Raw genomic sequence first — 56,183 nt, forward strand, 5'->3', positions numbered from 1 at the left:
TGGAACAGCAAGTCTGCTTCGCGACGGCGTTGAGCCAGTAACTCATCCGGGGTATCCGCCAGCCAACGGGCGAATTCCCGGTAATGCGGACGGCATTCGCCGTTCGCCAGGTACATCTCGTCATAAAAGGTGCGGGTCATGCCGTACTCCTTGTCACCCGGACGTGCATAGCCATTGCAAAGCCCGAGCCATCCGTCTTATTCGTTATAATTCAGTAACTTGCAAATAAGACCCAAGCCCTACGCACCAATATCGCGCATTCTCTTGGCCGCTGTACGCGGCTACGCCCTGTTGCGCGGCAACTGCTGGCCTGGCCTCAAGCGAAACGCTGAGGCAGCCTGTTTCCCTATGACCAGCATAGTCAGGGTTGATTTCAACAAAATGCTTGTGCGGCGGATAATTGCGCCCATCACGCTTACCAGGCGCCGATGTACTCCTTTTTCTTGGCCGACTCCCCTTACGGCCATCCGCTCCCGACCGCTCACGAGGCGGTCGTTTTTTTATGTGCGCCGGTCCACTCTCTCGTTCGCTGCCGCCGTCATCCCAGCGAAGGCTGGGACCCAGACTCTTGTGACGAACATCGTCAGCTGGCCAATTCTGGGTCCCAGCCTGCGCTGGGACGACAGTGCTTTCATTAGAGAGCCGCGAGTTGCAACCACCGCCGATAAAACCCCTCCGCCACCTGATTCAACGCCGCAACCTTGGTTGGCAAATCCTCCAGCATCTTGCTCATCGACTGCTGGCTCGACTGGGTTTCATCAAGCAAATGCGCCCAATCGGTGAGCCACAGCCGTACCAACTCCTCCGTCATTTCCGGGTGGCCTTGCAAGCCGAGCACTTTGTCGCCCCAGGCAAACGCCTGGTTCGGGCACCAGGGCTGGACATCAATCGCTGCGCGCCCGGTGGAATATCGAAGGTATCGCCATGCCACTGGTAAATCGGGAACTCATCCGGCAAATGCTCCAGCCACGGGCTGCCCTCGGCCAGGCTGGACTGCCACAGCGGCTGCCAGCCAATTTCCCGGTACGGCATCTTGTGCACCGCCGCGCCCAAGGCTTTGGCCAAAAGCTGGCCGCCCAGGCAGTGGCCGAGCAAGGGAATATCGCGCGCAATAAAATGCTGCAGCGCAGCAATTTCGGTTTCGAGCCAAGGCAATGGGTCGTTGACGCTCATGGGCCCGCCCATGATGGCCACAGCCTTGGGGGAATCGAGGTCGTAACCGTCGAGCTCGCCCAGATCCACCCGCAATACGGTGAAATCCAGCTGTCGCTCATCCAGCACCCGCGCCAAGTGGCCGGCCGGACAGTAATCAACATGGGTGAGTATCAGAATTTCGCTCATCACTGAACCGCCTCTTATTTTCCACCTCATGAGGCAAACGCCGTGCCGAGGTCGAGTCAGTTCTGTGGAAAAAGGCTACAGAGCACCGGCCAGCCTGAGGGCCAGCCGGTACGTCCTGGGTTTGGCGCCAGATAGTTAACGGGTTAAACGCGCAACCCTTTGAGTTCCTGCGTAACACCCCAGCCGTCCAGAACGCCACCCAACGGGGCGACCATGGACTCCAGGTCATGTTCAAACGCACCAATACCGTCGTAGGTGGCGTACATCACCTTGCTGATCAACACATGCCAGGCACCGTCATCGCGCACGCTTACCTGGGCATTGAGTACTTCGCTGCGGAAGTTTTTCGCCACCATGCGGGCCCGCTCCTCGTCGGGGAATATGGCGTAGAACTCGATTGGGTGAATGCGGGCGAAATCGAAGCCGCCCTCTTTCATACGGCGCAGAACATTACTGCTGATGTCGTTTGTGCTTGCTGTGCCCATGATGCGACCCCCTCACATGCGATGGATGGTTTGACCGCTTTCCCATTGCTGCTGCCAGCTGACTGCGCTGACGTCGCGATGGTCCCGAAGGGCCATCACCTGAGGCTTGCTGCATTTGCTTGCTGCGACATAGAGCGTTTGCGAACGGTGCCTGGAACCGACACCTTGTTTGAGCGTAGTGCCATTACGGGGATTGTGCAGGTTTGGTTACAAGGCTTTTTGACCGGAGGACGTTCACACCAGCAGACGCGAGGTTTTTAATCTGCTTGTGATCTGCTTGTGATCTGCTTGTGATCTGCTTGTGATCTGCTTGTGATCTGCTTGTGATCTGCTTGTGATCTTGATCTGGCTCGTGATCTACCCGCCCCTTGAGCGCCAGGCCGAGCGGAGTCGTTGCGTAAGGGGTCGTAGCGGCCGGGAGCCGCGGAGAGGGATGGGGCCATGGATGGCCCTCAGCCCGGCCCCTGGAGCGGCGACGCAGCGAGGGGACCCGAAGCGCAGCGTAGGGCCCAGGTGGGGGCTAGACCTTTTGGTTTCTTTTGGGGCAATGCCAAAAGAAACTCGCGCGTAAGGCGCGAAATAAAACGCCTAGCACACGCGACAAAGACGACCACTATAAAGCTCAAAGCCAACACAGCGCTTTCGCCGTTAACGTTTTGTTTTTCTACGTTACCGCGTGCGCTGAGCGTTTTTGTTTCGCGCCTTACGCGCGAGGCACTTTTGGCATTGCCCCAAAAGTACCCAAAAGGTCTAGCCGGTACGACTCACCCACATAGGTAACAAATCAGTTCAACCACATGGGTAACAGTTTTTAACCTAGTGGGGTCTCCTCAGGAGGGTGCCCCATGCCGTGGCGAGAACTGAAACCTATGGACGAGAAAGTGTTGTTTATTGCTGACTACCTCAGGCAGGTCAGCAGCTTCACTGCGTTGTGCGAGCACTTCGGCATCAGTCGAAAGACCGGCTACAAGTGGGTGGAACGCTACAACCTAGCCGGTATGGAGGGGTTGGCTGAGCAAAGTCGCCGCCGCCGCGAACAGGTGTGCACCCCCTTTGTTATTCGTGAATACATCCTCGATCTGAGGCGCCGATCTGCCGTTGAGCTGGGACCGAAGAAGATCCAGGCACTGGTGGAGCAGCGATACCCTGGGCAGAGTCCTTCCCGGACCACGATCTACACCATCCTTAAGCAGGCGGGGTTGGTCACGCCCCGCCGGCTTCGTAAGCGGGTGCCCAGCTATCCAAAGCCGCTTAAATCCACCAACGAACCTAATGAACTCTGGAGCGCCGACTACAAAGGCCAATTCCTGACTCAGGACGGGAAGTGGTGTTATCCGTTGACGGTGATGGATCACGCCAGCCGCTTTCTGCTGGCTTGCGAAGGCATGTCTGGCACGCGATTGAAGGAAACCCAGTCGGCTTTTGAACACCTGTTTCGCTGCTACGGATTACCTTCGCGCCTGAGAACAGACAACGGAACCCCTTTCGCCAGCGCTGGCAAAACCGGCCTAAGCCAATTGTCCATTTGGTGGTTACGGCTGGGCATCATTCCTGAGCGAATAGCACCTGGTCGCCCCGAACAGAATGGGCGCCACGAACGCATGCATCGCACGTTGAAACGCGCCGTCACTCACCCCTGTTCTGCGCATATGGCAGAGCAGCAAAAGCAGTTCGACCTGTTTCGTCACAACTACAATGAGCAGCGGCCGCACGAAGCGCTAAACCAGAGCACGCCCAAATCGCACTACCAGAGTTCGCCACGCCCATACCCTGAACGGTTGCCGGAGCCGGCCTATCCTGGCTATGTCGAACCACACCGTGCCGACTGCAGCGGAATCATCAATCGGCACGGCATGCGCATCTATGTGGGGCACCTGTTGAAGCACGAGCTAGTTGGGCTGGAGCAAATTGGCGATGATCTTTGGGCCATACATTTCGGCCCGGTAGTGATCGGTAGGCTGGACGAAAGGGAGCAGAAGGATGGATATCTATCCTTGAAAGTGTCACCCATGTGACTGAACACTTTTGTTACCCATGTGGTTGTCTCGTACAAGCCCCCACCTTGGGTTTTCACTGCGTGAAAACTACCCTCGCTCCGTCGCCGCTCCAGGGGCCGGCGAGAAGGGCCATCCATGGCCCTCACGCCTCTCGCGGCTCCCGGCCGCTCGACCCCTTACGCGTCGACTCCACTCGGCCAGCGCTCAAGGGGCGGACAGATCAAGATCAAGAGCGGGAGATCAAAAGCCGATCAAAAGCTTCGGGCTCACGGTCGGCTAATAACCCCCATCATCCACCGCGTCATAAACGCCGGCGACACCTGCCCCAACCAATACAGCAACTTGAACTGAAAACTGATCGGCCGATGCACCGCCGCGCCATGGGCCTGCTGCCAACACGCCTCAGCCACATCCTCCGCCGCCAGATTCACCCCCAACCGCCTTAACGCCGGCGGCTCGAACTGCTGGCTGGAAACCATCGGCGTGCGCACAAACGGCGGCATCAAATCCCCCACCCGAATGCCATGGGCACGCCATTCCAAGTCCAACGCCTCGGTCAAACCACGCACGGCCAGTTTCGACGCCGAATAGCTGGCCATATGCGGCGTGCCATACAAGCCCGACGCCGAGCTCATATTGATCACCTGCGCACTGGGCGTGGCCTTCAGATACGGGAACGCCGCATGGGTCATATTCAGCAAGCCCAGCACATTGATATTCAAAATGGCCGCATGCTCGGCCTGGCTGATTTGCTCGAACAAACCAAAACGCAAAATGCCCGCGCAGTTGAACAACAGCCGCAGCTGCCCGTTATGCCGTGCGCAGAACTCGCCGATTACTCGCTGCACCTCGGCGCTGTCGGTGACATCCAGCCGCGTATGCCACACACCGCCCAGCTCGGCCGCCAGTTCCGCCAGCGCCGGCTCGTTGATATCCACCAACCCCACCTGCCAACCCTTCGCGTGAAACAGCCGAGCCGTGGCAGCGCCGATTCCGGAAGCGGCACCGGTAATCAGGATGTTGTCCATCTCAGCGCTCCGCCTGGTGAGCGAATTGCTCCTGAATAAAACTGGCCACCCGGCCCAGCGCCAGGTCGGCCACATCCAGCAAACCGGCATGGGCCTGAAACACATGCCAGCAACCGGCATAGCGCTGCAACTGCACCGCCACACCGGCCGCCGTGGCACGCTCGGCAAGGCGCAGGCTGTCGTTCAGCAGCACCTCGTCCTCGCCCACCTGAATCAGCAGCGGCGGCAAGCCGCTCAAGTCGGCATACACGGGAGATAGAAAAGGGTCACGGCGATCTACATGCGCTGGGCAGAACAACGAGCCGGCCTGCTCAATCCACTTCACATTCAACAGCGGGTCACCAGCGGGCGGCTTGTGCAGCTGAGTCAGGCTGGCATCGGTCAGTGGCGAAAAACACACCAACGATGCCGGCAGCGGCAGGTTCAAGGACTTCAATTTCAGCACCAAGCCCAACGCGAGATTGCCGCCGGCCGAGTCACCGCCGAGCACAATCTGGTCGCTGCGATAGCCCTGCTCCAGCAGCGCCTGATATGCCGCCAAGCCATCGTCCAGCGCCGCCGGAAACGGATGCTCTGGCGCTAGCCGATAATCCAGCACACACACCGCCAGCTTGCCGCGTTTGGCCAGGTGACTGGCGATGCCCCGGTGCGTGGATGGCGCGCCGATCAGGTAGGCGCCGCCGTGGAGCCACAGCAACACCTGCTCGGTATCGAGCGCCGGACGGTGCCATTCGCAGCGCAGGCCGGCCAACGTACTGTCTACACGGCGCACTCCGCGTGGGATAACCGCCGAGGTCGTCAGGGCGCGCAAAATCGCGCGCTGCCCGGCAATGGGCATCGGCGGGCGAATCAAGCCGCGGAATAGCAGAATCAGGCTAGTGCGCAGCACGCGGGCCAGAATGCGCTGGCTCATGCGTGGCGGTTCAACGAATGCAGTCATAGTTCGCGAGCTCCGGGCGGCGGGTGTAGTGGCGGTAGGTGAACGTAAAACCCGGCCAGTTCACGGTGTTCTTGCCGCTGGCGGTCTTGTACCAACTGTCGCAACCCTGCTGCCAAATCGAATGGTCGACGGCTTTTTGCAGCGTGTGATTGAACGCGGCCTGCACCGTCGGCTTGAGGTCCATGTACCGTAGCTGATGCTGCTGCAACTGCTGAATGCAGCCGAGCACATAGGCGAACTGGCTCTCCAGCATATAAAGAATGGAGTTGTGGCCCAGGTTCGTATTGGGGCCATAGAGGATAAACAGGTTGGGAAACCCGCTGACGCTGATGCCCAGATACGCCTCGGCGCCCTCCTTCCATGCCTCGTTCAGATCGCGGCCGTTAAGCCCGTTGATCTGCATCGGCGCGAGGAAATCCGTCGCCGCAAAACCGGTGCCGTAAATGATCGCGTCCACCGGCCGCTCCTGCCCGTCTGCCGTGCGCACGCCGGTTTCGGTCACCGCCGTTATTTCGGTATCCACCACCTCCACATTGGCGCGCGCCAAGGCCGGGAAGTAGTCATTGGAAATCAGGATGCGCTTGCAGCCCATCGGGTAATCCGGCACCAGACGTTTTCTGAATGCCGGGTCGGCAATGCTTCGATGCAGGTGCCAACGGAAGGTCAGCTGCATGATCTTCATGACTTGCGGCACCACGGTAAACGCCAAAACCCGCGCCTCGTGCTGCACGTATTTGAGACCACGGTCGATCTTCTGCAACCACGGCAAACGGCGCATTACTGCGATTTCCCAGGGCCGATAAGCGCGGTCTGGTTTGCTGATCACGTAGGCCGCCGAGCGCTGGAAGACATGCAGCTTCGCGACGTGCGGGGCAATCTCTGGAATAAATTGAATCGCACTGGCGCCGGTGCCAATCACCGCGACGCGCTTGCCGCTCAAGTCGTACTCGGCATTCCAGCGCGCCGAATGGAAGGCTTCGCCATTGAAGGTTTCCAGCCCGGCAATACGCGGCAGCAACGGCCGGTTGAGTTGGCCGCAGGCCGTCACCAAGGCCTGGGCGCTGAGCACCGTGCCGTCGGCACAAGTCACCTGCCACAAGCCGGCCTCAGCATCGAACACCGCATTGCTCACTTCGGTATTAAAACGAATGCGTGGACGCAGGTTGTAGGTGTCGGCCAGTTGCTGCTGATAGGCAAAATCTCCGCCTGGGGCGCGAACTTACGGCTCCAGTCGGTTTTGGGGGCAAAGGAAAAGGAATACAGGTGCGACGGCACATCGCAGGCCGCGCCCGGGTAGCGGTTGTCGCGCCAGGTGCCGCCCAGGTCGCCGGCTTTTTCCAGTAGCAGCACATCGTGGATGCCGGCGCGCTGCAGCTGGATAGCCAGGCCCATACCGGCAAAGCCGGCGCCAATAATCAGCACGCGCACGGGCGCTGCTGACGGGGATGTCTTATTCATTGTTGTTATCCCTGATGGTCAAGTGGCTGTAGCCACGGCGCTAAGACTAGAACGCCAAACGCCCGGAGGTTATGGCATAGTCGGCCACCAACTTGTGAGTTTCGGACAAAATATGGCCCCCAGCTGGCCCACCCGCCGCAGCGCCATCAGCGCGCAATTGCTCACCCAATTCGGGCTCGACCAAGGCCTGGCGCTGGCCACCTGCCTGCAAGGCACCAGGCTGGACCTGGCGCAACTGGCCGACCCCGGCGCCGAAATCGACGCCACGCAAGAGCTTCAACTGATCGGCAATCTGGTCGCTGCCCTTGGCCATATTCCTGGCATCGGCCTTAAAGCCGGCCTTCGCTACCAGCTCAACACCTATGGCATCTGGGGCTTTGCCATGCTCAGCAGCGCCACCTTTCGCGCCGCTGCGCAGCTGGGGTTGCGCTACCTCGACCTCACCTACGCCTTCAGCGGCATGACCCTGGAAGAACACGGCGATGAAGCGCACTTTATTTTCGACTCTCAGCACGTACCGGGGGCCTATGCGCGCTTTATTCTGGAGCGCGACCTGGCGGGGTTACTGAGCATTCAGCGCGGGCTGACGTCGGAATTTGTGCCGCTCAAACGGCTGACGTTTACCGCGGCCCAGCCGGCAGATGCCAGCCTGTATCGCGAGCTGCTGGGCGTGGTCCCGGCGTTCGATGCCGCCGATAACCGCCTGGTTTACGACCGCGCCCTGCTCGACCGCCCGCTACCCGGCGCCAACCCGCAGGTGATGCAGAGTTGCGAACAGCAATGTCAGGCGCTGTTGGATAAGCGGCGGGTGCGGTCGGGGTTGAGTGGGCGTATTCGCGATCGGCTGCTGGCCTATCCGGGGCGGTTGCCGGATATGGAGCAGTTGGCGGGTGAGTTGCATATGACCAGCCGTACGTTGCGTCGGCGACTGCTGGCGGAGAACAGCAGTTATCGGCAGTTGCTGGAGGAGGTGCGGCAGGCGTTGGCTGAGGAGTTGTTGGGCACAGGTGGGTTGACGTTGGAGGAGATTGCGCAGCGGTTGGGGTACGGGGAGATGTCGAATTTTATGCATGCGTTTAAGCGGTGGAAAGGGGTTACGCCGGGGCAGTATCGGCGGGGAGGGTTCTAGGGTGCGCTTCGCGCACCTTTGCGATTCTTTGGTGGTCGGTTTTCTTCTTCGTTACCGCGTGTGCTGGGCGTTTTGGTTTCGCGCCTTACGCGCGAGTCACTTTTCTCAATCGCCAGAAAAGTAACCAAAAGCGCTTGCCCCTACCTGGGGTTTTCACTGAGTGAAAACTTCCCTCGATACGTCGTTGCTCCAGGGGCCGGGCTGAGGGCCATCCTTGGCCCCATCCCTCTTCGCGGCTCCCGGCCGCTACGACCCCTTGCGCAACGACTACGCTCGGCCTGGCGCTAAAGGGGCGGGTGAGTCAAAAGCAGGATCACACGCCAGAGCAGAAGCCAGAGCAAAATCCAGAGCAAAAGATCAAGGCTGGTTCTTTGGGTTTTCAGTCCTTCGCTACTCCCGGCTCCAGCATCCACTCTGCGCTGTCGTTCCATACGTCCATCCGGGTGATCTTGCCGTCGCGTACTTCAAAGCGGTCGAGGTAGCGGTTGCCGGAAAAGGTGCGGCCGTCGGGCCATTCGCCGTACAGGGTGCCGTTGGAATACACCACGGTGTGGTCGCCGCGGTCCATCCAGTCGAAGTTGCCGAGGGCTTTTTTTACCCAGGTGTAACGTGCGCCGTTGAAGGCGGTGATGGCTTGCGGGTTGGGCATGGCGCGGCCGCCGGTGAAGGTGATTTTTACGTCGTCGCTCATAAAGGTGGCTGCACGAACTGGGTCCGGCGCCATCGAGGCTTCGAGAAAATTGCTAACAATCTGTACCGCAGCGTTGGTGTCCGACATGGGTAATAACTCCTGACTTCGAGAGAGCAGGCGCGCCTTCGCATGGTGCAGGCCGCCTCACTTTTGCGCAAAAGCGCCATGTGTATGCAGTAGAGGCCGCGAATTTCACGGCCTTCGTGACTGGCATCCTACTTGCTAGCAATAAATATGCAAATGCTAGCAATCAGGAGAATAACGATGGCCGTTCGATTTCCCACGCTGCAACGCCTGCTGCTTCCCATGGCGGCGGCGGTCTCTTTTAGCCTTACCGCCCACGCCGCCGAGCCACCGATCAAGGTCGGTCTGGTGGCCGCGCTTTCCGGTCAGTCAGCCAAATCAGGCGAAGCCCTGACCCGTGGCCTGACCATGGCCATCAACGAGGTCAACGCCAACGGCGGCGTTCTCGGCCGTCAGCTGGAACTGGTGCGCCGCGACGATGAAAGCAACCCGTCCAAAGGCATGCTCGCCGCTCGCGAGTTGGTGCAGCGCGAGAAGGTCACCGTGCTGTTTGGTGGGCTGGATACCCCGGTGTCGCTGGCCATCGTGCCGCTGGCTAACCAGATGAAAGTCCCGTTTATGGGCATCTGGGCGGCGGGCACCAAAATCACTGAGAACGGCGCGGCGGATAACTATGTGTTCCGTGTGTCGGCCGTTGACGAATTGGTCGACGAAGCACTAGTGAAGTACGGCGTCGAAAACGGCATGAAAAAGCCGGGGATGATTCTGATCAACAACCCGTGGGGCGAATCCAACGAGGCCGGCTTCAAGCGCGCGCTGGAAAAACGCGGCCTGGAAAACGCCGGTGTCGAGCGCATTCAAGACAGCGACCTGGACGTGGTGCCGCAACTCACCCGCCTGAAAAACGCCGGCGCCGACACCCTGCTGATGGTCGGCAACGTCGGCCCCTCGGCACAGGTGGTGAAGTCGCTGGATCGTATGGGCTGGGATGTCCCGGTGGTGTCGCACTGGGGTCCGGCCGGCGGGCGTTTCGGTGAACTGGCCGGGCCGAATGCCTCGCGCGTGCACTTTATTCAGACCTACGTGTTCACCGACCACAACAGCGCCAAGGGCGATGCCCTGCTGGCTGCGCTGAAAGCCGCTTACCCACAAATCAAAACCCTGGCAGACGTCACGCCCGCCGTCGGCATCGCCAACGCGTACGACGCCCTGCACCTCGCCGCGCTGGCTATCGAAAAAGCCGGGAGTACCGACGGCAAGGCGGTACGCGACGGTTTCTACGCCATTGGCGACTACGACGGCCTGATCAAGCATTACCAGCAGCCGTTCACCGCCGCCAAGCATGACGCGCTCGGCCCAGAGGATTATCTGTTCACGCACTTTGTAAACGACCAGATCGTTCCGCTGAAGGCCAAGGAGTAAGCCATGTTTACCGCCGCCATTATTTCCGGCCTTGGCCTGGGCAGCATGTACGCGTTGCTGGCGTTGGGGTTTCACCTCACCTACGTCGTTTCGCGCACCGTCAACTTTGCCCAAGGCAGCGCAATGATGGTCGGCGCGGTGCTGGGTTACACCTTTTGCGTCACCTGGAACTGGCCGCTGTGGTTGGCGTTGCCGGCCACATTGTGCTTGTGCGCGTTTTACGGGCTAGTGATCGAACGCTGCCTGGTGCGGCCGTTTCATAGTCGCGGCTCGCAGGCTTGGCTGATGGCGACCGTGGCGGCCGGCATTCTGGTGGACAACCTCGCGCTATTTACCTTCGGCAAAGAACCCCGGCAGTTCGACAGCAGCCTGGTGCACGTCAACATCGAGTTGTTCGGCAGCAATGTCGGCGCCCAGCAGTTGTTGATTCCGCTGGCCGGTGCGGCGATTGCCCTGGTGTTGTTTCTGGTCCGCCGTTTCACGCGCCTGGGCAAAGTGTTGGAAGCCTGTGTGCAGAACCCCAAGGCGGCAATGCTGATGGGCATCAACGTGAACCGGGTGGTGGCGATTGCCTTTGCGGTGTCGACGGTGTTTGCCGCCATCGCCGGACTGCTGATTGCGCCGCTGTTCAGCGTTAGCGCCGAGATGGGCATGTTGTTTGGGTTGAAAGCGTTTGCCGTGGCCATTCTCGGCGGCATTACCAGCGCTGGCGGGGTGTTTGCTGCCGGGCTTTTGTTCGGCCTGGCGGAAGCCTTGATCACCCTATATTTCGGCTCGGCGTTTACCCAGATCGTGACCTTTGCGTTGGTGATTCTGGCACTGGCCACGCGCCCTAACGGGCTGTTCGGCAGCCAGGCATTGGTGAAAGTATGAGTTCGTTCAAAGCCCTAGCGGCACCCGCTTTTATCGCCCTGCTCACAGCTGTTTGCGTGGCCCTGGCATTTACCCTCGACAGTTACTCTCTGCTGGTTTTCACCCTCTGCGCCCTGGCCGCAGTAGTCGGTGTTGGCCTGAATATTCTGATTGGCTTGAGTGGGCAGATTTCTTTCGGCCATATCGCGTTCTATGCCATTGGCGCCTATGTGTCGGCGCTGCTCACCTTGGCCGGTTGGCCGCTGTGGTTGGCCTTGCCCATCGCAGGTTTTGCTGCCGGTTTGATCGGCGCATTGCTGGCGATTCCGGCACTGCGGGTCAGCGGCCCGTATCTGGCGATGATCACCATCGCGTTTGCCTTTGTGGTGCACCACAGCCTGATCGAATGGCGCGACATCACTGGTGGCTCCAACGGTTTGATGGGCATTCCAATGCCCGAATTTGCCGGCCTCGATCCGTCGATTCTCCTGGCCCTGCTGGCCGGCGCGCTGATGATCGGCGCCCTGCTCTTCTACCAGCGCCTCAGCCGCAGCAGCTGGGGCATGGCGATGCGTGCGGTAAAGGCTTCGGAAATTGCCGCGCGCTCGCTGGGTTTTAATCCCGTGATCAGCAAAACCCTGGCCTTTGCCTTGTCGGCTGGTTTCACCGGTTTGGCCGGCGGCCTGCTCGCGCCGCTGCTGATGTTTATCAACCCCGAGTCGTTCCCGTTTTCCCAGTCGATTCTGTTTGTGCTGGCGGTGATCGTCGGCGGCAGCGGCATGCTGTTCGGGCCGCTGATTGGTGCGCTTCTGATTGTGCTGGTGCCCGAATTGCTGTCGAACTTTGCCGAATACCGTCTGCTGATTTTCTCGGCACTTCTGTTGCTGGTGTTGTGGATCGCGCCCAACGGGCTGCTCGGTGCGTTGGCTAAACGGCTGCTGAAACCCACCCGTTTGCTACCCCCAACGCAGATCAATCACGAACGCATCGCCGCGCATCTGCGCAGCCGTGGGCCGGCAACCGGCTTGAAGGTGACCGGTATCGGCATTCGCTTCGGCGGCGTGCAGGCGGCGCAAAATGTGGACCTGCAAGCCTCTGCCGGCAGCATCACCAGCATCATTGGCCCCAACGGCGCGGGCAAAACTACCGTGTTGAATATGATCAGCGGCTTCTACGCGCCGGACGGCGGCCAGATCGAATTGCAACAACCGCTGGCTGGTCTGCCAGCGTGGAAAAGCGCCCGCGCCGGTATCGCGCGTACCTACCAGACCACGCTGTTGTTCGGCGAAATGTCGGTGCTCGATAACCTGCTGGTGGCCATGCAGAAAGGCCGGCTCGGCTTGCCGTTCAGCCTCTCCAGTACCGAGCAGCGCAGCCTGGCGCTGGACCTGCTGGCGCTGGTCGGCTACCGCGGCGAAGTGAATATCGCCGCCGATGACCTGCCCCACGTTGACCGCCGCCTGGTGGAAATCGCCCGCGCCCTGGCCACCGCGCCACTGGTGTTGCTGCTGGACGAACCGGCCGCCGGCCTTAGCCGTCAGGACACCGACACGCTCGCCGTGCTGCTGCGCAAGCTGGCGGACTTTGGCCTGACGGTGATTCTGGTCGAGCACGATATGGCGCTGGTCATGTCCGTTTCCGAACACCTGCTGGTACTCGACGCCGGCAAACCCATCGCCTCTGGCCCGCCGGCTGAAATCCGTCAGAACCCGCAAGTGATCGCCGCGTACCTGGGCGGCACCGAGTACCAGGCCACCCCGCGCGAACAACAGTGGGACGGCAGCCGCGACGCGCGTTTGTATGTAAAAGATCTGGTGATCGACTACGGCGCCTCGCCGGTGGTGAACAAGGTCAATCTGATGGTCAATCCGGGCGAGCTGGTGGCCATTCTCGGCGCCAATGGCGCGGGCAAATCCAGCATTCTGCAATGCCTGGCCGGCCTGCATCGCGCCAGCGGCGGCAGCATTCTGCTGGACGATGAAAATATCGAGCTGGCCAACGCCAGCAGTATCGCAGGCAAAGGCTTGGCGCTGGTACCGGAAGGCCGTCAGGTGTTCCCGTATTTGAGCGTGCGCGACAACCTGCTGCTCGGCGCTTATTCGCGCCGCGACAGCGTCGACACCGAGGCAGAAATCGAGGCCATCCTGGCGCGTTTCCCGCGCCTGCGGGACCGCATCGACAACCCCGCCGGCCTGCTATCGGGCGGCGAACAGCAGATGGTCGCAGTCGGCCGTGGGCTGATGGCCAAACCGAAAATCCTGTTGCTGGATGAACCTTCGCTGGGCCTGTCGCCGGCCATGATCGGCGAGCTATACGACGCCCTCGCCGCCCTGCGCGATGAAGGGGTGACCATTCTTCTAGTCGACCAAATGGCCAACCTGGCGCTGCAAGTGGCTGACCGCGCTTATGTGCTGGAAACCGGCAGCATCGTCAAAGCCGCCAGCGCCGCCGAACTGCGCGATGACAAAGAACTGGCAGCGGCGTACCTCGGCGAAGCGGCCAGCGCATGAGTGCTTTGAAGATCATCAATGCGAGGCTGGGCGACGACGGCGGCATCATCGAGCTGTACGTCGAAAACGGTTTTTTTGTAGCCGCCTTCAGCCCGGCCACCCGCGACTGGGAAACCCTCGATATGCAAGGCCGCCTGCTCCTGCCCGGCCTGATCGAAACCCATATCCACCTCGACAAGGCCTGCATCATGCAGCGCTGCCAGCTGCAAGAAGGCACGCTGAGTGAAGCTATCGCGCAAACCCGCGCCGCGAAGGCCGGCTTTACCGAAGATGACGTGTACCAGCGCGGCGCCCAGGTGCTGGAAAAAGCCATTCTGCAGGGCACCACGCATATGCGTACCCATGTGGAACTGGACCCGCAAATCGGCCTGATCGGCTTCCATGCCATCCGCCGTTTGCAGGCCGATTACGCCTGGGCGATCACCCTGGAAATCTGCGTATTTCCCCAGGAAGGCCTGCTGGATAACCCGGGCACGGAAGAATTGCTCTGCTTCGCCCTGGAGAACGGCGCCACGGTGCTCGGCGGCTGCCCGTATATGGACCGCGACCCCCATGGCCACATCCAGCGCCTGTTCGAACTGGCCGTGCGCTACAACTGCGACCTGGACCTGCACCTGGATTTCGACCTCAACCCCGAAGGCATGACAGTGCATGAAGTGGCGCGCTGCACCCAGCTGCATGGCTGGGGCGGCCGCGTGACTATCGGCCATGTCACCAAGCTGTCGACGTTGCCCAAAGCCGCATTGATCGAACTCGGTCTGCACCTCGCCGAAGTGGGTGTGCAAGTCACCTGCCTGCCCAGCACCGATCTGTTTCTCTCCGCCCGCGACACCTTCCACAACAAGCCTCGTGGCCTGGCGCCGTTGGCTCCGCTGCACGCGTGCGGGGTGACCTGCTCGCTGTCCACCAACAATATCGGCAACCCGTTTACGCCCTATGGCGATGCGTCGCTGATTCGCCAGGCCAACCTGTACGCCAACGTGAGCCAGCTCGGCACGGGGGTGGAACTGGCGCAATGCTTGGCCTGGGTATCCAGCGAATCGGCACGTCTGCTGCGCTTGCAAGACTACGGCCTGAAACCTGGCTGCCGCGCCGACTTTATTGTGTTCGACGCGCACTCGCCGGCAGCGGTGATCGCTGAAATCAGCGCACCGCTTATGGGTTTCAAGGGGGCAAACAGACGTTCAGCCGACCGGCCGGCCAGCTGCTGCAACCGACGGCGTCAGTCGCTTAACGCCTGCTTGAGATTGAACTCCTCGGACGCGCCCTGCTCCAGGGCCAACTGATCTTCCAGTTCATCGAGGTGTTCGAGCATTACGGTCACGGCCTGCTCGTTATCGCCGTTTTCCAGCGCGGTGATGATCTGCTGATGCTCGTCGGAGGCGCACGACGGCACGTCATTGCGCTGATACAGCGCCACAATCAACGAACTGCGCACCATCAGGTTGGCGAGAATATCGCTGAGCACGGTGTTGCCGCTGATTTCACCGAGCAGCAGGTGAAACTCGCTGAGTTCGCGGACGATGGCGCGGCGATCGGTGTCGTTGGTGGCTTTGCGCTCGCTGTTCATATGGGCAGCGACGCGCTGGCGGTGCTTGCGCATGATGGCCGGGGTGATCGCCTCGACAATCGCCCGTTCCACGGCGCGCCGTGCGCTGAAAATATCCCGCGCTTCCTTGGCCGTCGGCTGCGCGACCATGGCGCCGCGGTTGGCCTCGATGGTCACCACTTTCTGCATGGCCAGGCGCTGCAACGCCACCTGCACATGGTTGCGGTTGGCCTGCAGGGTTTCGACGATTTGCGCTTCGATCAAGCGGGTGCCGGGCGGCAAGCGATGCTGGGCAATCGCTTTGAACAGCTTGTCGACGATGCGCTCCACCTCAAGCTGTTTGGCGGTGACAGTGCTCAACCCTATCCTTCCTTCTGCTGTGCTGAACGCCTCATGCCAACGCACAAGGCTGCGGCTGGCGGGCAAGCGGCGGCATTATCCGCCAGCAGCCCGAAGCCGGTAAACATTCATGGCGAGGATCATTGCAAAGATCAATCCAGCTGACCAAGACCGTTACCCTCGCCGCGCGGATCGTGCATAGCGCTGCGCCGCCCACTCGCGTCGATGGCGATCACTCCGGCATGGCCGGTCATCGGGCTGCGCGCGGGGATGCTTTCCACTTCGTGGCCCAGCGCGGCCAGGCCGGCGACCGCCTCCAACGGCATATCGCCTTCGAGCTTGAGATTGTCAGTGCTGTCGAAAAAGCTGCGGCCCAGCAGAAAGCGCGGGGTTTCCAGCGCCTTGTCGATGGGCTGTTCGAAGTCGATCAGCTGGGTGGCCAACACCATTTGTGTCTGCGGCTGACCATCGCCACCCTGGGTGCCGAAAAACCAGCGGCGACCATCATCGGCCAGGTAGCACGACGGGTTGAGCGTATGCGCCGGTCGCTTGCCCGGCGCCCAGCCATTGGCGTGCTGCGCATCGGCGTTAAAACCGGCGGCGCGGTTCTGCCACAGCACACCGGTATCGCCCAGCACGCAGCCCGAGCCGAAATCGTGGAAGAGGCTCTGGATCAGACAGGCCGTGCGCCCCTCGGCATCGGTGGCGGCCATCCACACTGTGTCGGCCGGCTTCCCTGGCTCGTTCCAGGGCGCGGCACGCTGGTCGTCAATGGCTTCGGCGTACGCCCGCACCTGCGCATTCTCGAGGCTCGCGGCAAAATCCCACGGCTGGCTCGCCGGGTCGCACAGCTGCGCATTGCGCCGCAGCAGGCCCTGCTTTATCGCCTCAACCAAGTAGTGGTAGTACAACGCGCTGCCATTGCCGGCGGCGGCCAGCGGCTTGTGCTGCAACGCCGCCATCGCCTGCAACGTGTACAGCCCCTGACTCGGCGGCGCGACGTTATACAGACGGCCCTGGCGATAGCGCACCGAAATCGGCGCCACTTCCAGCGCGCGGGTGGCGGCCAGGTCGGCCGTCGTCAGGCCGCAACCCAGTTGGTCAAACGCCCCGCCAAACGCCTGCGCCAGTTCGCCGTGATAGAAGTCTTCCACACCATGTTTGGCCAGGTGCCGCAACGTGTTGGCCAACTGCGGCTGGCGCAGGGTGTCTCCCTCACGCAGCCATCGGCCCTCAGTCGTGCTCAGGCGATGCAGATCCGGCAAGCGGGCAATCAGCGGCAGCCGTAGCGTTTGCCAGAACAGCTGGGACTGCGAGACCGGCGTGCCGGCATCGGCCACAAACGCGGCGTCCGCCAACAGATCCGCCCAGCCCAATCGCGAGCCCCATTCCTCCCGGCTGATAGTCGCCGCCACTTGCCAACTCTTCAGCGCACCGGCCGTACTGGCGACCGAACCTGGCCCACGCAACGTGATCGCCCCGCCCTCTGGCAAGCGCTGCCCGGCCTGCCCGATACCCACGATGGTGCGCACCTGGCTGTCATGGATCATCCATAGGGCATCACCGCCCAGGCCGGTCATATGGGGGAAAACGGCAGCGAGCATCGCACTAGCCGCGAGCATGGCATCAATAGCCGTACCGCCAGCGTCGAGAACCCGCATGCCCGCGGCGCTGGCTTCGGAATGAGGCGTGCAGATGACCGCACGGGTGGAGGTGGCGAACATTGAATGGGGCTCTCTTTCTGCTAGCGATAAATTTACCTATTGCTAGCAAAGCAAGATACATGCCTTCCGCGCAGCCGGATTAGCCTATCAGCTACAGCCTAGGAGGACGCACCATCGCCCGCTGGCTGAAAAGGCGCAGCGAAGCAGGGAAGCGACCAATAGTGGCCGACACAGCCGTGAGTAAGCTCAAGCGTCCTCCGTCTATCGGCAGACCAACGCATGTCCCACGACAATGACAAATGCATATTACATATGCATACTAGCTTCAAGATTCAGTTCGACCCTATGAAGGCACGCGTCAACTTCGTAAAACACGGCGTCCGCCTGACTGATGGCGAATCGGTTCTTAGCGATCCCAACGCGCTCACCATTGAAGATTACGATCACTACGAACGGCGTTGGGTAACCATCGGCGACGATGGCAGCGGCAAAATTCTGGTGGTGGTTTACACGTACCGAACGCCCAATTACGTGCGGTTGATTTCGGTACGCAAAGCCCTTCCCCAGGAAGCTACGCACTACAACCGGAGGTGACATATGAAAGAAAGCTACGACTTCAGCGATGGCACGCGTGGCCCGGTAATTCCGAGCAAAGGCAAAACCCGCATCACCATCATGCTCGACGATGCCGTTATCCAGGCCGCCCGCGAGCGTGCCGACCTGCAAGGTGTGGGCTACCAGACGTTGATCAACAGCGTGCTCAAAGACGTGCTGTGCACCGCCGACACCGCGCGCTCCGACTCCCAAATTGACGCGCTCGTGCAGGCGGTTGACGCGCTCACCCAACAGCAGCAAGCACTGATGCAGAAAATTGATCGCATGGGCACCTTTGTCGCGGAAACCCAGCCCGCATACGGCGCGCCGGGGCCCGACAAATCCTGAGCGCGACGGCACGCGTAGCCCAGGGACACGTCACTGAAAACGCCGCACAAAAAAAGCCCGCCATTCTCGGGCGGGCTCTTCAGTTCCTATACCACCTAGCCTTCCCACTTACCGCCTTCGACGATGACCGACTTCGGATCGGTGCCGTCCGCCAGTTGGGCGCGCACGTACTGGTCATAGAGTTTGAGCAGGAACTGTTCTTCACCGAGCTTGCTCAGCTCCACGTTCACCCAGTCACGCAGCTCGATATTGCCCTTCTTCACTGCCGGGGCAATCGGCGCTTCGCTGCCCAGTTTGTCGGTCAGCACCCGGTAGCCGGGGTTCTGTTTGGCCCAGCTGAACAGCACCAGGTTGTCCTGGGCGTACGCGTCGCCACGGCCATTGGCCAGGGCTTGCAGCGACTCGGAGTTTTTCTCGAATTTCAGCAGTTTCCAGTCCGGGTGATTCTTGGTCAGCCAGATATCCGCCGTGGTGCCGGTGGTGACGATGGTTGTCTTGTCTGCCAAATCGTCGAGCTTCTGCACCTTGCTGGCATCCGGCACGATGGCTTGCACCGCGACACGCAGGTTCGGGTTGGTGAACTCGACCGCTTCGGCGCGCTCGGGGGTGACGGTCATGTTGGCGAGAATGAGGTCGACCTTGTCGCTCTGCAGGAAGGGAATACGGCTGGCCGGTTCCACCACCACGAACTCGACCTTGCTTTCATCGCCGAGCAAATCCTTGGCCAGGCGCTTGGCGATATCGGTGTCAAAACCTACGTAGGTGCCGTGTTCGTCCACAAAACCGAATGGCGGCTTGTCGCTGAATACGCCCACCACCAGTTTGTCGCGGGCCTTGATCTTGTCCAGGTAACCGGCGCTTGGAGCGGCTTCCTTGGCCGCTTCAGGCGTGGCGTCCTTGCTGGCTTGTTTGGGTGCTTCGGGGTTGCCGCAACCGAGCAGAACAGCGGCCGCGAGCACGGGGAACAACAGGGCAGTTGAACGTTTCATCATGCTTTCCTTTTAGACATGTTTTCCAGGTAGGAGAACTTCTGCAGAAACTGCTGCGCGCGTGCGGTTTGCGGGTTGCTGAAAAAGCTTTCAGGGTCGTTCTGTTCGGCAATCACGCCGCCGTCCATGAACAAAATACGGTCGGCCACCGCGCGGGCGAAGGCCATTTCGTGGGTCACGATCAACATGGTCATGCCGCCCTCGGCGAGGTTCAGAATGACTTCAAGCACTTCCTTGACCATCTCCGGGTCCAGGGCGGCGGTCACCTCGTCAAACAGCATCACCTCGGGGTTCATGCACAGCGCTCGCACAATGGCGATGCGCTGCTGCTGGCCGCCCGAAAGTTCGCGTGGGTAGGCATTGCGTTTTTCCAGCAAACCGATGCGCGCCAACAGCGTTTCTGCCTGGCCGAGGGCTTCGCCAAAGGCGCGTTTTTGCACCTGGAGGGGCCCGAGCAAAATGTTCTCCAGCACGGTCTTGTGCGGGAACAGGTGGTAGCTCTGAAACACCATACCGATGCGCTGTCGCACCGCGCGCCAATCAGTGGCGGCATCGAGCACCTGGCCGGCAAAACGCAGCTGCCCGGCATGGCCTTCTTCCAGGCCGTTCAGGCAGCGCAACAAGGTGCTTTTGCCGCAGCCGCTGGGCCGAGAATGACCACCACTTCGCCGCGTTGCACCTGCAGGTCGATACCGCGCAGCACCTCGGTGGCACCAAAGCGTTTACTGAATTGAGCGAGTTCCAACAAAGCAGTCATGCATGACTCCAACGACGTTCGAGCACGCGTGACACGGCCGACAACGGAAAGCACAGAAGAAAGAAAAAGGCGAAAAGAAAGCCGTAGATCAGCACCGACTCATAGGTACGCTCGATGATTTGCTGGCCCACTTTGATCACGTCCACCACCCCGATCAGCACGGCCAGCGAGCTGGTTTTGATGATGCGGGTGTACACGTTGATGGTCGGCGGCGTAATGCGCTTGAGTACCTGCGGCAGCAGAATTTCCCCGTACAGGCGCGGCTTGCCCAGCCCAATGGCCAGCCCCGCTTCGCGCTGCCCGCGTGGCAACGAATGCAGGCCGCCACGCACCACCTCGCCCACTTCGCTGGCGCCCCACAACGACAACACCAGCACGGCGCAACTGAAGCTCGACAGACTGGCGCCGAGAAAGATCGGCAAGCCAAAAAACAGCAGGTACAACCAGACCAGCACCGGTATCGCCCGGAACAGTTCCAGGTAGATGCGCAGCGGCAATTCCAGCCAGCTGTTGTGCAGGTCGCGCAGTACGCCGTACAGAAAACCGCCGAGGGTGCTGAAGACAATCGACGCGGCGGAAATGGTGAGCGTCTGCCAGGCGCCCTTGGCCAGTTGCGGCGCGGACACCAGCAGCAGATCAAGACCCGAACTGGGCATGCTGCAACCTCCTTTCCACTCGCACCAACAACAACGACAGCGGCAGGAACAACAGCACACAGATCGCCGTCATCACCGCGAGCATTTCGTAGGTTTTGTAATACAGGGCGATATAGCTTTTGGTGGTGTAGAGAATTTCCGGCACCGCGACCGCCGAGACGATGGTGGTTTCCTTCAGCAGAAACACGAAGTTGGCGAACAGCGCAGGCAGGCTGAGAATGCCGGCCTGCGGCAGCACCACGTGGCGCAGCAATTGCCAACGCGACAGGCCAATCGACAGCCCCGATTCGATCTGCGCTCTGGGCACCGCTTCCACTCCGGCACGCAGTACCTCAGTCAGGTAGGCGCCGCCCAGAAAAGTCATGGCAATAATGGCCGCGCTAAAGCCGGACAAACGAATGCCCACCGTGGGCAAAGCGAAATAGATAAAGAACAGCTGCAGCAGCAACGGCGTATTGCGCGCCACCTCGACATAACCCTTTACCAGCGTGCTCAGCCCCCGGATTCGCAACACCAGAATCGTCGTATTGAGCAGCGCCACCAGCAGCCCGGTGGCGATGGCAATGGCGCCCACTTGCAGCGTCACGGCCACGGCCTTGGCAAAGGCCGGCAGTGTCGACAGCACAAACCCCCAATCAAAGCTCATCGCGGCAGCTGCTCCCCTGGCTGCAGCAGCGGCACGTCCACCTGCTGCGTATCGGGATACTTGATGCCGCTGCCGGTGTTCAACACCACCACACGCTCGCCCGCACGAATCCAGCCGGCATCGCGCAGCTTGCGTGCGGCGGCATACAACGCCGCCCCTTCCGGGCACACAAACGCCCCTTCCAGTTGCGCCACCTTGCGCTGTTCGGCGAGCAGCTCGGCATCGTCGACGGCGATGGCATAACCCTCGCTTTCGTACAGCGCACGCAACACCAGGAAATCGCCCAGCGCCTTCGGCACGTTGATGCCAAAGGCCACGGTGCGCGAGTCCGGCCAGAACTCGGATGCCTCGGCACGCGCCTCCCAGGCTTTGACAATCGGCGCACAACCGCTGGCCTGCACAGCTACCAGGCGCGGCAGCGGTTGGTCGGCGGCGAGCCAGCCCAGCGCGCGCAATTCCGCAAACGCCTTGTGAATGCCGATCAGCCCCACTCCGCCGCCGGTGGGATAGAGAATGACGTCGGGCAGCCGCCAGCCGAACTGCTCGGCAATCTCAAACCCCATGGTCTTCTTGCCTTCGATACGATACGGCTCTTTCAGCGTCGAGGCGTCGTATAAACCGCCTGCCGCGACCGCTTCTGCCACCTGCTTGCCCGCGTCGGAAATAAGGCCGTTGACCAGGTAGAGATGGGCGCCGGAAATCGCCGTTTCCAGCCGGGTAATGGCCGGGGCGTCTTGCGGCATTACCACCGTTGCCTCAATACCCGCCCGCGCTGCGTACAGCGACCACGCCGCGCCCGCGTTGCCATTGGTGGGCATGGCCAGGGCGCGCACGCCCAACTCCTTGGCTTTGGAAATTCCCACCGCAGCGCCGCGCGCCTTGAACGAGCCGGTGGGAATGATGCCCTCGTCCTTCAACCACAAATCATCGATGCCAAGGTCGTGGCCGATGCGCGGGGTTTTGAACAGCGGCGTAAATCCCTCTCCCAGGCTGACCACGTTGGCCGGGTCCAGCACCGGCAGCAACTCGTGGTAGCGCCACAAGCTGGCTTCGCGGCCGAGCAGGTCGACGGGCTTCCAGTCCTCGCGCAGCGCCTCCAGGTCGTAAGCGACCAACAGCGGCGCGCCCACCGAGCTCAATTGCTGAGGTTGGCTGGCGTCGTAACGCACGCCGCTTTTGGGGCAATGCAGGTGGGACAGATAGCTATAGGGCATGGCAGGCGCCTGCGCGTTCGTCGCGCGCGTTGATCTAGAACGGCGGGGATCCGCAAACGTTCATGGAGCGGCGCACCGATTGGTCGGCAGGTACGCGTGAGGCCGGAACTCTATCGCTATAAAAATATTAATTTAAATATCTTTTATGCATAAACATATGGCGCCACCGGGAGGGCAAAGCGCCAGTACGTGACGGCTCTGAAGTGCATTATTTGGCTTCAGGGAAAAACCGATTCTCTGGTCTCGGTAACCCCAAATTTTCCCTCAGCGTGGTGCCCTCGTACTCGCGGCGAAAAATGCCCCGGCGTTGCAACTCGGGCACTACTTTTTCCACAAAGTCATCCAGGCCACCCGGCAGCCACGGGAACATCACGTTGAAGCCATCGCTGCCGCCGCTTTCCAGCCATTCCTGCATTTCATCGGCAATGCTTTGCGCGGTTCCGACAAAGGCCAGCCCGGCATAACCACCCAGGCGTTGGGCCAGTTGCCGCACGTTGAGGTGCTCGCGTTCGGCCAACTGCTGCACGCGCTGCAAGCTAGTGTGGCTGGCGTTGCTTTGCGTTATGGGCGGCAACGGTGCTTCGGGGTCGAACGCCGCGGCGTTCTGGCCGACGGCGATGGAGAGCGAGGCAATGGCGCTCTCGTAATGCACCAGGCTGTCCAGGTGCGCGCGAATGGCTTGCGCTTCTGCCACGGTGTTGCCAACCACCACCAAGACGCCGGGCAGAATTTTCAGGTGCTCACGCGGGCGGCCAAGGGCAGCCATACGCCGGCTGATATCGGCATTGAAGGCCTGACCGTCAGCCAGGTTGCCATGGGCGGCGAACACCACTTCGGCGGTTTCGGCGGCCAGCTGCCGGCCCGCTTCGGAAGCGCCCGCCTGCACAATCACCGGCCAGCCTTGCGGCGGCCGAGCGATATGCAGCGGCCCGCGCACGTTGAAAAACTCGCCCTGATGGTCGAGTCGGTGCAGGCGTTCTGGGTCGAAATACACGCCGCTGTCGGCATCGCGCACAAAGGCATCGTCGGCCCAGCTGTCCCACAGACCGGTGACTACGTCGTAGAACTCGCGGGCACGGGTGTAGCGGCGGTCGTGCTCGATATGTTCCTCAAGGCCAAAGTTGAGCGCCGCTTCGGGGTTGGACGTGGTGACGATGTTCCAGCCGGCGCGACCATTGCTCAGGTGATCCAACGAAGCAAAGCGTCGGGCGATATGGAACGGTTCTTCAAAACTGGTCGAGGCCGTCGCCACCAGGCCGATGTGGTCCGTGGCCTGGCTCAAGGCCGAGAGCAAGGTAAACGGCTCGAACGAGGTGGCGGTGTGGCTGCGCTTGAGCGCCTCCAACGGCATATTCAGCAGGGCCAGGTGGTCGGCCATAAAAAACGCATCGAAGCGACCGCGCTCCAGGGTCTGGGCAAACCGCTTGAGGTGCTGGAAATTGAAGTTGGCATCACGAAAGGCGCCCGGGTAGCGCCAGGCACCGGTGTGAATACTCACGGGGCGCATAAACGCGCCGAGTTTGAGCTGACGTGACGGCATGTTGAACTCCCTTGGCAGTGGGCCACTGGTGCTCAGTCTTGCAAGCCGTCTCGCGCTTTAAAAGAAATCAAAACGTCTCGAGTGCTGCCGAAAAAGCATAAAGAATTGCAGGTCTTTCTCGCGGAACTGCCTACGACACCAGAATCTATTGAATGGCCGTCGCAATGATTCTGACCAACTCCTCATGCTCCGCGGCCACCAGGACGGGCACGCAACCACGCGCCTGCGCAGCCATTTCCACCCTGAGTCGAGAGGCTGCGCGGACTTTTTAATTTTGCGGTTGCACAGACGTGCTCCCTCTTACGGCTTGGGCGCGTACTGCATTTCCCCATTGCCGAACGACCAGTCTTCGCGCTGCACATCGATCAGGCTGATCCACACATCCTCTTTGCGAATGCCGGCTCGGGTGTGCAGACCTTCGGCGACGGCCTGGTAGAACGCCTTCTTCACATCGACACTGCGCCCCGCATTCCAGGTGATCTGGATAAACACGATCTTCTGGTGTAGCTCACACCCAGGTAGCCCGCTTCGGGATACACCAGTTCGTCTTTGACATGGCGGCTGATGATTTGAAAGCGGTCGTTGGCCGGCACATTGGCGGTGGTGGGTCATGGCGTCGTACACGACTTCACCAATGATTTTTACTGTGTCCGTCGAGTAGTCAGCGGCGACATCGATTCTGGCGAGGGGCATCGTGGTTCCTTTTTTCGGCTCAATAGCGCACCGAAAACCATAGCAGCTCGTTGCCCTGAGCCCGTCGACCTATTCTCTACGCCGGCTCAACGTAATGCCGTGCTCCGCTAAATAGTCCGCCAACACCTGCGCCGAACCCTGAGGATCGGCTAACGCCACATACGTATCAGGCCGCAACAAATACGCCGCACCTACCGCCAACCCGGCCCGCTCGTATTCCGGCTGCCAGGCAAACACCTGCAACGGAAGGTGCTGTGCAGCGCAGAAGGTTTCTAGCTCGATGCTGGCCTGACCATACACATGCACCTGCCAGCCGATGGTGACCAACGACGCATAGTTATCGGCACCCGGCAGCGCCACCCAGGGCAACCGGTCACCGCCGTGCACGCGCCCCGCCTGGCCAACACTCAACGGACTGCCGGCATAGTTCAGGGTGGTTTGCGACACCAGGCGAAACACGTAATCGCGCACATGCTCGCTGTGGTACGCCACGCTGGCCACCAGCGGCGCGATACGGGTGCGCACGAAGTCGGCCACATTTCCTTCGGCAGTGGCGAAGGTAAACACCCGGTCGGTGGTTGCCACCAGCTTGCGGGCAAAGCCCTGGCGCTCGATTTCGTAGCTGTCGAGCAAGCCGTCGGGGGCTTGTTGCTTAAGCACCGCCGCCAGTTTCCAGGCCAGGTTGATGGCATCCAAAATGCCGGTGTTCATGCCCTGGCCGCCGGCCGGGCTGTGCACATGGGCGGCATCGCCGAGCAGAAATGCGCGGCCACGGCGGAAGTGATCGGTCACCCGATGGTGAACGCGGTAGGTAGAAACCAGTTCACCTGGCTGACCTGAATGTTCAGCGCATTGATGGCCTTCTGGCTGACGTCCGCGAACGTCAGCGTGTCCACCGCATCCGCACGCTCATCGCGCACGTGCCGATCAACCGGTAGCGGTTGGCCTGCCCATAGGCCAACACCAGCACGAACTCGGCTTTGTCGAAGGCAATATGCCCCTCGCCCGTCGGCTCCACGCCAGTGGCCTCGACGTCGGCGACATAAAAGAGCTGCTTGTAGGTGCCGCCGGCAAAGTCACTGCCGATTTGATGGCGCACGGTTGAACTGGCGCCGTCGCAGCCGGCCAGGTACGTCGCCTCGCAGATTTCCTGCTGCCCGTCCGGCCCCACAAGAACGGCGCGAACCTGACTGGTCAGGTCGTCGAAGGTGTCCAGCCGAGTTTCCCGCTCCACCGTCACGCCGAGGCTTTCCAATTTCGCCTGGAGAAACTGCTCGTGGCGGTCTTGCGGGTACACCAATACGAAGGGATACGGCGACACGTCGGCCCCGGCATCGGTCAACTGAATGTGCGCCTTGCGTTTGCCCAGCGCCCACATGTTCATGGCCGGGTTTTATAGCCGGCCGCGACCACCGCCTCAGCCATGTCCAGTTGCCGATAACACTCCAACGTGCGCGCCTGCACCACCATGGCACGCGAGGTCTCGCCCGGGCCGCCGCTCTTCTCGATGATGCGCACCTTCACACCCTGCGCGGTCAGCCACAGGGCCAACACCAAGCCAGTGGGGCCGGCGCCGACGATAAGTACATCCACCTGTGACATGCCTGTCTCCTGCTACGCGATAGGGTCTGTAGAGGATAGAACCCGCCGGGGGATAGCGGTTCGTTTGAGTGAGCCGGCAAAATGACTTGGCATGCCTGAGCCAATCTAGATTTAATGGCGCGTGCCGTTCACCCGGACGTCACGCCTGCCGCAACTTCCACATTCAACAGGAATGGTCATGAGCAACTTCCCAATCATTGCGACGGTACTTTCAATGATATTGGGCTTGTCGGTAACGCGCCTGTTGCTGGGTTCGCTGACCGTGTTCCGTATTCGCCGCGACGCGAAAGCGGACTGGATTCCGTTAGTGTGGGCCGCCATTCTGTTCACCATGCAGCTCGATTTCTGGTGGGCGGTAAACTCGCTGCCCTCCATCAAAACCACCTTCACGTTTCCCGAATTTCTATTGCTGGTGCTGCTGGCATTGTCCCTTTTCCTCTCCTCTGCGCTGCTGCTGCCCAGCCGCAGCGAGGATGAAAAGGATGGACTGCGGATTTATTTCGAGCAGGACGGCCGCTTTGCTCTGTTATCCATATCAGTCTTTTTAACTTTCGGTTTTATCGTCAACGTGGTGCTCTTCGAAGCGTCACCGTGGGCGCCCTGGGGCGTGCTGGATTTGGTCATGATGCTGCGCCGTTGATTGCCTTCAGCTGCAACTCACGCCGCGTTTACAGCGTAATCACCTTGGTGTACGCACCACTTAGCATCCTCGACATCACCATAACGCTGAGTAATTAGCAGCCCCGCACCAACGCTCTGCGAAAAACCGGTTAAGCGCCGAGCAGTCAACCTCCCCTCGTTCCTTGGCCGAGAAGGCTTCATTGGGCGTGGCATCAATGGCATTATTCGCCCCTTTGCGCGCCGCCGTGCGCCACGTCTTATTCGGAGAACCGCTGTTATGGGCGCGCCGCACACCGCTACCGTCGTTCCACCTGGCTTTGCCTTGCAGGGCAAAGTGTCGCCGCCGGGCTCCAAATCCATCACCAACCGTGCGCTGCTGCTGGCCGCGCTGGCCAAAGGCACCAGCCGCCTGACCGGCGCGCTGAAAAGCGACGACACCCGCCATATGTCCAACGCCCTTCGGCAGATGGGCGTGACCGTGGACGAGCCGGACAGCACCACCTTCGTGGTCACCAGCGCCGGCTACTTGCAGGCGCCCACCGCGCCGCTGTTTCTCGGCAACGCCGGCACCGCCATGCGTTTTCTCACCGCTGCCGTGGCCACCGTAAACGGCGACGTCACGCTGGACGGCGACGCCTACATGCAAAAACGCCCGATCGGCCCGCTGCTCGACGCTATGCGCGCCGGCGGCATTGAGGTCTCCAGCGCCACCGGCTGCCCGCCGGTGCTGGTGCAGGGCCAAGGCAGCCTGACCGCCAAAACCTTCGAAATTGACGGCGGCCTGTCCAGCCAATACGTGTCTGCCCTGCTGATGCTCGCCGCCTGCGGCACCGCCCCCATCGACGTGAAACTGACCGGCAAAGACATCGGCGCGCGCGGCTACGTCGACCTGACGCTGGCCTGCATGCAAGCCTTCGGCGCCAAGGTGGAAGTGGTCGACGACGTCACCTGGCGCATCGCCGCTACCGGCTACCACGCCTGCGACTACGTGATCGAACCCGACGCCTCGGCCGCCACTTACCTGTGGGCAGCTCAGGCGTTCACCGGCGGCAATATCGACCTGGGCGTCGCCGACGACTGCTTCACCCAGCCCGACGCCCACGCACAAACTTTTATCGCCGCGTACCCAGATATGCCAGCGGTCATTAACGGCTCGCAGATGCAAGACGCCGTGCCGACCCTGGCCGTGCTCGCCGCCTTCAACAACACGCCCGTGCGCTTCACCGAGCTGGCCAATTTGCGGGTAAAAGAATGCGACCGCGTACAGGCGCTGCTCGACGGCCTCAACGCGATTCGCCCAGGGCTTGCGACTGTGGAAGGTGACGACCTGCTGGTGGCGGCAGACCCGGCCTTGGCCGGCACCAGTTGCGACGCGCTGGTGGATACCCATAGCGATCACCGCATTGCCATGTGTTTTGCGCTGGCTGGTTTGAAGGTCAGCGGCATTCGGCTGCTGGACCCGGAGTGTGTGGGCAAGACGTATCCAGGGTACTGGGATGCGCTGCGGTCGTTGGGGGTGACGGTGGATATGGCTGAGAGCGCAGACTGAGCGCCCTTCTCCGTGGTCATCGTGAGAGCGCAGGCCTAGTCGCCCGCACCATTCTGGATTCCTGCCTTCGCAGGAATGACGGGATTTTCGTCATAACCTACGTCATCCCCGCGTAGGCGGGGATCCAGGATCGCTCGCTAAACGCGAGTGCCCGTGCATCCTCGCGGCCGTGCCTCTGCAAAGAAGAGCGGCGCGCTACCTCATTAGAGAACGGTCTGTTCGCTTTTCGCGGCGGCCTAAAGAAAAATTGGACACTCAACGTAACGCTTGATGAGACTGCCGCACTCACAGGGTTTGGGCCTGGAAGGGATGCCATGTTTAATTCGCGTCGATTGTTTTATGTGCTGATGGCAATAACGCTAGCTGGCTGTGCAAGCGCCCCAACAGAAAACCTGAAACCGGCGAGCAGGACGATTTTCTCGGTAGCGGTTGGACCTGCTATCTCGCAACGTATGAGGCTCTAGGGAATCAGTACTACACCTGCCTGAAGGGCGAAAAGGCGCTGACTTTTGCGTATTTTCCAAATCGGGGAAATACGCCCACCAGCTGCGCGGCAGCGGGAAAGATGCGTGGCAGGGCATCAATAGCGTTTTTGCTGGAGCTATCGCGAGGGGGTTGTGAGAACGGGCGACTTTTTGGTGAAGCCAATTATCGCTGCGAAGTGAGCGCCTCGGACAAACTGCAGTGTGATGATCCGAGTGGGTATGTCATTCATTACGCAGCAGCTCCACGACCGGATTGGGCGGCCCGCTATCTGAAAATAATTATGCAGAACGTAGAGCAGAAGAAAAGGAACGTGTTTTAGCGCAACCGAACACCAAGCACGACATTTTGATGGGCGCTGTTGGGCCAGATTTGTTTTTCTACCCTAACCGGAAAAGTGGACAGGCTTACTTTCTCTCCCTCAGACCTCAGCAGCCAACCGCCCCTCTCAGTCTGCACCTCAGCCTCTCCTACTGTCTGTCGGCGGCGCAGACGTTCGCAGCGCCCTCTCCTACTTGCCACCCCGCAAATACTGCTCCGTCAACTCGCGCATTTTGCTGCGGCCAAAGCTTGGGTCGTGGCCGGCGTGCACGACCTGCACGGGCAACTCCTGCAGGCGTTGCATGGTGCGCCGGTAGTCCGTCAGGTTCGCGCCGCCGATCTTGTCGAGCAACGGGCCGTCGTAGATGGCATCACCTGAAAACAGCGTGCCGGTGCGGTTTTCCCACAGGCCGATGCTGCCGGGAGAATGGCCGGGTAAATGCAGCACTTCGAAGGCGGTGTCGCCCAGGTCGATGACATCGCCTTCATCAATCAGTCGGGTGGCTTCGGCGCCTTGGGTACGGAATGCCAGCGGATCAAACCCCTCGTAGGGGTAAGCATCTACAAGCACATCCGGCACTTCGTAGCCCTGCGCTTCGATATCGGCGCGCATGGTGCCGGGCCAATGGCAGCTGCACAGTACGGGGTAGTCGTCGGGGTGAGCCAGCTGGTGTGCTTCAAGTGGGTGCGCCAGGCGCTGATCGAATTCGTACAAGCTGCCGACATGGTCCATATGGCTATGGGTGGCCACGGCAATCAGCGGCTTGTTCAGCAACTCGGCCATGGCGGTTTTCAGGCTGCTGATGCCCATGCCGGCGTCGACCAACAGGTCCGCATCGCGGCCGCGCACATGCCATATATTGCACTGCTCAACGCGCGCCACGTGGGGCTCCCAGAGCAAGGTAATGCGGTCATCAATACGCTTTGTGGCAAACCAACGATCAGCTATGCGCATCTTCAGGTCTCGTAAATGGGGGACGGTAAACGAGCGGTCCTTTTATTTTTCCGCCCCTAATAGTCAGCAAATTTCATTCCACTGAGCCGGCTGCACAACCGGTGGCTGCGTTCGACAGTCTCGCCCTTCCGCGTGAAGCTATTGCCTCTACCCCACCCTGAAAAGTTGACACTTTAGCAACCACCCTCTAAAGTTGCTAAAACTTCAACAAGGACGTGTATGCACGTTTTCAAGAAGAAAACATTCACCGAGGCCTGCCTTCGGTACCCGGTAAAAACAACCAGCATCATGGCGTTGTACAAGGTGCTGGAGATGTCGGTAGCGACTACGCCGCTAGAACTAAGACAGTCGCTGTCGACCCTGGATAAATTCACCCCACGCAGCGGCTGGTGGGTCGTCGATATCGGTGGCAATGAATTACGCCTGATCGCCGCTATCGACTTTGCTAAACAGCGGGTCTACGTCAAACACCTGTTCAACCATGCCGAATACGACAAGGCCAACAGGTGGTACCGCACCCCGTGTAACCAAGGAGTCATGCCATGAGTTCCGCGTCTGCCCAACGCTCTGCGCCCAGCGCCATCCACGAACTGGCGCAACGCCTAATCGAAATCCAGCAAATGCTGGAGCACGTGCAAGGCACCGTCATTCAAGAGATCAGCAACCCAGACGATTACGACCGCGCCCTGGCACTGCTCGATGAGCTGACCGAAATCCAGGACCAAAACCAGCTGGTCGAACCGCTGATTGACCAGCTCTGCATCTCCATCAAACGCTACGAAGACAGCGCCCCGCAGTTCGCTGAGTTCAACGCTGGCGTGGCGGCTCTCAGCGGCGTCCAACTGCTTCGGTTCCTGATGGAGCAGAACCGCCTGACCGGCTCTGACTTGCCGGAGATTGGCGATAAAACCGTTGTGTCTCGCACGCTCAATGGCAAACGCACCTTGAGCAGTTCAGACATCCAGGCGTTGGCTGAGCGGTTTCACCTCAATCCCGGTAGCTTTTATCCGATTGTTTGAGTGCTATTTCGAGTGCTCGGCGCACGGGAATTGACCGTCCAGAGCACAGAATGAGTTGCCGGAGGAGCGACTCCTTCGTACTGTCAACCCAGCCGGTCTAGCATCTTCTATTCCCGCGGAAAATCTCTCGATACGGCGCTAAATCGACCGCTGATTAACCCGCTTCGACAACGCTTCCGCTGTCTCCTTGCGCTCTGAATAACGATCCACCAGATCCTCACGCCCTCTCAGCAGCAGCGTAAATTTCACCAACTCCTCCATCACATCCACCACCCGGTCATACAGCGCCGAAGGCTTCATGCGGTCTTGCTCGTCGAACTCCATAAACGCCTTCGGCACCGAAGACTGGTTGGGGATCGTGAACATCCGCATCCAACGCCCCAGCACACGCAATTGGTTCACCACATTGAACGACTGCGAACCGCCAGTAACCTGCATTACCGCCAAGGTTTTGCCCTGGGTGGGCCGCACCGCGCCAATCGACAGCGGCACCCAATCGATCTGCGCCTTGAACACCGCCGACATCGCGCCATGGCGCTCCGGCGAGCACCACACCTGCCCTTCGGACCACTGCATCAGCTCCAGCAACTCGGCGACCTTGGGGTGGTCGCCAGGCGCGTCGTCGGGCAGCGGCAGGCCCGAGGGATTGAATATCCGCGTCTCGGCACCGAAGTGCTGCAGCAGCCGCGCAGCCTCCTCCACCAGTAGCCGGCTGAACGAGCGCTCACGGGTGGAGCCGTACAACAACAGAATGCGCGGCGGGTGGTTGCTGGCGATGGGGGTGGTTAGCGTGGCGTCGAGATTGGGCAGTTGATCAGTCATGGCAGGTCTCCGTATTCACAGGCGGCCGATGCGGTCGAGTTCCGCTTTCAGGCTTGCGGCGTCGAGGTCGGCAAACGGCAGGGCCAGAAAGGCGCGGCAACGGCGTTCGATGATGGCCAGCGTCGCGTGAAACGCGGCAGTCACCTGCGCCTCGTCACCGTGCACATCGGAGGGATCTTCCAACCCCAATGCGTTTTTACAGCCGAGCCGAAATACACCGGGCAGGCCTCGCCGGCGGCCTTGTCGCACACGGTGATCACGATGTCGGGCGGGCTGTCGGCAAACGCGTCGTTGCCTTTGCTGCTCAAGCCGGCGGTGGAAACTCCGGCTTCTTGCAGGGTGGTCAAACTGCGCGGCAGCACCTGCCCCTTGGGAAAGCTGCCGGCGCTCACGGCCTGAAAGCCATCGGGCGCGAGGTGGTTGAACATCGCCTCGGACAGAATGCTGCGACAGCTGTTGGCAGTGCACATAAACAGGACTTTCATAAAACGCGCTCCATCAAACACCCAGGCGTAACGCCAGGGCGGGCACAGTGGGCAGAAGGTTTTTTAGGGGCAGCAAACCGCGCGTACGGGGCGATCGCCCATCTGTTGCAGCTTGGCAGGTTGTCATCCAGCCAAGCGCAGTTGGCTTCCAGACTGGTGTGCAGCACGGTATGGACCCATGCCGGCAGGTCGGGATTAACCCGGTAATAAATCCACAGGCCCTGCCGACGATCAAGCAACAAGCCGCAGGTGCGCAGCTGTGCCAGATGGCGCGACACCTTGGGCTGGCTTTCCTCCAGCGCCTCCATCAGCTCGCACACACAGAGTTCGCCTTCGCTCACCACCAACAGCGCGGCGCGCAGGCGGGTTTCGTCGGCGAGGCATTTGAACAGGGCAATGGGCGTCATCTTGGCAGCCGAAATCTACATATGGGATTTCGAATATATGGATAAACGTATATTAGGTAAAGCGGGGATTTGGGAAGGGCTTGCTGAGCTTGATCATTGTCGACAGACGCTTCCCGCCCATCATATTCACCCGACAAATGCAGGGTTCAGAGGGTGTGGCCGGTTAGGGCTCGTGCTTGTGCCTGTAGGTGGATGGCGGTAGCCTTCGCGGGTCGTTGTAAATCCAACGAACGGGTGTGGTAGCCCAGATCAAGGTTATAGGTGCGCAGCGCCGAAAGGCGTTTTTTTGTGCTCGCGTTATGGCGAGCCGTGCGCGGGAGGATTTCGGTCCTGCCGGGTTCCTATAACCTCGGTCTACCACCCCGTGCACGGTTCGCCCCCCCCCTGTGTGGTAGCAGCGAAGGCGAACTCCGAACCGTTATAGGAGTGTCACCATGCTCAATCGAAGCCTCGCCCGCCTTACCGAGTTGCACAGCCAACTCACCCCTCTGCTGAGTGCTGATAGCCCAGCGCTCGCCGCGCACCGCCAAGAACTGACCGCGCTTACCGAAGACCTGCAACGATTGAAGGCTCTGGGTTCGCAACTGAACCATTTGAGCGGTGCCTTTGAACTGTTATTGGAGTTGCTGGGGGATGCGCATAAACGCCAATTGGATGGCGGGCGGTTGCAGTGTTTGATGGAGCCGTTGCTGCGCAAGCTGCTCGATGCGGAGCAGCTTTTGGATGAGGTGGCGTAGCGCCGGGCATAAAAAAGGCGCTTAACGAGGCGCCTTCTACCTAGCCCATATGCCGGGCTTTTTCCTTTTCGGCAACCAGATGACTGATAGACACATTGCCGCCATCACTGAAAATCTCCTCGATCTGCCCCAGCAACTCGGGGTGACGATCCAGCAGCGTCATCAGCACTACCAGCGGCTGCGGGGGCTCCACTTCTGCTCGTTCGTAACGCGAGAACGCGTTATGACCGCCGCCAGCAATCGCCATCATCTGCCGCTGCGTGCGGTGCAACTTCTTGCGGATTCGCTTCATTTCCTCGGCCACGGCTTGCTTGGCATCTTCAAGCAGTTGATCGCCCGCCTTTGCGTACCGATGGGCGCTTTCGACGTCGAATTCAACTTCACCGCACGCGGCGCACTCCCAGCCAGAAAGCCCGGATACATCGCGGTTCAGCAACTGGTAGGTGACGGCGAAGGTACGGTTTTCGAAGCGGGTCATGCCTTGGGCTGCGCCGCAGCTCACACAGATATGTTTGTTCATTGCGTCCTCCTCTTGAAGGAAATGACGGGGGGTCCTTGCAGCCGGTAGGTCACCTTCACATACAGCACTACGCCATCAGGCAGCGTGGGGAAGTACACGTCTTGCCAGATCGTGTGGTCTGCATGTGTCGTCATCGATTTATAAAAGTCACTACGGCGTAGCGCGCCAATCACATCCAACATCGCGGCACTGCTCAGCCCCATGGCTCGGCCACCGTCCAGCGCTGTTTTAGTGAAGGCCGCAACACCCAGCCTGGAAACGTCGTTCTGGATCGTTGCGAGGTTGTAATGCGGTTTGCTTTTTTCCATAGCGATTAACTTCTCCTTTAAATTACCCTCTAGGGGTAATTATTTCAACTGTATTTTGTGTCGGACTTGGCAGGACGCCAGGACAAAAAGTCTCAGCGGGCAGGCCGGTCTGTTTGCGGTCGAGCGCAGGGCGTTTCCTGATAAACTCCCAGCCCACCACGCCCCTGCCTGATTTGCGCGATGGCGTTAACCCCGCCCACAGCGCTACCAACCATTTTTCGAGCGCCTACTTGTATCGAAAAAATGACTGAAATCGGGGGCCAATCAGCCAAAACCAGACCCTTCCACATGCCTCTCGAAATAGCTCCTACACCAGTCAGTACAAGCCCTGAGCCATCCCGCCGCTTCAGCGTGGCACCGATGATGGATTGGACTGATAGCTATATAAAAATCATTAAAATCAGATAGATATAATAATTTTAACTTTGGCTTTAGCAATTTTTAAGCAAGCATTTGCCGATATCTCTCTCTGGGTCGGTCTCGATTGATTGGATTGAGCTGCAGGATGTTGAAAGCATGCGGCCTTCAGGGCTGCCGCTGCCAACCAAAAGCCCACTGTCTATAAAGCAACTGAGCAGGGAACCAACCCCAACGGTCAGTAACGCCTCGCCCGTCCCTTGCAGTTTTCAAAACGAATGGAAACTGGATATGCCAGACCAACCTGGCAGCCCACTTCAGGGACATTCACGTCGAGGAAATTGTCATGCTGAGAAACCTGATTATCAGATTAGCCAAAAGTCTGCTTCGCCCCTCGCCCAGCCTTGGCTACCAAACAAGAATCTATCCAACGATTGGCGAGATGATCGTTGTGCATGACAGTCTCGATTTCGAGTCGCTTGCATCGCAAGAGCAACTGAATCGCCTGGCTTCATGTTGGGAGCGCGATGAGGCTTCCGACACTCAGCTAGTGGCTATTAAGTCTCTTACTCCAGAACTAGCGCATTGCTCCACGTTCGATATCAATCCGGCCAACGGCATTCCAATGATGTGCGATACGCTGGATGTTATGGGAAACCCGTATGGGTGGGCCGATTTGAATACTGATCTAACCCGCTGAAGGGAGCTGATCTGGATTTGAGATACCTCCCCTCCCCGACTCTTCCTTGCCCGATGCGGCCGGGTTGGGAGGTAGGTGGTCATAGATAGCGCATATCCCGGGCTCCTACTACCCTTGCGACTTAATGTTTGGAGGAGGAATAACCGTTTGAGTTGCTATCGTCAGCAGCCCGTCGCAGTACCAGCACCAGTGCAAACCCACCCATCGACATCAGCCCCGCACATAGAAAAATCTGCGCATAGCCCAGCCCGCTGGCCACCAGGCCATCACCGGCCCCGCCAACCCGACCGCCACATCAAAAAACAACGAAAGCGCGCTTAGCGCCGAATTGCGGTTGGCTTCGGGCGTGCGGGCAAGGGTTTCCACGGCGAGCCCCGGATACACCCAGGACACCCCCACCCCCGTGAGCACCCCGCCGGCAATCGTCAGCCCCGGCGAAGGCGCCAGCCAGATCAGCAGCATCCCCAGGCTCTGAATCAGCAAGCAGCCGGCCACCACGTTGTAGCCACGGTAGCGGTGCAAGATGCCCGGTGTGCTCAATCGCGCGGCGATAAAACCGGCGCCGAAGCCGCTTAAGCAGTACGCCGCGTGCTGCCAGCCGAGGCTGTCAAAATATAGGGCGATAAAAGCGGTCAGCCCGCCGTAGCCCACCGAGCTGCAGACCAGCACCAGGCCATTGGGCATCACCGCCACCAGCACCCGGTGAAAAGCCAACCGCACGCCAGCCACCAACGGCGCCGGGCGTTTGCCGAGGGCGATCAGCAGGAAGGTAAACCCCAGCAACACGGTGCACAGCCCGATGCTGACGATTCCAAACCCGTTGCGCAGCACCGCGCCCAGCGGCGCGCCGACGGCGGTGCCGCCATAGGCGGCGATGCCATTCCACGACATCACCTGCGCGGTGCTCGGCGTGCCGCAGCGGCCGATGGCCCAAGTGCAAGCCGGCGTGGAAATCATCGCAGTGGAGACGCCCAGCACCAAGCGCCCGGCCAGCAACAGCGGCAACCCAACCCACGGCTGGGCATGCAGCACAATCGCCAGGGTGGTGAAGCTGCCACTGAGCATCAAACCGGCAAAACCGCAAAGCACCGAGCGTTTGGCGCCATAGCGGTCGGCCACACTTCCCGCCAACGGGCGGGCCAGCAACGTGGCGAAGAACTGGATGCTGATGACCACCCCGGCGATCACCGACGACAAACCCAGATCGTTGAGCACGTAACCGGGCAGCACCGCCAACGGCAAGCCGCTGCAGGCGTAGGAGATAAAGTTGAAGCAGATGATCGACAGAATCAGCAGGTGGGCGTGTACGGCCTTGCCCTCGCTGCTGTTCACTGCGCCGACCTCAGCGTTCACAAGGGCAGCTCAAGGCCCCGTATGACATCCGCGAGCAACTGCGGGTGCGATACGAACGGCTCGTGGGGCGTGTCGATCTCGACCACCGTGCTCGCCCCCGCGCGCTCGGCAAATCGGCGTTGCCAGGCGGCAGGCAAGATGTTGTCGCGCAGGGTGACGATATAGGTGGCCGGCACCAGCCCGTCATAACCGGCGCGGGTGATGGACTCGGTCGCCACGCTCGGCGGCGTGGCGTCCTGAGCCACTTCACTCAACAACCAGCCGAGGGTTTCAGGACTCAAATCATGCCCAAACATAGCCATCGCCATTTCCTGCGGTGCGGCTTTTGAAGGGTCCAGCGGCCAGCCAACGTGGTCGGGGCTTTCGCCGTGCAGCGTGCTGCCCAGCTGCTCAAGAATGGACTGCCCCTCGCCCGGCAAGGCGCAGGTGAGGTACACCAGATGGCGATACAACTCCGGCGCGCCCACGGCCATTAACGGCAATAGCGCGCCGGCGATGGAGTGGCCGAGCAGCACGCCTTGGCGCACACCCAGGTCGCGCAGGTCCTGGTTGAGCTCCGCCACCACATCATTCACCGACAGCGACGTCACATCGCGGCCGCGCTTGGCACCGCAGCCGGGCATATCCAGGGTCAGTACCCGGGCGAATTGCGAAGGCTGCTTTTCGAAGGCCGCCAGCAACGGCGCCCAGCACCACGAACCATGCTGGCCGCCGTGCAACAGAATCAGATCAGTCATGCGTGCAATCCCTGCTCAATTACTGGTTGGTGTAGCAACCCACGGCCACGGCGTAGCCATTCACCCGTTGCAGAAAGGTTTTCTTGTATTCGTTCTGCCCGGTAATGGGGTTGCGCCACAGGTAGTCGATTTCACCGGTTTCGCCGTCTGCCATGAGCTTGAGAATCTCCTCGCCAATGGGTTTTCCGTCGGTGGAAAGCAGCGCTTTGAAGTCGGTGCCGATCAGACGCGGGAGAAAACCGTGGGCGATAAAGCGCTTGGTTTTCAGGTCGACGACAAAGGCGTACAGGTCGTCCTGATTAAGCTTCTTGTCGTGTTTGTTGATTCGCACGAACGTGGTTTTCGGGTCGCTGCGCACTTGCTCGGCCACCGCTTGCAACAGCTGCTTGGCCTGTTCGGGGCTGGAGCGCGGCATGTAATAGCCCACGGAAATCACCCGCTCGCCGACGCGCTGGTAAAACACTCGCTTGCGCTCGACCTTGGCGTGCTGCCAGTTCCACCAGCGGTACTCGGCGCTGTGTACGGCGCCGTCTTCGGGTTGGGAAATGGCTTGCTGGAAGGCTTTTTTCAGGTCGTCGTCCAAAGCGCTGACCACCTGCTTGCCCACCAGCGACACCGACGGCCCGCCGCTGGCGAGCATCACACCGGACGTGTCGACGACGTAGATATACAGCTCACCGTCCACATAGGCGCCCTGCCGACTGAACTCGGCCAGGGCGGCGTCGCCCTTGGCCTTGTAGTCGGCAACGGCTTTGGCCAGCAGGGCGTTGGCGCGCTGGGTGTCGGCGCTGTAGGCATCCGGCGCCGGGGCCGTTTGCGCAGAGCCGGCCAGGGAGATAAAGCACAGGCATAAAACCGCGAAAGCTCGATAAAGGCTCATTGTTGTTATTCCTCTGGTGGTCTTTCTGGTGTCACTCCCTGCGCATACTCCCGCGTGGCCTACAGGGTTCGGCCGATGATTTCTTTCATTATTTCCGAGGTGCCGCCGTAAATCCGCGCCACGCGCGCATCCACCCAGGCACGGCTGATTTTGTACTCGCTCATAAAGCCGTAGCCGCCGTGTAGTTGCAGGAATTCATCGAGCAATTTGCCCTGCATTTCCGAGCCGAGCAGCTTGGCCATGGCGGCCACATCCGGGGCCAGTTCGCCGCGCATCACCTTCGCCAGGCAGTCGTCGACAAACACCCGCAACATGGTGAACTGTGCCTTGGCTTCGGCGAGCTTGAAGCGGGTGTTCTGGAAATCCAGCACCGGCTTGCCGAACACCTTGCGCTCGCGGGTGTACTCGATGGTTTCTTCCAGCAGCGTTTCAATCGACTGGGCGGCGCGAATGGCGATGATCGTGCGTTCCCAGGCAAGCTGGTGGGTCAGGTATTTGAAGCCCTGCCCCTCCTCGCCCAGGCGGTTGTTGGCCGGAACGCGTACGTCGTCAAAAAACAACTCGGCGGTGTCCTGGCCCTTGAGGCCGATCTTTTCCAGCAGGCGGCCTTTGGAGAAACCGGCGCGGTCTTCTTCGATGCAAATCAGGGTGAGTTCTTTGGCGGCCAGGTCGAGCTTGGTCGCGGTGACCATCAGGCCGGCGTTGCCGCCGTTGGTGATAAAGGTTTTTTGCCCGGACACGATGTAGTCATCGCCATCGACGCGCGCCAAGGTGCGCATGGAGCGCAGGTCGCTGCCAATGCCCGGTTCGCTCATGGCGATTACGCCGATTAGCTCGCCGCTGACCATGCGCGGCAACCAGCGTTGTTTCTGCTCCTCGCTGCCGTAGGCAACGATATACGGCGCAACGATTTCCGAGTGGGTGGTAAAGCCGACGGCGGTGGCGTTGGCGCGCGCCAGTTCTTCGATCATCACCGCCGAGTGGCCGAAGTCACCGCCCGGGCCGCCGTATTCTTCCGGCACGGTGGAGCACAGCAGGCCGGTCTCCCCGGCTTTCAGCCAGACCTCTTTGGGCACGATGCCGTTTTTTTCCCACTCGTGCAGATACGGCACGATCTCGCGGTCGACAAAACGGCGAGCCTGCTCGCGGAACATGTTGTGGTCTTCACGGAAAACGCCACGCATCGTCACTACTCCAATACTTTTGTTATGGGTGCAGCCATTACTTGTCGAGGTAATCGGGCTTACGTTTTTCGACAAAGGCGGACACCGCTTCGTGGTGATCCTGGGTGTGGTGCGCCAGCGACTGGTAGGCGGCGGACAACTCCAGCAGCGAGTCCAAACGCATATGCTGGCCTTCGCGCAGCAGGCGTTTGCACAGGCGCAACGAATGGCCCGGGTTGCTGGCAATGCGTTCAGCCAGCGAGCGGGCTTCGGCCATCAGCGTCTGGTGTGTGCACACCTGCTCTACCAGGCCCCAGGCCAGCGCTTTGGCCGCGTCGATGGCATCGCCAGTAAAGGACATGATGCTGGCTTTTGGAATGCCAATAATCCGTGGCAACAGCCAGGCGCCGCCGTCACCGGGCACGATGCCCAGGCGCACAAAGCTTTCGGCAAACAGCGCCGTGGTGGACGCCAAGCGGATATCGCACATGCAGGCCAGGTCCAGGCCGGCGCCAATGGCCGGGCCGTTTACGGCGGCGATCACCGGAATATCCAGCTCGTAAATCGCCAGCGGAATGCGCTGAATGCCGTCACGGTAGGTGTTGCGCAGCTCGTACGGGTCACCGGCAAAAATGCCGGCGCGCTCATGCATGTCCTTCACGTTGCCGCCGGCGCAGAACGCGGTGCCGTTGCCGGTCAGAATCATCACCCGCGCCGAGCGATCACGGCGCAGTTCGGCGCACAGGTCGACAAACTCCTGAATCTGCTCAGGAGTGGTCAGGGCATTGCGGGTGTCGGGGTGGTCCATGCGCACGGTGACAATGCCGCCGTCGCGCTCGATCTGAAGAAACGGGCTCATGCCGGATTACTCGCAAGGCGGGTTAAAGGTTGTTGGCTATGGCTGGTCAGCAGCGGCCAATAGGCGTCGCTGCCGGCCTGGCAAATCTGCTCGCCGAGGCGTTGGCTCCACAGGCTCGCCGAGCCGAATTCGCTGCGCCATGCCCACAGGCGACGGGTGAGCAAATGCAGTGGGTATTCCTCGGTAAAGCCAATGGCGCCGTGCACCGAATGGGCAATGCCGGCGCCGACACTGGCGGCTTCGCCGGTGCTGACTTTGGCGACCGCGATGGTCAGCCCGGCCAGGCCGTCGGTGGATTCGGCAAACGCCGCTTCGGCGGCGATACCGGCCGCGGCGGCCTGTTCGGCGAACACCGCAAGCTGCTGTTGAATCGCCTGGAACGAGCCGATGGCTTTGCCGAACTGCTGACGCTCACGGGCGTAGTTGGCGGTCATATCCAGCAGCGCGTGCAGCGCCCCGGCGGTTTGCGCAGCGCGCAACATGGCGCCGCCCAGTTCCAGCACGCTGGCGTCCAACCCAGCGGGCAGCGGCGCGTGGGCCAGTACCTGGGCGTCGGTGAAGCTCAAGTCGTCGCGCGGTTCGCCCGCGACGTTCAGTGCCAGGGTCACTTCGCTGGCGGTGCTGCGTTGCAGCAGCACCACGCTCGGTTCACCGCTCAAGGTGCTGGCGATGGCAACCACAGCCTCCACATTGCGACCCCACGGCACGGCATGGGCAATGCCGCTCGCTCGGTCGGCGTCGAGAACCAGCACGGTATTCACCGCCACACTCAGCGACCCCGCGCTGCCATCCAGCCCGGCCTGGCTCAACAGCCAGTTGCCCAGCAGCGCTTCGCCCAATGGCGCCGGCACGGTAAACCGCCCGGCCGCGCGCACCATGCCGTACATATCGGCCCAACTGGCTTCGGCACCGCCAAGGGCTTCGCTCACGCCGGCAAAGGTAAAGCCGGAGTCGTCGATGGCGGCCCACAGTTCGGCCGGCCATTCGCCGCCTTCGCAGCCCAGCACATAGGCTGGGGTGGCCAAGTCGGTAAACAGGCGTTCAATCGTCGCATCAAATAATTCGCGCATTATCGCAACCCCAGCCCACGGGCAATGATGCCCCGCAGAATTTCGCGAGTGCCCCCGCGCAGTGAGAATGACGGCGCCATTTGCGTGAGATAGGCCAGCACGCGCGCATACTCGCTGCCGCCCTCTTGGCGTGGATCGGTTTCCAGCAACAGCTGGGCAACTTCAGGCAGTTCCTGTTCAAACACGTTGCCCAGGTCTTTCACACACGAGGCGGCCCACGCCGGGTGCTCGCCGGCCGCCAGTTGCGCGGTCACCGACAACGACATATTGCGCAGCGTCAGCAGCTTGGCCGACAGCCGCCCGATCTCGCGGCTTTGCAGCGCGTCGGGGGTTTTGCCAATGGCGTCGATCAGGGTTTTGAGCAGCGCCATGCAGCTGAGAAAACGCTCAGGGCCGCTGCGCTCGAACGCGAGTTCGGCGGTCACCTGATCCCAACCTTTGCCTTCGGTGCCGATCAACGCATCAGCCGGCACCCGCACGTTGTCGAAAAACACTTCGTTGAAATGCTCGCCGCCAGCCAGGTCGCGAATCGGCCGAATGGTGATGCCCGGAAGGCTCAGGTCGACGATAAATTGCGACATGCCTTCGTGGCGCGCCGCCTGTTTTTCGCCAGTGCGCAATAGGGCAATCATGTAGTTGGAATGGTGGGCGTTGGTGGTCCAGACCTTCTGGCCATTGAGCACCCAGCTGTCGCCATCACGCACCGCGTTGCTTTTGATCGAGGCCAGGTCGGAACCCGAGTTGGGCTCGCTCATGCCGATGCAGAAGTAGCTTTCGCCGCGGCAGATGGCCGGCAGGTAATGCTGCTTTTGCGCTTCGGTGCCGAACCGGTTGATCAGCGGCCCGCTCTGCCGATCGGCAATCCAGTGGGCCGATACCGGGGCACCGGCGGCCAGCAACTCTTCAATGATCACGTAGCGGGCAAAGGGCCCGGCAGCTGCGCCGCCGTACTCTTTGGGCAAGGCCATGCCGACCCAGCCCTTGGCACCCAGCTTTTTGCTGAACCCGGCGTCAAAGCCCATCCAACTCTGCGCACGCAGAGTTACCGGGTAATCGGCCAGGGTTTCTTGAATAAATGCGCGTACCTCGGCACGAAGCGCTTCGGCCTCGGCAGGCAAACGACTGTAGGTAAATTGGCTGATGGCCATATGCGCTCTCGGGCGGTGGACACAGGCGCAATCGCCCCGAACGGGGCGACCACAGAACCGACGCCTGCGCCTGATCCACGACCAGGCGCAGCGGCTGCTTACAACGCGGTTTGCGCGTCAGCGTCGGCGAACATCCGGTTGATATCGCCGGAGGTCACAGGTTTGTCGTCATGCCGCCCGTGATCCGCGCCGCCCAGGCCCAGGGCCGGTTCGGTGCTGACGTGGCGAGCCTGGGCGCGCAGTGCACCGACGGTGCAGTTTTCGCGGCCATGGATGGCGAACGGGTCGAACGAGAACTCGCGCATGGCGTTCAGGTGAGTGACCTTGTCGATCATCGCCTTGTCCAGGTGCTGCAAGCCCTCCCACGCGGTTTCCGGCGAGTTCGGCCAGGTGCAGTCGGAGTGCGGGTAATCGCTCTCCCAGGTGACCATGTCGGTGTTCAGGTACTTGAGGTTCTGCAGGCCGAAGTTGTCTTCGATAAAGCACGTGATGAAGTGCTTGTTGAAGATGTCGCTCGGCATCTGCCCGCCGAAGTTGGAGTTCGTCCAGGCGTTGTGGTGACGGTGGGTGAAGTCCGCACGTTCCAGCAGGTAAGGAATCCAGCCAATACCGCCCTCAGACAGCGCCATGCGCAGGTCCGGGAATTTCTTCCACATCGGCGCCCAGATCCAGTCCGCCGCCGAGTTGGCGATGGAGATCGGCATGGAAGTGATCCAGGCATCGATCGGCGACTCATCAGAGGCGTGGTTGGCTTTGACGCCAGTGCCGATATGGCAGCAGATAACCACTTTGTTATCGCTGCAGGCTTTCCACAGTGGGTCCCAGTAATCGCTATGGATTGACGGGTAACCGTGAATGGCCGGGTTGTCGGAGAGCGACAGCGCGTGCACGCCCTGCTTGGCCAGGCGTTCCACTTCGGCAGCGGCGGCTTTCATGTCCCACCACGGCACGATCATCAACGGAATAAAACGGCCCGGGGCGGCGTTGCACCAGTCGTGCAAGTGCCAGTCGTTGTAGGCCTGGATGGCGGCTAGCGACACTTCGCGGTCGGCATGCACCTGGAAGCGTTGGCCAGCAAAGCCTGGGAAGGTTGGGAAGCACAGCGAACCGAGCACGCCGTTGGCGTTCATGTCATCGACACGGTCCTTGATGTTCCAGGTGCCACGGCGCATTTGCTCGTAGCCCAGCGGCTCCATGCCGTATTCCTCTTTCGGCCGGCCGACTACTGAGTTCAGGCCCATGTAGCCAGTGGCTTGCTCTTCAAACACCCACACATCACGGTCGCCCTTTTTCACCACATGCGGCTCACGCCCCTTGAAGCGGGCAGGCATGTGACGAGCAAAGGCATTTGGCGGCTCGATCGCGTGGTCATCGACGCTGACGAGAATCAGATCTTCAACTTTCATTGTTTTCCCCTTCGCATTCGGGCTTGTTGTTGTGTCTGAATCATAGTGCAGACTTCGAGTTAATTAAACACATATTTTGAATGTGTTCATATTAATTCGATCGACGCGCAATTCTGGATCCCGGCCTGCGCCGGGATGACGGTGTTCTTTGTCAAAGCCTTGGTCATTCCCGCGAAGGCGGGTATCCAGAATATTGAAGGTGTCACAACCCCTTAAGCCGACATCAATCCCACAACACATGCAGGTAATGCGGCCCACGCAGCTGCGCGCCAACGATCTGCGGCCCAGGTTTGCTTGGGTCCAGACGAATGTTGGGCATCAGGTCGAGAATGGCGTTGAGCGCGCAGTTGATCTCGGTTTTGGCCACGAACTGACCGATGCACATATGCGGGCCGAAGCCGAAACCGAAGGACGGTTTTGGCTTGCGATCAATGTCGAACTTATCGGCATTTTCGAACGCATCCTCGTCGCGATTCGCCGAAGTCACGATGCATTGCACCATCGCTCCCTTGGGAATTTGCACACCGCGAATCTCCAGATCGTGGGCCGCCTGACGCACCTTGAAGGTGGCTACTGGCTCGAAGCGCACCGCTTCATCAATCGCCTTGTTCACCAGGCTACGGTCATTGCGCACGCGCTCCAGGGTCTCGGGGTTTTGCAGCAGCAACGACATCAGCGTGCCGAAGGTACGGGTGGTGGTTTCGCTGGCAGCCGGCAGCAGGGAGCGCACGAAGGTGGCGATTTCATGGTCATCCAGGGACCGGCCTTCGTACTCCACGCGGATCAGGCGGCTGATCAGGTCATCGCCGGTTGCGCCCTCGGCGCGGCGTTCGGTTACGGCGTCCTTGACCACGTCATACAGTGCCTTGGCAGCCTGCATCGCAGCGCCGCGGGCGGCAGCGGCTTTCTCCGGGTCAACCTGTGGGCCGGCCAGAATCGCCAGGGCCCACGCGGCGTATTGCTCGATTTTCTCCGGGCGGTCTTCAGGAAAACCGATCAGCGAGTAGATGACCCGAATTGGGAAATACAGGGCGAAGTCCATCAAATCGGCCCTTTATTCGGCACCAGGGGCTTGATGTATTCCTCGCGAATTACCCGGTCGATCTTGGTCTCTTTCCAGCGGTTCACGGTTTCCGGCATAAACACCGGCTGCAGCAGGTTGCGGATGTTCTTGTGGGCGTCACCGTCCATCGCCGTAAGGATCAGACCATCGAAAAACGCGCCCAGGCCTTCGGCGATAAAGCCGCTGGTGAACGTGGTGGCGTCACGCATCACTTTCATCACGTCGTCATACTTAAACAAAGTGAAGGTGGGGCGGTTGGCGTCCAAGCCCGCAATCGACGGCACGCCGAGGCGGTTCATAAAGTTGTCTGCCAGCACAGGCGAATTGGCACGCATGTCACGGTAAGTGGCGTGCAGGTCGATATCGCTGGTGCCTTTGTAGTTACTGGCCACATCGGTGAATGTTTTGACCAGATCGCTCTGTGCTGCTGTGGACATGATCGTCTCCGTTATTTTTGTCTTTATTTATGGAATAGGCGCTCGGGCCGTTACCAATACTAGGCTTATCACGTACGTTATTGGACGTTTTTACACAATTTGATTAACTAATAGAGGACCTGTAGGAGCTAGCTCGCTAGCGAACCCTGCAAACGGTGTTTCCAAGATTCGCCAGCAAGCTGGCTCCTACAAAACGGTTAATACGCCTGCTGCACAAACGTCATCCGCCCACCCGCCAACATCAGCGCGCAAAACATCCCCAGCTCCACCACCTGCTCAGTGCTAAAGAACTCACCCAGCCGGGCAAAGTGCTCATCGCCAATGCTCATGTAGTCGCTGGCAAACAGCTCGGCATACGCCAATGCCGCCTGCTCGGCGGGTGTGAAGTGCTCGCTGTCGCTACTGAGGCAGGCGATGTCCTGCTCGGTCACCGCATCGGACTTGCGCGCCAACTGGCAGGCCTGACAGTTAGTGATGCTGGCAATCTTCAGCCGCACCAATTCGCTCAGGCGCTCATCCAGCAGGTTGTCGCTGTGCAAACTGTCCATCAGCGCCAGCCAGGCCAGTGCGGCCTTGGGTCGGTGCGCCCACACCTGCACCGGCGTGGTGGAGCTGAGCATTCGGTTGCGCTGGCCACGGCCAACGGCGTCTTGCAACGCCGCCGGCATGGCTTCTATCGGTACCAGCGATAGGCGCGGCACCTTAGCCGAGCCGTTCGATGATGGTCGCCGTGCCCATGCCGCCGGCGCAGCAGATGGCTTGCAGGCCATAACGGCCACCGATACGTTCCAGCTCATTGAGCAAGGTGGTCATCAGCCGCGCACCACTAGCGCCCAGCGGGTGGCCGAGGGCGATGGCGCCGCCGTTCACGTTCAGCTTGCTGTGCGGTGCACCGGTTTCCAGCATCCAGGCCAAGGGCACCGAGGCGAAGGCCTCATTGACCTCGAACAGATCGATGTCGTTGATGCGCAGCCCTGCTTTGCCCAGCACTTTATGCGTGGCGGCGATGGGGCCGGTGAGCATCAAGGTGGGGTCGGAGCCGACCGTGGTGAACGCACGAATTCGCGCGCGGGGTTTGAGCCCGAGCTTTTTCGCGGTCTCTGCGCTCATCACCAGCAAGGCTGCCGCGCCATCGGAAATCTGTGACGAGTTGCCTGCGGTAATCCGGCCGGTTTCCGGGCGGAAACTGGTTTTCAGCGTCGACAGCTTTTCCCGCGTGGTATCGCGGCGAATGGTTTCGTCTTTGCTCAACGTGGCGACGGGGTCGGTCAGCGCCTTCTCCCGCAGCGCTTCCACCGGCACCGGCACAATTTCGTTATCGAAATGCCCGGCATCGCTGGCTGCCGCCGCCCGTTGGTGACTGGCGAAGGCGAAGTCATCCAACTGGTCGCGGCTCAGCTTCCACTTGTCGACAATGCGCTCGGCCGCCTCGCCCTGGCTGGTCAGCTCATACCGCTCGCTGGCCATCCAACCGAAGGCTTCACCGTGAATCTCCCGGTTGCTGCCCATGGGCACGCGGCTCATGTTTTCTGCACCGCCGGCCACCACAATATCCGCCGCGTCGCTGGCAATCGCGCCAGCGGCCAGGTGCACAGCCACCTCCCCCGAGCCGCATTTGCGGTCGATGGTCAGGCCCGGAATGGTCACCGGCCAGCCCGCACCCAGTAACGAGGTGCGGGCGATATTGGCCGACTGCTCACCAATCTGCGTCACGTTGCCGAAGATCACGTCATCGATCAGCGACGGCGACACATCCACCCGCTCTAGCAGGCGGCTGATAACCAGAGCCCCCAAGTGGTCAGCCCGCACCCCAGCCAAGCTGCCGCGAAATTTGCCAATTGGCGTACGAACCGCATCAACGATGACGATCTCTTTCATAGCGCACTCGCCTTGAGCCCCGAACCCGGAACCTGTTTACCGTCTTCATAGCGGTACACGCCATGGCCGGTTTTGCGCCCCAGACGGCCTGCCGCGACCATCTTGATAATCAGCGGGCACGGGCGGAATTTTTCGCCGAGGGTGGAATGCAGGTAGCGCAGCACTGACAAGCGCGTGTCCCAACCGGTCAGGTCGCCCAATTCCAGCGGTCCCATCGGGTGGTTGAAGCCCAGGCGCAGCGCGGTGTCGATATCTTCGGCAGTCGCGGTGCCTTCCTGCAGCATCCACATCGCCTCGTTACCCAACAGCGCCGACATGCGGCTGGTAGTCAGACCCGGCGACTCGTTGACCACGATGGAGGTCTTGCCGATCTGGTCGCACAGGGTGCGGGTACGGGCAACCACTTCATCGGTGGTGGCCAGACCGCGCACCAGTTCCACCAGCTTCATTTTGTGCACCGGGTTGAAGAAGTGCATGCCCACCACGCGCTCGGCGCCCTCTACCGAAGCGGCGATTTCAGTCACGCTGAGGGCTGAGGTGTTGGTGGCAATGATCGCGTTGGCCGCCAGCAGCGGCGCGGCCTGGCTGATCACCGCCTTCTTCACGGCGAGCTGCTCGGACACGGTTTCCACCAACCAGTTGGCGCCGGTTGCCGCTTCGCTGAGATCGCCGGTGGTCAGTAGATTGGCCAGCGAGTCTTTGGCTTTTTCTTCACTGACTTTACCCAGGCGCACACCGTCGCCGAGGATTTTTTCGATGCTGGCCCGGGCCTGGGTTAACGAAGCCGCGTTGGTGTCCACCAGCACTGTGGTGAACCCCGAACTGGCGAACGCATGTGCAATGCCGGTGCCCATCAAGCCGGCGCCGACCACGACTACTTTTTCTTTATTGGCGTTCATAGTTCGCTCTCGATTAGCCACGGTTCTTTTCGCTGACCACATTGCGCAAGGTGCCGATGCCCTCGACGCTGGCCTCGACCACATCACCTTCGTTCAGAAATATCCCGGTGCCCATGCCGACACCGGCCGGCGAGCCGGTGAACAGCACATCGCCACAGGCAAAGCTGGAGCGCTGCTGCACAAAGCTGATGAGCTGGCCGACATCCCAGGTCATCTCGGCGGTGTTGCCGTCCTGACGGGTTTCACCATTCACTTTCAGGGTGAGCCGCAGCTTGGGTGAACCTTCCGGGAACTCGTCCTTGGTGACAATCCATGGGCCAAGACCCGTGGTGCGGTCCTGGCTCTTGGCGGCAAACAGGTCCATGCCGATACCGGCGGGCCCACTGCGCTGCAAGTCACGCGCGCTCACGTCGTTGCCAACGGTGTAGCCAAGCACGCTGGCCAGCGGGTCATCGAGATTGATCTCGTTGCTACCGATGACCGCCACCAGTTCCACTTCGTGGTCGAGCTCTTCCGTCAGCAGTGGAAAACGGATCGGGTCATGGGCGCCGATCAGCGCGCCATAGGCTTTGAGGAAGGCGACCGGCTGAGCCGGTGCCTTCAAACCGAATTCCACCAGGTGCTTGGCGTAGTTGGCGCCCGCCACCACGACCCGGTTAACCGGTTCGATGGGTGGCAGCAAGCGCACCTTCGACAATGGCAAAGACGGCCCGGAAAAGCGCAGCGAACTGACGCCGCGCCCCGCCGCCACGGCCGGCGCCCACTCGTGAAACTCACCGGAAATGGGCGTTACTTGATCCTGAGCGACATCAACCACAGCCCAAAAAGGACCAGTAGAAAAATACTCACAACGCGCCAGCTTCATCAGGCACCTACCTGGCCCAATTTGGCCGGGTCCAGGTGCAGCAGGCGGCAGGCGTTTTCGTAGCGGATTTTGTTCAGGTCCGCATCCGACAGTTTCAGGCCGTGGGTCAAGTCATGACGCACCGCATCGCTGCCGCCGAAGTTGCTGCCGTACAGCACGTGGTCGGCGCCGATGATGTCGACCAGGGCTTGGCGCATTGGCACTTCGTGCAGTTCAACGTCGAAGTAGAAGTTCTTCATGTAATCGAGGAACGGCTTCTTGTTGTACTTCACGTCGAGGTTTTCGTTGGTTTTGGCCAGGCGACCCAACTGGTACGGCACATAGCCGCCGCCGTGGGTGATGTACACCTTCAGGTCAGGGAAACGGTCGAGCACGCCGCCGCAGATCAGGTTCCAGAAGCAACGGCTTTCGTCGTACTGCATGCCGACGATGGCGGTGGTTTCGTAGCGGTCGGTGTTGGCGTCTTTGCCCCAGGTAACCGACTGGTTATAGCCGTGCACGAAAATCGGCAGGTCGAGGTCGCACAGGGTGCGCCACACCACGTCCAGTTCCGGCGAGTCGTATTCCAGCCCGCCAAAGTTGGCGCCACCGGCCACCAGGCCTTTTGCGCCGAGCTCGGTGCAGGCGTAACGCAGTTCAGCGGCCGCCGCTTCCGGCACATTCAGCGGCGCGTGGGCCCAGTACATCAGGCGATCCGGCGCAGCGGAGCAGTATTCGGCGAGGGTTTCGTTCACCTTGCGGGCAAACGGCACGGCGAATTCGGCTTCGGTCCAGTACATGTAGCAGTGCGACGGCACCGAGACCACTTGCAGGTTCTGCCCGGCGGCATTCATGCCAGCCAGGCGCACTTTCGGGTCAGCCCAGCGGGCAAAATATTCTTCCAGTTTCGGGCCATTGCCCGAACGCACGGCCGCCTTACGTTCCGGCGACCCCAGACCAAGAATCCAATCCCCTACGCGCAGCTTGATATCGCCGTCGGCGTGTTGCTCAAAGAACGGCCCCCAGTGTGGGTGCTGGTTGTAGTAGCCCGGATGGGGAGCGTGTGCGTGGAGATCGATAAGCATGGCTAGGCACCTCAAGGTTGGTACTTTTTTGTTGGTTGTTAGCGCGGCGCTTTTACGTGGCCAGCCACGAAAAGGAATGCCGAAAGGCTCGCTGCTGAGGCCAGAGCTTAAATTTAAAATGAGCAGAAATCAAAAATCTGTTCATATTATTTTCAAGCGGCGCGCAGAAGCCCGCGCCAGAGCCTTCTAGAGGTGTCGACTGGGTGTCAGCTTTACGGATGAGTGCCGCGCATGAAGGGTGACGAACGGAATGCGGTTGCGAGGAAATGCAGTAGGCAGAAACGCAAAACCCCCGAAATACGGGGGCTTTGGCGGTGTTGCGGGGTGTAAAACGCGATTAGCGGCGGGTGCGGGAAGTCGAACCCATGATCAATGCACCGATCAGTTTTTTCACACGCACCGGGAATAAGCGACGGCCGGCGGCCTCGGGCACCAAGATTTCGCTCAACACATAACGAATGATCATCTCGCAGATCAGCTCGCGGTCCAGGCGCACGCCCAGGCGGTCGTCCCAATCATCGAACACGATGCCCAGGCCATCCTGAAAGCGCACGATCGAGTCGTGGAAAATACGGCGGAAGAAGCCCAGCGCGTAGTCCGGTGCTACCACCAACAACCGGCGTGCACGGCTCTGTTCCAGGTAGTTGTCGAGGTAGGCGAACAGCGCATTCAGGCGCGCTTCGGGGTCACTGATATGGCCCAACTCCTGGGACAGCGAGGTATGGAAACTCTCGCGTTTGTGCCGGGAAAAGGTATCCAACAAGTCTTCTTGTGACGAGAAGTAGCGGTAGAACGTGCCGCGCGACACCCCTGCTACCTGGCACACATCCAGGATCGAAATGCGATCCGCGCCAGACATCAGCACCACTTCTTCAGTGGCCTTGAGGATATTGGCAATGGTCTCTTCGGAGCGGCGATTGGGCTTAACTTTGACACCCGCCGCACTGTTTCTGGCCGCCGGCTTCACCGTGCGCAACGAAGCATCTGGCACAGCAGTTTTCTTGGTTTTAGGGGCTGGCGAGGCTGTTTCGGCTTTCTGGGCTGCGCGTTTTGGCATGAAAGGTTGGGCTCGTAAGGGCTAGAGATGCGAAACATTAGCACAAGAGCTGGGCATAAATAACACTATATGTTCAACTCTTTGCTAAAGACATTTCCCAAGTTTGTATTTAGAATCCGGTTCTCTCTTCAAAATAAATCAGGCAGATCAGTCGTTGAGGCTGCCTAAACGGAGAAAACTCATGGGCAGCACTGGAAATCCAGAGACCTGGGCAGTGGGAGAACGAGACACTGTCATTGCAGCACTAGATCGTGCGGTGGCGCGGCATCCAGACAAGGTATTGCTGGATTTCAGCGGAGAGTTATACACATACGCCGAGGTTGACTCACTATCGACAAAAATGGCCAACGCGCTGTCTAGCCTGGGGGTAAAGCCCGGCGAAACCGTATTGACCATGCTCGATAACAACATCGATGCGGTCACCACCTGGCTGGCCATCAACAAGCTGTGTGCCGTCAGCGTGCCGATCAACACCGCCTTGAAAGGCGAATTCCTGCGCCATCAAATTGCCGATACCGGCACCTCGGTGGTGATTTGCGAAGCCGCATACCTGGCGCGCATCACGCCACTGGCCGAGCAACTGCACGACGTACACCACATCCTGCATCGCGGTACGCCAGAGCAGATTCCCGAGTGCAGCATCCGCATTGCCCCGCTGGACGAATTCCGCGGCAGCGATGCCACGCCGCTCGCGACCAAACCGCAACCTTCGGACCTGGCCTGCCTTATCTATACGTCGGGCACCACCGGGCCGTCGAAGGGCTGCATGATCAGCTACAACTTCATGTGCAACCTGGCGCGCCTGCAACTGCGCGCCGGCCCGGCCGGCCCGGACGACGTCACCATCACCCCGCTGCCGTTGTTCCATATGAACGCCCTGTGCGTGTCGATCATCGCCAGCATTCTGGTAGGCGCACGCGCCGCCATTCTGCCGCGCTTCTCGGTCTCGAATTTCTGGCAGGAAGTGGAACGCTCCGGCGCGACCATCGCCTCCATTCTCGGCGGCATGGGCGGCCTGCTGGCTCAAGCGCCGGACAACGAAGCGATGCTGCGTTGCGTCGGCCAGATCCACACAGCACGCGGCAACCCCTACACCGAAGAAACCAAGAAGATCTGGCGCGACCGGTTCGGTACCAAGCTGGTCGGCGGCAACGGCTACGGCCTGACCGAAGCCTGCGTAATCACCTCGCTGGCCGCCGGCGAATACGCGGCGCCCGGCTCCTCCGGCAAACGCATTCCCGACTTTGATGTACGCATCGTCGACGACCTCGACCAGGAAGTGCCGCCCGGCACCCCGGGCGAAATCGTGGTGCGCCCGTTGCGCCCGGACATCATGTTCCAGGGCTACTGGCGTCGCCCGGAAGACACGCAAAAGCTGATGCGCAATATGTGGTTCCACAGCGGCGACATTGGTCGGTTCGACGACGAAGGCTTCTTCTACTTCGTCGATCGCAAAAAGGACTACCTGCGTCGGCGTGGGGAAAACATCTCCAGCTTCGAGATGGAAGCCGCCTTTGCCGTTCACCCGGCGCTGGCCGAAGTGGCCGTGCATGCGGTGCCGTCCGATAAGGGCGAAGACGATGTGAAAGTGACGGCGATTCTGCATGAAGGCGCGACGTTGCAGCCTGAAGAGCTGTTCCATTGGGCGACGGATTCGGTGCCCTACTACGCTCTGCCGCGCTATATCGAATTTCGCACCAGCCTGCCAAAAAACCCGCAGGGACGGGTGTTGAAATATCAGCTGCGCGATGAAGGGAAAACGGCGACGACGTGGGATTTGGAGACCACTAACATCACCGTATCGAAGAAGTAATCCGCCACACCCCAGCATGGGTATCGCTGCGCTCCACCCATCCTACGAATGGACCGTAGGATGGGTGGAGCGTAGCGATACCCATCAAAATCCCGACGAAAACGCACAATAAGAAACGCGGCCATCTGACCGCGTTTTTTATGCATGACGAAACTCAATACTCGCGAAACGGCACGTTCTTAGGCCGCGAGTTATACCCCGGTAAATGCAACCCACCATCCACATGAATAGTCTCGCCAGTGATATAGCGCGACATCTCGGACGCCAAGAACACCACCACCGGCCCAATGTCCGTTTCCGGATCACCCGAGCGGCCCAACGGGCGCATCGAGGCCGACATTTCCGCAAACCCCGGCGTCTCCGCTGCCAGCTTGTGAAAGGTCGCGCCCATCGCGGTCGGCGCGATGGCGTTGGTGCGGATATTGAACCGGCCCCACTCGGACGCCGCACTGCGGGTCAGGCCAACAATGGCCGACTTGGCGGTGTTGTAGTCGCCATGCAGCCAGGCGCCGATCTCGATATCGATCGAATAGAAGTTGATGATCTTGCCGCCGCCACGCGCCTTCATATGCGGCAGTGCAGCTTTCATCGCCCACCAGGCCGCCCACACGGTCGAGTTGAGGGTTTGCTCGAGCATGGCATCGGTTTTTTCTTCGAGGAGCACGTTGGGCGTGGGCGCAAACGCGTTGTTGACCAGAATATCCAGGCCGCCGAACTCATCCACCGCCAACTGCACAGCGGCTTCGATATCGGCTTTCTTGCACACGTCGGTCTGGATAAATACCGCTTTGCCGCCCAGGGCCTTGAGCTCTGCTACGACTGCTTCGCCACTGGCCGCATCCAGCTCGGCAACCACCACAGCCGCGCCTTCTTTGGCGAAATTCAGCGCGATGCCACGCCCGATGCCGCCACCCGCGCCGGTGATGACCGCCACCTGTTCATTGAGCAGAGCCATAGCCCCTCCTTTTCTTGTTTTTTGATGAACATAATTGGTTATAGTGTTCAAATATAACCGATTTCGCCCGCCTGAACAGCAGTAGAACAAGGATATTGAGCATGGCCGGTTTTCGTCGTCGCGTAGACATCATTGCCAGCTACACCGATCACGGTGGCGAGGTGCGCGCCGCCGTGGAAGACGACTTCCATCACTTCCGCGTGTGGGTGCACCACGAGGCCGGCAGCGTCACGGCTATCGGCGGCGAAGCGCTGCGCTTCCCCTACTCCGCGTGCCCGCAAGCCACCGGGCAATTACAGCAGTTGGTGGGGATGGCGTTGAACAAGGTCGCCCATTCCGTTACCCGGCAAACCGATGCCAGCCACCAATGCACGCACCTGCTGGACCTGGCGGGGTTGGCGATTGCGGCGGCGGCGCGCGGTACCGAAAAACGCCGCTACGACATTTACGTCGGCGAGCGAGTCAACCAGCGCACCCGCGCAACCCTGGTGCGCGACGGCAATGAAGACCTGACGTGGGATATCGACGGCACGCATATCGAGGGGCCGTATGCCTATGCCGGGGTGAACCTGCGCGAAGGTATGGCGAAGTGGGCGTTGAGCAATTTGTCGGAAGACGTGGCCGAGGCGGCGTTATTGCTGCGGCGCTGCACGCTGATTTCGATGGGCCGGGCGTACAACCTGGATGCACAGGTGCATGCGGTGAATACCGGGCATTGCTACACGCAACAGCCCGAGCGGGCCGAGCAGGCGTTGCGGATGAAGGGGTCGACGTTGGATTTCAGTAATGAGGGGCAGAAGTTGTGTGGGGAGGATCAAGCATGGCTTCGCGGAACCAAAACGTAGGATGGGTAGAGGCGTAGCCGAAACCCATCAATGCGGTAATAGCTGATATCGCATTGATGGGTTTCGCGCTGCTCTACCCATCCTACGGTTCGTGAGTATGAGTTAGAGGAACACCGCCAGATTCGGCGTGCCGAGTACGGCTTGATCGAGGATCACCTCACGCCGAGCCAGCTTCAACCCATTCTCCCCACGGCGCAGCACATCCCGGCGCTCGCCGCTGATGATGTCGACGTGGTGATCCTTGAAGCGACTACGGGTCAGCAGCAGGTAGCTGGTCACCACCCACTCATCTGCCTTGGCGGTCTCTTCCACGAAGATGTTGGTGACCAAACGACGGGTACGCGAGGGTGGGTCTTCGGCCCAGGCGCTCTTGCCGGACAAGCGCAAGATGCGGCCCAGAATCGAGCGGTAGTCATCGTGGTAATGCTGGGTGCTACGCACGATGGTGGTTTTCAGCTCGGAGGCGGTGCGCGTCTGGCGCAGCGGTACGGTGTAGATCAGATCGGTATCCAGCAGCTCTGACCATTCTTTCAGGCGAATCTGGTCGAGCAGCGTGGCTTCCTCATACAGAAAGGTGACCACGTGGTTGTACAGCGGCGAGCCCACTGGCACGCGCTTGGTGCCGACGGGGGAACCCGGCTGGATATCTTCCACGCCGCGTTGTTGAACCTCAGTCATGGGTTACTCCTACTTTTTATTCTTGTACGAGTGAATGCAGGTGAACGGGCGGCCAGTTACGGCCGCCGGCTTCCACGGAATCAGGACTCTTTTTCTTCGTCCGATGCCGTCATCAGTTCATGCCAGTACAGCCACCAGTGCCACTGGGTGTCGTCTTTGGTGAAGCCTTCGTTGACGATACCCGGGCCCGGCCAGCCTTCCGGCGCGCCGGTTTCAAAACACGCCTGATACTTGAGCGTGCTCTTACGGCCCATGGCGCCT

The 56,183-nt window shown here is 60.5% G+C and carries 49 protein-coding genes and 9 pseudogenes (1 of these 58 running past the window's edge); 17 read left to right on the plus strand and 41 right to left on the minus strand.

Annotated elements, in window-relative coordinates:
- From AC0V2S_RS25060 to AC0V2S_RS25070, 3 genes and pseudogenes are all read right to left on the minus strand, one after another.
- Positions 1 to 140 (minus strand): hypothetical protein (locus AC0V2S_RS25060; protein WP_475512137.1); only part of this gene is annotated, 140 nt, incomplete at its 3' end.
- Positions 141 to 634: 494 nt separating this feature from the next.
- Positions 635 to 1,341: pseudogene (locus AC0V2S_RS25065) on the minus strand (type 1 glutamine amidotransferase).
- 143 nt (positions 1,342 to 1,484) lie between these two features.
- Complete coding sequence (locus AC0V2S_RS25070; RefSeq protein WP_475512091.1) at positions 1,485 to 1,826, minus strand: ribonuclease E inhibitor RraB; 342 nt, start codon at positions 1,824 to 1,826, stop codon at positions 1,485 to 1,487.
- Between the two features lie 845 nt (positions 1,827 to 2,671).
- Between AC0V2S_RS25070 and AC0V2S_RS25075 the strand changes: the two genes are divergently transcribed.
- On the plus strand, positions 2,672 to 3,841 hold the full coding sequence (locus tag AC0V2S_RS25075; RefSeq protein ID WP_475508601.1) for an integrase core domain-containing protein: 1,170 nt from the start codon (positions 2,672 to 2,674) through the stop codon (positions 3,839 to 3,841).
- Between the two features lie 248 nt (positions 3,842 to 4,089).
- Here the strand turns inward: AC0V2S_RS25075 and AC0V2S_RS25080 are convergent, their stop codons facing one another.
- The 3 genes and pseudogenes from AC0V2S_RS25080 to AC0V2S_RS25090 form a co-directional block, all read right to left on the minus strand.
- Positions 4,090 to 4,851: an SDR family oxidoreductase gene (locus AC0V2S_RS25080; protein WP_475512092.1), complete on the minus strand. Its 762-nt coding sequence runs from the start codon at positions 4,849 to 4,851 to the stop codon at positions 4,090 to 4,092.
- A gap of 1 nt (position 4,852) precedes the next feature.
- Positions 4,853 to 5,791, minus strand: a complete 939-nt coding sequence (locus AC0V2S_RS25085; RefSeq protein ID WP_475512093.1) for an alpha/beta hydrolase — start codon at positions 5,789 to 5,791, stop codon at positions 4,853 to 4,855.
- Positions 5,775 to 7,249, minus strand: a pseudogene (locus tag AC0V2S_RS25090) (flavin-containing monooxygenase). The gene AC0V2S_RS25085 and the pseudogene AC0V2S_RS25090 overlap by 17 nt, the downstream one beginning before the upstream one ends.
- Positions 7,250 to 7,361: 112 nt before the next feature.
- Here AC0V2S_RS25090 and AC0V2S_RS25095 point away from each other — a divergent pair.
- Entirely contained in the window at positions 7,362 to 8,378 is a 1,017-nt protein-coding gene (locus AC0V2S_RS25095) for an AraC family transcriptional regulator (protein ID WP_475512094.1), read from the plus strand.
- Positions 8,379 to 8,757: 379 nt separating this feature from the next.
- Here the strand turns inward: AC0V2S_RS25095 and AC0V2S_RS25100 are convergent, their stop codons facing one another.
- The gene (locus AC0V2S_RS25100) at positions 8,758 to 9,156 is read right to left on the minus strand and encodes a nuclear transport factor 2 family protein (RefSeq protein ID WP_475512095.1); all 399 of its coding nucleotides are present in this window, start codon (positions 9,154 to 9,156) and stop codon (positions 8,758 to 8,760) included.
- A gap of 177 nt (positions 9,157 to 9,333) precedes the next feature.
- On the opposite strand from AC0V2S_RS25100, the gene AC0V2S_RS25105 reads away from it, so the two are divergent.
- Genes AC0V2S_RS25105 through AC0V2S_RS25120 form a run of 4 tightly spaced genes read left to right on the plus strand, consistent with a single transcriptional unit; the run spans position 9,334 to position 15,163 of the window.
- A complete protein-coding gene (locus AC0V2S_RS25105) occupies positions 9,334 to 10,515 on the plus strand; it encodes an ABC transporter substrate-binding protein (protein WP_475512096.1) in 1,182 nt (393 codons plus the stop codon).
- Between the two features lie 3 nt (positions 10,516 to 10,518).
- Entirely contained in the window at positions 10,519 to 11,388 is an 870-nt protein-coding gene (locus tag AC0V2S_RS25110) for a branched-chain amino acid ABC transporter permease (RefSeq protein WP_475512097.1), read from the plus strand.
- Positions 11,385 to 13,877 carry a branched-chain amino acid ABC transporter ATP-binding protein/permease gene (locus tag AC0V2S_RS25115; protein ID WP_475512098.1) on the plus strand — a complete coding sequence of 831 codons (2,493 nt, stop codon included), beginning with the start codon at positions 11,385 to 11,387 and terminating at the stop codon, positions 13,875 to 13,877. The genes AC0V2S_RS25110 and AC0V2S_RS25115 overlap by 4 nt, the downstream gene beginning before the upstream one ends.
- Positions 13,874 to 15,163 carry an amidohydrolase family protein gene (locus tag AC0V2S_RS25120; protein ID WP_475512099.1) on the plus strand — a complete coding sequence of 430 codons (1,290 nt, stop codon included), beginning with the start codon at positions 13,874 to 13,876 and terminating at the stop codon, positions 15,161 to 15,163. Before AC0V2S_RS25115 ends, AC0V2S_RS25120 begins: the two co-directional genes overlap by 4 nt.
- Here the strand turns inward: AC0V2S_RS25120 and AC0V2S_RS25125 are convergent.
- Positions 15,100 to 15,792: a GntR family transcriptional regulator gene (locus AC0V2S_RS25125; protein WP_475512138.1), complete on the minus strand. Its 693-nt coding sequence runs from the start codon at positions 15,790 to 15,792 to the stop codon at positions 15,100 to 15,102. The two genes, AC0V2S_RS25120 and AC0V2S_RS25125, sit on opposite strands and share 64 nt — an antisense overlap.
- Before the next feature lie 125 nt (positions 15,793 to 15,917).
- Entirely contained in the window at positions 15,918 to 17,489 is a 1,572-nt protein-coding gene (locus AC0V2S_RS25130) for a gamma-glutamyltransferase family protein (RefSeq protein WP_475512100.1), read from the minus strand.
- Between the two features lie 252 nt (positions 17,490 to 17,741).
- Here AC0V2S_RS25130 and AC0V2S_RS25135 point away from each other — a divergent pair, with 252 nt between their 5' ends.
- Positions 17,742 to 18,023 (plus strand): BrnT family toxin, encoded by a 282-nt coding sequence (locus tag AC0V2S_RS25135; protein WP_475512101.1) that lies wholly within the window; start codon positions 17,742 to 17,744, stop codon positions 18,021 to 18,023.
- Positions 18,024 to 18,026: 3 nt separating this feature from the next.
- Positions 18,027 to 18,371, plus strand: coding sequence for a BrnA antitoxin family protein (locus tag AC0V2S_RS25140; RefSeq protein WP_475512102.1), 345 nt, complete (start codon positions 18,027 to 18,029; stop codon positions 18,369 to 18,371).
- 95 nt (positions 18,372 to 18,466) lie between these two features.
- Here AC0V2S_RS25140 and AC0V2S_RS25145 read toward each other — a convergent pair whose 3' ends face one another.
- The 8 genes and pseudogenes from AC0V2S_RS25145 to AC0V2S_RS25180 all read right to left on the minus strand — a co-directional run bounded on the left by AC0V2S_RS25145 (position 18,467) and on the right by AC0V2S_RS25180 (position 26,468).
- Entirely contained in the window at positions 18,467 to 19,360 is an 894-nt protein-coding gene (locus AC0V2S_RS25145) for a transporter substrate-binding domain-containing protein (RefSeq protein WP_475512103.1), read from the minus strand.
- Positions 19,360 to 20,117 (minus strand): annotated as a pseudogene (locus tag AC0V2S_RS25150) (amino acid ABC transporter ATP-binding protein). The gene AC0V2S_RS25145 and the pseudogene AC0V2S_RS25150 overlap by 1 nt, the downstream one beginning before the upstream one ends.
- Positions 20,114 to 20,773, minus strand: coding sequence for an amino acid ABC transporter permease (locus tag AC0V2S_RS25155; protein ID WP_475512104.1), 660 nt, complete (start codon positions 20,771 to 20,773; stop codon positions 20,114 to 20,116). The pseudogene AC0V2S_RS25150 and the gene AC0V2S_RS25155 overlap by 4 nt, the downstream one beginning before the upstream one ends.
- Positions 20,754 to 21,419: an amino acid ABC transporter permease gene (locus tag AC0V2S_RS25160; RefSeq protein ID WP_475512105.1), complete on the minus strand. Its 666-nt coding sequence runs from the start codon at positions 21,417 to 21,419 to the stop codon at positions 20,754 to 20,756. The genes AC0V2S_RS25155 and AC0V2S_RS25160 overlap by 20 nt, the downstream gene beginning before the upstream one ends.
- The gene (locus tag AC0V2S_RS25165) at positions 21,416 to 22,633 is read right to left on the minus strand and encodes a threonine synthase (protein ID WP_475512106.1); all 1,218 of its coding nucleotides are present in this window, start codon (positions 22,631 to 22,633) and stop codon (positions 21,416 to 21,418) included. Before AC0V2S_RS25165 ends, AC0V2S_RS25160 begins: the two co-directional genes overlap by 4 nt.
- A gap of 208 nt (positions 22,634 to 22,841) precedes the next feature.
- Positions 22,842 to 24,173: an LLM class flavin-dependent oxidoreductase gene (locus AC0V2S_RS25170; protein WP_475512107.1), complete on the minus strand. Its 1,332-nt coding sequence runs from the start codon at positions 24,171 to 24,173 to the stop codon at positions 22,842 to 22,844.
- Positions 24,174 to 24,473: 300 nt separating this feature from the next.
- The gene (locus AC0V2S_RS25175; protein ID WP_475512108.1) at positions 24,474 to 24,866 is read right to left on the minus strand and encodes a tautomerase family protein; all 393 of its coding nucleotides are present in this window, start codon (positions 24,864 to 24,866) and stop codon (positions 24,474 to 24,476) included.
- A gap of 69 nt (positions 24,867 to 24,935) precedes the next feature.
- A pseudogene (locus AC0V2S_RS25180) lies at positions 24,936 to 26,468 on the minus strand (FAD-dependent monooxygenase).
- A 178-nt stretch (positions 26,469 to 26,646) separates the two neighbouring features.
- On the opposite strand from AC0V2S_RS25180, the gene AC0V2S_RS25185 reads away from it, so the two are divergent.
- On the plus strand, positions 26,647 to 27,108 hold the full coding sequence (locus AC0V2S_RS25185) for a hypothetical protein (RefSeq protein ID WP_475512109.1): 462 nt from the start codon (positions 26,647 to 26,649) through the stop codon (positions 27,106 to 27,108).
- Positions 27,109 to 27,366: 258 nt separating this feature from the next.
- Complete coding sequence (gene aroA, locus AC0V2S_RS25190) at positions 27,367 to 28,638, plus strand: 3-phosphoshikimate 1-carboxyvinyltransferase (protein ID WP_475512110.1); 1,272 nt, start codon at positions 27,367 to 27,369, stop codon at positions 28,636 to 28,638.
- Between the two features lie 994 nt (positions 28,639 to 29,632).
- Here aroA and AC0V2S_RS25195 read toward each other — a convergent pair.
- Positions 29,633 to 30,397 carry an MBL fold metallo-hydrolase gene (locus AC0V2S_RS25195; protein ID WP_475512111.1) on the minus strand — a complete coding sequence of 255 codons (765 nt, stop codon included), beginning with the start codon at positions 30,395 to 30,397 and terminating at the stop codon, positions 29,633 to 29,635.
- 219 nt (positions 30,398 to 30,616) lie between these two features.
- Between AC0V2S_RS25195 and AC0V2S_RS25200 the strand changes: the two genes are divergently transcribed.
- Positions 30,617 to 30,943, plus strand: coding sequence for a type II toxin-antitoxin system HigB family toxin (locus AC0V2S_RS25200; RefSeq protein ID WP_475512112.1), 327 nt, complete (start codon positions 30,617 to 30,619; stop codon positions 30,941 to 30,943).
- Complete coding sequence (locus AC0V2S_RS25205) at positions 30,940 to 31,416, plus strand: helix-turn-helix domain-containing protein (RefSeq protein WP_475512113.1); 477 nt, start codon at positions 30,940 to 30,942, stop codon at positions 31,414 to 31,416. The genes AC0V2S_RS25200 and AC0V2S_RS25205 overlap by 4 nt, the downstream gene beginning before the upstream one ends.
- 138 nt (positions 31,417 to 31,554) lie before the next feature.
- Here the strand turns inward: AC0V2S_RS25205 and arsH are convergent, their stop codons facing one another.
- The 3 genes and pseudogenes from arsH to AC0V2S_RS25220 form a co-directional block, all read right to left on the minus strand.
- Positions 31,555 to 32,238, minus strand: a complete 684-nt coding sequence (gene arsH, locus AC0V2S_RS25210; protein ID WP_475512114.1) for an arsenical resistance protein ArsH — start codon at positions 32,236 to 32,238, stop codon at positions 31,555 to 31,557.
- Positions 32,239 to 32,253: 15 nt separating this feature from the next.
- Positions 32,254 to 32,723, minus strand: a pseudogene (locus AC0V2S_RS25215) (arsenate reductase ArsC).
- A 63-nt stretch (positions 32,724 to 32,786) separates the two neighbouring features.
- Positions 32,787 to 33,130 (minus strand): annotated as a pseudogene (locus tag AC0V2S_RS25220) (metalloregulator ArsR/SmtB family transcription factor).
- Positions 33,131 to 33,564: 434 nt separating this feature from the next.
- On the opposite strand from AC0V2S_RS25220, the gene AC0V2S_RS25225 reads away from it, so the two are divergent.
- Positions 33,565 to 33,867 (plus strand): hypothetical protein, encoded by a 303-nt coding sequence (locus tag AC0V2S_RS25225; protein ID WP_475512115.1) that lies wholly within the window; start codon positions 33,565 to 33,567, stop codon positions 33,865 to 33,867.
- A 40-nt stretch (positions 33,868 to 33,907) separates the two neighbouring features.
- On the opposite strand, the gene AC0V2S_RS25230 is transcribed toward AC0V2S_RS25225, so the two are convergent.
- The gene (locus AC0V2S_RS25230; protein ID WP_475512116.1) at positions 33,908 to 34,387 is read right to left on the minus strand and encodes a type II toxin-antitoxin system MqsA family antitoxin; all 480 of its coding nucleotides are present in this window, start codon (positions 34,385 to 34,387) and stop codon (positions 33,908 to 33,910) included.
- A complete protein-coding gene (locus AC0V2S_RS25235; RefSeq protein ID WP_475512117.1) occupies positions 34,384 to 34,695 on the minus strand; it encodes a type II toxin-antitoxin system MqsR family toxin in 312 nt (103 codons plus the stop codon). Before AC0V2S_RS25235 ends, AC0V2S_RS25230 begins: the two co-directional genes overlap by 4 nt.
- Before the next feature lie 288 nt (positions 34,696 to 34,983).
- On the opposite strand from AC0V2S_RS25235, the pseudogene AC0V2S_RS25240 reads away from it, so the two are divergent.
- Together AC0V2S_RS25240 and AC0V2S_RS25245 are read left to right on the plus strand one after the other, a co-directional pair.
- A pseudogene (locus AC0V2S_RS25240) lies at positions 34,984 to 35,085 on the plus strand (tRNA dihydrouridine(20/20a) synthase DusA); the annotation flags it as partial.
- Between the two features lie 313 nt (positions 35,086 to 35,398).
- Positions 35,399 to 35,752: a hypothetical protein gene (locus tag AC0V2S_RS25245; protein WP_475512118.1), complete on the plus strand. Its 354-nt coding sequence runs from the start codon at positions 35,399 to 35,401 to the stop codon at positions 35,750 to 35,752.
- Positions 35,753 to 35,873: 121 nt separating this feature from the next.
- On the opposite strand, the pseudogene AC0V2S_RS25250 reads toward AC0V2S_RS25245, so the two are convergent.
- The 15 genes and pseudogenes from AC0V2S_RS25250 to AC0V2S_RS25320 form a co-directional block, all read right to left on the minus strand.
- A pseudogene (locus tag AC0V2S_RS25250) lies at positions 35,874 to 37,084 on the minus strand (MFS transporter).
- Between the two features lie 17 nt (positions 37,085 to 37,101).
- Positions 37,102 to 37,842: an alpha/beta fold hydrolase gene (locus AC0V2S_RS25255; protein WP_475512119.1), complete on the minus strand. Its 741-nt coding sequence runs from the start codon at positions 37,840 to 37,842 to the stop codon at positions 37,102 to 37,104.
- Positions 37,843 to 37,861: 19 nt separating this feature from the next.
- Complete coding sequence (locus AC0V2S_RS25260; RefSeq protein ID WP_475512120.1) at positions 37,862 to 38,722, minus strand: cache domain-containing protein; 861 nt, start codon at positions 38,720 to 38,722, stop codon at positions 37,862 to 37,864.
- 59 nt (positions 38,723 to 38,781) lie between these two features.
- Entirely contained in the window at positions 38,782 to 39,906 is a 1,125-nt protein-coding gene (locus tag AC0V2S_RS25265; RefSeq protein ID WP_475512121.1) for an acyl-CoA dehydrogenase family protein, read from the minus strand.
- Positions 39,907 to 39,943: 37 nt separating this feature from the next.
- The gene (locus AC0V2S_RS25270) at positions 39,944 to 40,744 is read right to left on the minus strand and encodes a crotonase/enoyl-CoA hydratase family protein (RefSeq protein WP_475512122.1); all 801 of its coding nucleotides are present in this window, start codon (positions 40,742 to 40,744) and stop codon (positions 39,944 to 39,946) included.
- On the minus strand, positions 40,741 to 41,814 hold the full coding sequence (locus tag AC0V2S_RS25275; protein ID WP_475512123.1) for an acyl-CoA dehydrogenase family protein: 1,074 nt from the start codon (positions 41,812 to 41,814) through the stop codon (positions 40,741 to 40,743). The genes AC0V2S_RS25270 and AC0V2S_RS25275 overlap by 4 nt, the downstream gene beginning before the upstream one ends.
- On the minus strand, positions 41,814 to 42,962 hold the full coding sequence (locus AC0V2S_RS25280) for an acyl-CoA dehydrogenase family protein (protein ID WP_475512124.1): 1,149 nt from the start codon (positions 42,960 to 42,962) through the stop codon (positions 41,814 to 41,816). The genes AC0V2S_RS25275 and AC0V2S_RS25280 overlap by 1 nt, the downstream gene beginning before the upstream one ends.
- Before the next feature lie 98 nt (positions 42,963 to 43,060).
- Entirely contained in the window at positions 43,061 to 44,368 is a 1,308-nt protein-coding gene (locus AC0V2S_RS25285) for an amidohydrolase family protein (RefSeq protein WP_475512125.1), read from the minus strand.
- Positions 44,369 to 44,591: 223 nt separating this feature from the next.
- Positions 44,592 to 45,868, minus strand: a pseudogene (locus tag AC0V2S_RS25290) (cytochrome P450).
- Positions 45,869 to 46,065: 197 nt separating this feature from the next.
- On the minus strand, positions 46,066 to 46,569 hold the full coding sequence (locus tag AC0V2S_RS25295; protein WP_475512126.1) for a carboxymuconolactone decarboxylase family protein: 504 nt from the start codon (positions 46,567 to 46,569) through the stop codon (positions 46,066 to 46,068).
- 1 nt (position 46,570) lies between these two features.
- Positions 46,571 to 47,746, minus strand: a complete 1,176-nt coding sequence (locus AC0V2S_RS25300) for a thiolase family protein (RefSeq protein WP_475512127.1) — start codon at positions 47,744 to 47,746, stop codon at positions 46,571 to 46,573.
- Complete coding sequence (locus AC0V2S_RS25305) at positions 47,743 to 48,645, minus strand: 3-hydroxyacyl-CoA dehydrogenase (protein WP_475512128.1); 903 nt, start codon at positions 48,643 to 48,645, stop codon at positions 47,743 to 47,745. Before AC0V2S_RS25305 ends, AC0V2S_RS25300 begins: the two co-directional genes overlap by 4 nt.
- A 13-nt stretch (positions 48,646 to 48,658) precedes the next feature.
- A complete protein-coding gene (locus tag AC0V2S_RS25310; RefSeq protein ID WP_475512129.1) occupies positions 48,659 to 49,510 on the minus strand; it encodes a fumarylacetoacetate hydrolase family protein in 852 nt (283 codons plus the stop codon).
- A complete protein-coding gene (locus AC0V2S_RS25315) occupies positions 49,510 to 50,574 on the minus strand; it encodes an amidohydrolase family protein (RefSeq protein ID WP_475512130.1) in 1,065 nt (354 codons plus the stop codon). Before AC0V2S_RS25315 ends, AC0V2S_RS25310 begins: the two co-directional genes overlap by 1 nt.
- A 337-nt stretch (positions 50,575 to 50,911) precedes the next feature.
- Positions 50,912 to 51,631, minus strand: a complete 720-nt coding sequence (locus tag AC0V2S_RS25320) for a TetR/AcrR family transcriptional regulator (RefSeq protein WP_475512131.1) — start codon at positions 51,629 to 51,631, stop codon at positions 50,912 to 50,914.
- A 181-nt stretch (positions 51,632 to 51,812) separates the two neighbouring features.
- Here AC0V2S_RS25320 and AC0V2S_RS25325 point away from each other — a divergent pair, with 181 nt between their 5' ends.
- Positions 51,813 to 53,444 carry an ATP-dependent acyl-CoA ligase gene (locus AC0V2S_RS25325; protein ID WP_475512132.1) on the plus strand — a complete coding sequence of 544 codons (1,632 nt, stop codon included), beginning with the start codon at positions 51,813 to 51,815 and terminating at the stop codon, positions 53,442 to 53,444.
- 154 nt (positions 53,445 to 53,598) lie between these two features.
- On the opposite strand, the gene AC0V2S_RS25330 is transcribed toward AC0V2S_RS25325, so the two are convergent.
- Entirely contained in the window at positions 53,599 to 54,399 is an 801-nt protein-coding gene (locus tag AC0V2S_RS25330) for an SDR family NAD(P)-dependent oxidoreductase (RefSeq protein ID WP_475512133.1), read from the minus strand.
- A gap of 101 nt (positions 54,400 to 54,500) precedes the next feature.
- Here AC0V2S_RS25330 and AC0V2S_RS25335 point away from each other — a divergent pair, with 101 nt between their 5' ends.
- Positions 54,501 to 55,244, plus strand: coding sequence for a DUF2889 domain-containing protein (locus AC0V2S_RS25335; protein WP_475512134.1), 744 nt, complete (start codon positions 54,501 to 54,503; stop codon positions 55,242 to 55,244).
- A 102-nt stretch (positions 55,245 to 55,346) separates the two neighbouring features.
- On the opposite strand, the gene AC0V2S_RS25340 is transcribed toward AC0V2S_RS25335, so the two are convergent.
- Positions 55,347 to 55,922: an aromatic-ring-hydroxylating dioxygenase subunit beta gene (locus tag AC0V2S_RS25340; RefSeq protein ID WP_475512135.1), complete on the minus strand. Its 576-nt coding sequence runs from the start codon at positions 55,920 to 55,922 to the stop codon at positions 55,347 to 55,349.
- Between the two features lie 80 nt (positions 55,923 to 56,002).
- Positions 56,003 to 56,183 carry the 3' end of an aromatic ring-hydroxylating dioxygenase subunit alpha gene (locus AC0V2S_RS25345; protein WP_475512136.1) on the minus strand. Its footprint extends 1,232 nt past the window's final position, so 181 of the gene's 1,413 nt are visible here — the last part of the coding sequence; its start codon lies off the right edge, out of view — the gene reads right to left on this strand; its stop codon occupies positions 56,003 to 56,005.

Source organism: Pseudomonas sp. CC11G, from assembly GCF_056174845.1.

Bases quoted from the DNA above. Each gene is read 5' to 3' on its own strand.
- AC0V2S_RS25135 (WP_475512101.1), top strand. From the start codon at position 17,742: ATGCATACTAGCTTCAAGATTCAGTTCGACCCTATGAAGGCACGCGTC.
- AC0V2S_RS25235 (WP_475512117.1), bottom strand. From the start codon at position 34,695: ATGGAAAAAAGCAAACCGCATTACAACCTCGCAACGATCCAGAACGAC.
- AC0V2S_RS25170 (WP_475512107.1), bottom strand. From the start codon at position 24,173: ATGCCGTCACGTCAGCTCAAACTCGGCGCGTTTATGCGCCCCGTGAGT.
- AC0V2S_RS25315 (WP_475512130.1), bottom strand. From the start codon at position 50,574: ATGCTTATCGATCTCCACGCACACGCTCCCCATCCGGGCTACTACAAC.
- AC0V2S_RS25080 (WP_475512092.1), bottom strand. From the start codon at position 4,851: ATGGACAACATCCTGATTACCGGTGCCGCTTCCGGAATCGGCGCTGCC.
- AC0V2S_RS25320 (WP_475512131.1), bottom strand. From the start codon at position 51,631: ATGCCAAAACGCGCAGCCCAGAAAGCCGAAACAGCCTCGCCAGCCCCT.
- AC0V2S_RS25120 (WP_475512099.1), top strand. From the start codon at position 13,874: ATGAGTGCTTTGAAGATCATCAATGCGAGGCTGGGCGACGACGGCGGC.
- AC0V2S_RS25255 (WP_475512119.1), bottom strand. From the start codon at position 37,842: ATGACTGATCTGATTCTGTTGCACGGCGGCCAGCATGGTTCGTGGTGC.
- AC0V2S_RS25185 (WP_475512109.1), top strand. From the start codon at position 26,647: ATGAGCAACTTCCCAATCATTGCGACGGTACTTTCAATGATATTGGGC.
- AC0V2S_RS25175 (WP_475512108.1), bottom strand. From the start codon at position 24,866: ATGCCCCTCGCCAGAATCGATGTCGCCGCTGACTACTCGACGGACACA.
- AC0V2S_RS25095 (WP_475512094.1), top strand. From the start codon at position 7,362: ATGGCCCCCAGCTGGCCCACCCGCCGCAGCGCCATCAGCGCGCAATTG.
- AC0V2S_RS25085 (WP_475512093.1), bottom strand. From the start codon at position 5,791: ATGACTGCATTCGTTGAACCGCCACGCATGAGCCAGCGCATTCTGGCC.
- aroA (WP_475512110.1), top strand. From the start codon at position 27,367: ATGGGCGCGCCGCACACCGCTACCGTCGTTCCACCTGGCTTTGCCTTG.
- AC0V2S_RS25245 (WP_475512118.1), top strand. From the start codon at position 35,399: ATGCTGAGAAACCTGATTATCAGATTAGCCAAAAGTCTGCTTCGCCCC.
- AC0V2S_RS25145 (WP_475512103.1), bottom strand. From the start codon at position 19,360: ATGAAACGTTCAACTGCCCTGTTGTTCCCCGTGCTCGCGGCCGCTGTT.
- AC0V2S_RS25205 (WP_475512113.1), top strand. From the start codon at position 30,940: ATGAGTTCCGCGTCTGCCCAACGCTCTGCGCCCAGCGCCATCCACGAA.
- AC0V2S_RS25165 (WP_475512106.1), bottom strand. From the start codon at position 22,633: ATGCCCTATAGCTATCTGTCCCACCTGCATTGCCCCAAAAGCGGCGTG.
- AC0V2S_RS25200 (WP_475512112.1), top strand. From the start codon at position 30,617: ATGCACGTTTTCAAGAAGAAAACATTCACCGAGGCCTGCCTTCGGTAC.
- AC0V2S_RS25105 (WP_475512096.1), top strand. From the start codon at position 9,334: ATGGCCGTTCGATTTCCCACGCTGCAACGCCTGCTGCTTCCCATGGCG.
- AC0V2S_RS25310 (WP_475512129.1), bottom strand. From the start codon at position 49,510: ATGAAGCTGGCGCGTTGTGAGTATTTTTCTACTGGTCCTTTTTGGGCT.
- AC0V2S_RS25340 (WP_475512135.1), bottom strand. From the start codon at position 55,922: ATGACTGAGGTTCAACAACGCGGCGTGGAAGATATCCAGCCGGGTTCC.
- AC0V2S_RS25330 (WP_475512133.1), bottom strand. From the start codon at position 54,399: ATGGCTCTGCTCAATGAACAGGTGGCGGTCATCACCGGCGCGGGTGGC.
- AC0V2S_RS25265 (WP_475512121.1), bottom strand. From the start codon at position 39,906: ATGCGTGGCGTTTTCCGTGAAGACCACAACATGTTCCGCGAGCAGGCT.
- AC0V2S_RS25305 (WP_475512128.1), bottom strand. From the start codon at position 48,645: ATGAACGCCAATAAAGAAAAAGTAGTCGTGGTCGGCGCCGGCTTGATG.
- AC0V2S_RS25195 (WP_475512111.1), bottom strand. From the start codon at position 30,397: ATGCGCATAGCTGATCGTTGGTTTGCCACAAAGCGTATTGATGACCGC.
- AC0V2S_RS25070 (WP_475512091.1), bottom strand. From the start codon at position 1,826: ATGGGCACAGCAAGCACAAACGACATCAGCAGTAATGTTCTGCGCCGT.
- AC0V2S_RS25115 (WP_475512098.1), top strand. From the start codon at position 11,385: ATGAGTTCGTTCAAAGCCCTAGCGGCACCCGCTTTTATCGCCCTGCTC.
- AC0V2S_RS25155 (WP_475512104.1), bottom strand. From the start codon at position 20,773: ATGCCCAGTTCGGGTCTTGATCTGCTGCTGGTGTCCGCGCCGCAACTG.
- AC0V2S_RS25225 (WP_475512115.1), top strand. From the start codon at position 33,565: ATGCTCAATCGAAGCCTCGCCCGCCTTACCGAGTTGCACAGCCAACTC.
- AC0V2S_RS25260 (WP_475512120.1), bottom strand. From the start codon at position 38,722: ATGAGCCTTTATCGAGCTTTCGCGGTTTTATGCCTGTGCTTTATCTCC.
- AC0V2S_RS25110 (WP_475512097.1), top strand. From the start codon at position 10,519: ATGTTTACCGCCGCCATTATTTCCGGCCTTGGCCTGGGCAGCATGTAC.
- AC0V2S_RS25300 (WP_475512127.1), bottom strand. From the start codon at position 47,746: ATGAAAGAGATCGTCATCGTTGATGCGGTTCGTACGCCAATTGGCAAA.
- AC0V2S_RS25100 (WP_475512095.1), bottom strand. From the start codon at position 9,156: ATGTCGGACACCAACGCTGCGGTACAGATTGTTAGCAATTTTCTCGAA.
- AC0V2S_RS25285 (WP_475512125.1), bottom strand. From the start codon at position 44,368: ATGAAAGTTGAAGATCTGATTCTCGTCAGCGTCGATGACCACGCGATC.
- AC0V2S_RS25270 (WP_475512122.1), bottom strand. From the start codon at position 40,744: ATGAGCCCGTTTCTTCAGATCGAGCGCGACGGCGGCATTGTCACCGTG.
- AC0V2S_RS25325 (WP_475512132.1), top strand. From the start codon at position 51,813: ATGGGCAGCACTGGAAATCCAGAGACCTGGGCAGTGGGAGAACGAGAC.
- AC0V2S_RS25140 (WP_475512102.1), top strand. From the start codon at position 18,027: ATGAAAGAAAGCTACGACTTCAGCGATGGCACGCGTGGCCCGGTAATT.
- AC0V2S_RS25275 (WP_475512123.1), bottom strand. From the start codon at position 41,814: ATGCGCGAATTATTTGATGCGACGATTGAACGCCTGTTTACCGACTTG.
- arsH (WP_475512114.1), bottom strand. From the start codon at position 32,238: ATGACTGATCAACTGCCCAATCTCGACGCCACGCTAACCACCCCCATC.
- AC0V2S_RS25230 (WP_475512116.1), bottom strand. From the start codon at position 34,387: ATGAACAAACATATCTGTGTGAGCTGCGGCGCAGCCCAAGGCATGACC.
- AC0V2S_RS25075 (WP_475508601.1), top strand. From the start codon at position 2,672: ATGCCGTGGCGAGAACTGAAACCTATGGACGAGAAAGTGTTGTTTATT.
- AC0V2S_RS25335 (WP_475512134.1), top strand. From the start codon at position 54,501: ATGGCCGGTTTTCGTCGTCGCGTAGACATCATTGCCAGCTACACCGAT.
- AC0V2S_RS25280 (WP_475512124.1), bottom strand. From the start codon at position 42,962: ATGGCCATCAGCCAATTTACCTACAGTCGTTTGCCTGCCGAGGCCGAA.
- AC0V2S_RS25160 (WP_475512105.1), bottom strand. From the start codon at position 21,419: ATGAGCTTTGATTGGGGGTTTGTGCTGTCGACACTGCCGGCCTTTGCC.
- AC0V2S_RS25130 (WP_475512100.1), bottom strand. From the start codon at position 17,489: ATGTTCGCCACCTCCACCCGTGCGGTCATCTGCACGCCTCATTCCGAA.